The 51,624-nt window shown below is 64.0% G+C and carries 47 protein-coding genes and 1 pseudogene; 18 read left to right on the top strand and 30 right to left on the bottom strand.

What is annotated here, in order from left to right; translation table 11 throughout:
- Positions 1-230: 230 nt before the first annotated feature.
- Together acnD and prpF are read left to right on the top strand one after the other, a co-directional pair.
- Positions 231-2,828: a Fe/S-dependent 2-methylisocitrate dehydratase AcnD gene (acnD, locus tag U4Y90_RS33180; protein WP_321801075.1), complete on the top strand. Its 2,598-nt coding sequence runs from the start codon at positions 231-233 to the stop codon at positions 2,826-2,828.
- 24 nt (positions 2,829-2,852) lie between these two features.
- Positions 2,853-4,046 carry a 2-methylaconitate cis-trans isomerase PrpF gene (prpF, locus tag U4Y90_RS33175; RefSeq protein ID WP_321801074.1) on the top strand — a complete coding sequence of 398 codons (1,194 nt, stop codon included), beginning with the start codon at positions 2,853-2,855 and terminating at the stop codon, positions 4,044-4,046.
- 321 nt (positions 4,047-4,367) lie between these two features.
- Here prpF and kdpE read toward each other — a convergent pair whose 3' ends face one another.
- The 11 genes from kdpE to U4Y90_RS33120 all read right to left on the bottom strand — a co-directional run bounded on the left by kdpE (position 4,368) and on the right by U4Y90_RS33120 (position 17,226).
- Positions 4,368-5,063 (bottom strand): two-component system response regulator KdpE, encoded by a 696-nt coding sequence (kdpE, locus tag U4Y90_RS33170; protein WP_321801073.1) that lies wholly within the window; start codon positions 5,061-5,063, stop codon positions 4,368-4,370.
- Positions 5,056-7,809 (bottom strand): sensor histidine kinase KdpD, encoded by a 2,754-nt coding sequence (locus U4Y90_RS33165; RefSeq protein WP_321801072.1) that lies wholly within the window; start codon positions 7,807-7,809, stop codon positions 5,056-5,058. The genes kdpE and U4Y90_RS33165 overlap by 8 nt, the downstream gene beginning before the upstream one ends.
- Positions 7,810-7,843: 34 nt before the next feature.
- A complete protein-coding gene (gene kdpC, locus U4Y90_RS33160) occupies positions 7,844-8,419 on the bottom strand; it encodes a potassium-transporting ATPase subunit KdpC (protein WP_321801071.1) in 576 nt (191 codons plus the stop codon).
- Between the two features lie 5 nt (positions 8,420-8,424).
- On the bottom strand, positions 8,425-10,554 hold the full coding sequence (gene kdpB, locus U4Y90_RS33155; protein ID WP_321801069.1) for a potassium-transporting ATPase subunit KdpB: 2,130 nt from the start codon (positions 10,552-10,554) through the stop codon (positions 8,425-8,427).
- A 14-nt stretch (positions 10,555-10,568) separates the two neighbouring features.
- On the bottom strand, positions 10,569-12,377 hold the full coding sequence (kdpA, locus tag U4Y90_RS33150; protein ID WP_321801068.1) for a potassium-transporting ATPase subunit KdpA: 1,809 nt from the start codon (positions 12,375-12,377) through the stop codon (positions 10,569-10,571).
- A complete protein-coding gene (gene kdpF, locus U4Y90_RS33145; RefSeq protein WP_061138515.1) occupies positions 12,374-12,469 on the bottom strand; it encodes a K(+)-transporting ATPase subunit F in 96 nt (31 codons plus the stop codon). The genes kdpA and kdpF overlap by 4 nt, the downstream gene beginning before the upstream one ends.
- Entirely contained in the window at positions 12,466-12,573 is a 108-nt protein-coding gene (locus U4Y90_RS33140) for a potassium ABC transporter ATPase (RefSeq protein ID WP_321801065.1), read from the bottom strand. The genes kdpF and U4Y90_RS33140 overlap by 4 nt, the downstream gene beginning before the upstream one ends.
- A gap of 176 nt (positions 12,574-12,749) precedes the next feature.
- Positions 12,750-14,303 carry a purine-cytosine permease family protein gene (locus U4Y90_RS33135; protein ID WP_321801063.1) on the bottom strand — a complete coding sequence of 518 codons (1,554 nt, stop codon included), beginning with the start codon at positions 14,301-14,303 and terminating at the stop codon, positions 12,750-12,752.
- 102 nt (positions 14,304-14,405) lie between these two features.
- Positions 14,406-15,350, bottom strand: coding sequence for a LysR family transcriptional regulator (locus tag U4Y90_RS33130; RefSeq protein WP_321801061.1), 945 nt, complete (start codon positions 15,348-15,350; stop codon positions 14,406-14,408).
- Between the two features lie 27 nt (positions 15,351-15,377).
- Complete coding sequence (locus U4Y90_RS33125) at positions 15,378-16,727, bottom strand: FAD-dependent oxidoreductase (protein WP_321801079.1); 1,350 nt, start codon at positions 16,725-16,727, stop codon at positions 15,378-15,380.
- Positions 16,728-16,878: 151 nt separating this feature from the next.
- Complete coding sequence (locus U4Y90_RS33120; protein WP_321801060.1) at positions 16,879-17,226, bottom strand: cupin domain-containing protein; 348 nt, start codon at positions 17,224-17,226, stop codon at positions 16,879-16,881.
- A 204-nt stretch (positions 17,227-17,430) separates the two neighbouring features.
- On the opposite strand from U4Y90_RS33120, the gene U4Y90_RS33115 reads away from it, so the two are divergent.
- The 4 genes from U4Y90_RS33115 to U4Y90_RS33100 all read left to right on the top strand — a co-directional run bounded on the left by U4Y90_RS33115 (position 17,431) and on the right by U4Y90_RS33100 (position 20,952).
- Positions 17,431-18,276 carry a helix-turn-helix transcriptional regulator gene (locus U4Y90_RS33115; RefSeq protein WP_321801059.1) on the top strand — a complete coding sequence of 282 codons (846 nt, stop codon included), beginning with the start codon at positions 17,431-17,433 and terminating at the stop codon, positions 18,274-18,276.
- Positions 18,277-18,389: 113 nt separating this feature from the next.
- Positions 18,390-19,361, top strand: coding sequence for an agmatinase (gene speB / locus U4Y90_RS33110; protein ID WP_321801057.1), 972 nt, complete (start codon positions 18,390-18,392; stop codon positions 19,359-19,361).
- The gene (locus tag U4Y90_RS33105) at positions 19,358-20,827 is read left to right on the top strand and encodes an aldehyde dehydrogenase family protein (protein WP_321801055.1); all 1,470 of its coding nucleotides are present in this window, start codon (positions 19,358-19,360) and stop codon (positions 20,825-20,827) included. Before speB ends, U4Y90_RS33105 begins: the two co-directional genes overlap by 4 nt.
- Positions 20,818-20,952, top strand: a complete 135-nt coding sequence (locus U4Y90_RS33100) for a hypothetical protein (protein WP_321801053.1) — start codon at positions 20,818-20,820, stop codon at positions 20,950-20,952. Before U4Y90_RS33105 ends, U4Y90_RS33100 begins: the two co-directional genes overlap by 10 nt.
- Positions 20,953-20,998: 46 nt before the next feature.
- Here U4Y90_RS33100 and hfq read toward each other — a convergent pair.
- Both hfq and U4Y90_RS33090 read right to left on the bottom strand, forming a co-directional pair.
- Positions 20,999-21,256, bottom strand: a pseudogene (gene hfq, locus U4Y90_RS33095) (RNA chaperone Hfq); the annotation flags it as partial.
- A 212-nt stretch (positions 21,257-21,468) separates the two neighbouring features.
- Positions 21,469-22,428: a LysR family transcriptional regulator gene (locus tag U4Y90_RS33090; protein ID WP_321801051.1), complete on the bottom strand. Its 960-nt coding sequence runs from the start codon at positions 22,426-22,428 to the stop codon at positions 21,469-21,471.
- Between the two features lie 107 nt (positions 22,429-22,535).
- Between U4Y90_RS33090 and U4Y90_RS33085 the strand changes: the two genes are divergently transcribed.
- The 5 genes from U4Y90_RS33085 to U4Y90_RS33065 are packed head-to-tail and all read left to right on the top strand — an operon-like array spanning position 22,536 to position 28,124.
- On the top strand, positions 22,536-23,771 hold the full coding sequence (locus U4Y90_RS33085; RefSeq protein ID WP_321801049.1) for a CoA transferase: 1,236 nt from the start codon (positions 22,536-22,538) through the stop codon (positions 23,769-23,771).
- The gene (locus U4Y90_RS33080; protein ID WP_321801048.1) at positions 23,764-24,903 is read left to right on the top strand and encodes an acyl-CoA dehydrogenase family protein; all 1,140 of its coding nucleotides are present in this window, start codon (positions 23,764-23,766) and stop codon (positions 24,901-24,903) included. Before U4Y90_RS33085 ends, U4Y90_RS33080 begins: the two co-directional genes overlap by 8 nt.
- Positions 24,904-24,937: 34 nt before the next feature.
- Complete coding sequence (locus tag U4Y90_RS33075) at positions 24,938-25,687, top strand: electron transfer flavoprotein subunit beta/FixA family protein (RefSeq protein WP_321801047.1); 750 nt, start codon at positions 24,938-24,940, stop codon at positions 25,685-25,687.
- A gap of 12 nt (positions 25,688-25,699) precedes the next feature.
- The gene (locus U4Y90_RS33070; protein WP_321801046.1) at positions 25,700-26,632 is read left to right on the top strand and encodes an electron transfer flavoprotein subunit alpha/FixB family protein; all 933 of its coding nucleotides are present in this window, start codon (positions 25,700-25,702) and stop codon (positions 26,630-26,632) included.
- Between the two features lie 58 nt (positions 26,633-26,690).
- Positions 26,691-28,124: a cytosine permease gene (locus tag U4Y90_RS33065; protein ID WP_321801045.1), complete on the top strand. Its 1,434-nt coding sequence runs from the start codon at positions 26,691-26,693 to the stop codon at positions 28,122-28,124.
- Between the two features lie 12 nt (positions 28,125-28,136).
- On the opposite strand, the gene U4Y90_RS33060 is transcribed toward U4Y90_RS33065, so the two are convergent.
- The gene (locus U4Y90_RS33060) at positions 28,137-28,802 is read right to left on the bottom strand and encodes a TetR/AcrR family transcriptional regulator (RefSeq protein WP_321801044.1); all 666 of its coding nucleotides are present in this window, start codon (positions 28,800-28,802) and stop codon (positions 28,137-28,139) included.
- A 180-nt stretch (positions 28,803-28,982) separates the two neighbouring features.
- Between U4Y90_RS33060 and U4Y90_RS33055 the strand changes: the two genes are divergently transcribed.
- The 3 genes from U4Y90_RS33055 to U4Y90_RS33045 are packed head-to-tail and all read left to right on the top strand — an operon-like array spanning position 28,983 to position 33,198.
- Entirely contained in the window at positions 28,983-30,110 is a 1,128-nt protein-coding gene (locus U4Y90_RS33055; RefSeq protein ID WP_321801042.1) for an HlyD family secretion protein, read from the top strand.
- Positions 30,103-31,689: an MDR family MFS transporter gene (locus U4Y90_RS33050; protein WP_321801041.1), complete on the top strand. Its 1,587-nt coding sequence runs from the start codon at positions 30,103-30,105 to the stop codon at positions 31,687-31,689. The genes U4Y90_RS33055 and U4Y90_RS33050 overlap by 8 nt, the downstream gene beginning before the upstream one ends.
- A gap of 3 nt (positions 31,690-31,692) precedes the next feature.
- Positions 31,693-33,198 (top strand): efflux transporter outer membrane subunit, encoded by a 1,506-nt coding sequence (locus tag U4Y90_RS33045; protein ID WP_321801039.1) that lies wholly within the window; start codon positions 31,693-31,695, stop codon positions 33,196-33,198.
- On the opposite strand, the gene U4Y90_RS33040 is transcribed toward U4Y90_RS33045, so the two are convergent.
- The 7 genes from U4Y90_RS33040 to U4Y90_RS33010 form a co-directional block, all read right to left on the bottom strand.
- The gene (locus U4Y90_RS33040) at positions 33,195-33,365 is read right to left on the bottom strand and encodes a hypothetical protein (RefSeq protein ID WP_321801037.1); all 171 of its coding nucleotides are present in this window, start codon (positions 33,363-33,365) and stop codon (positions 33,195-33,197) included. The genes U4Y90_RS33045 and U4Y90_RS33040 overlap by 4 nt on opposite strands.
- A gap of 15 nt (positions 33,366-33,380) precedes the next feature.
- A complete protein-coding gene (locus tag U4Y90_RS33035) occupies positions 33,381-34,130 on the bottom strand; it encodes an IclR family transcriptional regulator (RefSeq protein ID WP_321801035.1) in 750 nt (249 codons plus the stop codon).
- Positions 34,131-34,148: 18 nt separating this feature from the next.
- On the bottom strand, positions 34,149-34,901 hold the full coding sequence (locus U4Y90_RS33030) for an amino acid ABC transporter ATP-binding protein (RefSeq protein ID WP_321801034.1): 753 nt from the start codon (positions 34,899-34,901) through the stop codon (positions 34,149-34,151).
- Entirely contained in the window at positions 34,898-35,542 is a 645-nt protein-coding gene (locus U4Y90_RS33025) for an amino acid ABC transporter permease (RefSeq protein ID WP_321801032.1), read from the bottom strand. Before U4Y90_RS33025 ends, U4Y90_RS33030 begins: the two co-directional genes overlap by 4 nt.
- 21 nt (positions 35,543-35,563) lie before the next feature.
- Positions 35,564-36,280, bottom strand: coding sequence for an amino acid ABC transporter permease (locus tag U4Y90_RS33020; protein WP_321801030.1), 717 nt, complete (start codon positions 36,278-36,280; stop codon positions 35,564-35,566).
- A gap of 52 nt (positions 36,281-36,332) precedes the next feature.
- Entirely contained in the window at positions 36,333-37,175 is an 843-nt protein-coding gene (locus tag U4Y90_RS33015; protein WP_321801029.1) for a transporter substrate-binding domain-containing protein, read from the bottom strand.
- 335 nt (positions 37,176-37,510) lie between these two features.
- Complete coding sequence (locus U4Y90_RS33010; RefSeq protein WP_321801077.1) at positions 37,511-37,774, bottom strand: hypothetical protein; 264 nt, start codon at positions 37,772-37,774, stop codon at positions 37,511-37,513.
- Positions 37,775-37,897: 123 nt separating this feature from the next.
- On the opposite strand from U4Y90_RS33010, the gene U4Y90_RS33005 reads away from it, so the two are divergent.
- Positions 37,898-38,353, top strand: a complete 456-nt coding sequence (locus U4Y90_RS33005) for a YaiI/YqxD family protein (RefSeq protein ID WP_321801028.1) — start codon at positions 37,898-37,900, stop codon at positions 38,351-38,353.
- Between the two features lie 39 nt (positions 38,354-38,392).
- Here the strand turns inward: U4Y90_RS33005 and U4Y90_RS33000 are convergent, their stop codons facing one another.
- Positions 38,393-39,037, bottom strand: a complete 645-nt coding sequence (locus U4Y90_RS33000) for a DsbA family oxidoreductase (RefSeq protein WP_321801026.1) — start codon at positions 39,035-39,037, stop codon at positions 38,393-38,395.
- A 73-nt stretch (positions 39,038-39,110) separates the two neighbouring features.
- The gene (locus U4Y90_RS32995) at positions 39,111-40,049 is read right to left on the bottom strand and encodes a LysR family transcriptional regulator (protein WP_321801025.1); all 939 of its coding nucleotides are present in this window, start codon (positions 40,047-40,049) and stop codon (positions 39,111-39,113) included.
- 118 nt (positions 40,050-40,167) lie between these two features.
- On the opposite strand from U4Y90_RS32995, the gene U4Y90_RS32990 reads away from it, so the two are divergent.
- Positions 40,168-41,385, top strand: a complete 1,218-nt coding sequence (locus tag U4Y90_RS32990; protein WP_321801023.1) for an FAD-dependent monooxygenase — start codon at positions 40,168-40,170, stop codon at positions 41,383-41,385.
- 270 nt (positions 41,386-41,655) lie between these two features.
- On the opposite strand, the gene U4Y90_RS32985 is transcribed toward U4Y90_RS32990, so the two are convergent.
- Positions 41,656-43,035: a replication initiation protein gene (locus U4Y90_RS32985; RefSeq protein WP_321801021.1), complete on the bottom strand. Its 1,380-nt coding sequence runs from the start codon at positions 43,033-43,035 to the stop codon at positions 41,656-41,658.
- Positions 43,036-43,822: 787 nt separating this feature from the next.
- Between U4Y90_RS32985 and U4Y90_RS32980 the strand changes: the two genes are divergently transcribed.
- Positions 43,823-45,031, top strand: a complete 1,209-nt coding sequence (locus U4Y90_RS32980; RefSeq protein ID WP_321801020.1) for a ParA family protein — start codon at positions 43,823-43,825, stop codon at positions 45,029-45,031.
- On the top strand, positions 45,028-45,999 hold the full coding sequence (locus U4Y90_RS32975; RefSeq protein ID WP_321801019.1) for a ParB/RepB/Spo0J family partition protein: 972 nt from the start codon (positions 45,028-45,030) through the stop codon (positions 45,997-45,999). Before U4Y90_RS32980 ends, U4Y90_RS32975 begins: the two co-directional genes overlap by 4 nt.
- Before the next feature lie 300 nt (positions 46,000-46,299).
- On the opposite strand, the gene U4Y90_RS32970 is transcribed toward U4Y90_RS32975, so the two are convergent.
- From U4Y90_RS32970 to U4Y90_RS32950, 6 genes are all read right to left on the bottom strand, one after another.
- Complete coding sequence (locus tag U4Y90_RS32970; RefSeq protein WP_415749438.1) at positions 46,300-46,863, bottom strand: transposase; 564 nt, start codon at positions 46,861-46,863, stop codon at positions 46,300-46,302.
- Positions 46,860-47,039, bottom strand: coding sequence for a hypothetical protein (locus tag U4Y90_RS36215; RefSeq protein WP_415749437.1), 180 nt, complete (start codon positions 47,037-47,039; stop codon positions 46,860-46,862). The genes U4Y90_RS32970 and U4Y90_RS36215 overlap by 4 nt, the downstream gene beginning before the upstream one ends.
- Before the next feature lie 774 nt (positions 47,040-47,813).
- Positions 47,814-47,987: a hypothetical protein gene (locus U4Y90_RS32965; protein WP_321801018.1), complete on the bottom strand. Its 174-nt coding sequence runs from the start codon at positions 47,985-47,987 to the stop codon at positions 47,814-47,816.
- 952 nt (positions 47,988-48,939) lie between these two features.
- The gene (locus U4Y90_RS32960) at positions 48,940-49,683 is read right to left on the bottom strand and encodes a hypothetical protein (RefSeq protein ID WP_321801016.1); all 744 of its coding nucleotides are present in this window, start codon (positions 49,681-49,683) and stop codon (positions 48,940-48,942) included.
- A gap of 192 nt (positions 49,684-49,875) precedes the next feature.
- Positions 49,876-51,282 carry a sugar porter family MFS transporter gene (locus U4Y90_RS32955; RefSeq protein WP_321801015.1) on the bottom strand — a complete coding sequence of 469 codons (1,407 nt, stop codon included), beginning with the start codon at positions 51,280-51,282 and terminating at the stop codon, positions 49,876-49,878.
- A 68-nt stretch (positions 51,283-51,350) separates the two neighbouring features.
- Positions 51,351-51,624: hypothetical protein (locus tag U4Y90_RS32950; RefSeq protein WP_321801014.1), on the bottom strand; the 274-nt coding region annotated here is incomplete at its 5' end.

Here is a 51,624-nt window from a genome sequence, read left to right as displayed (position 1 = left end):
CAACCTCGAGTTCGTCCCGCTGGCCAAGCGTGCCTGAGGCGTTCCTGAAGCGCATCGAATACCCTTGACGTGATACGCGAGGGCTTTCGGCCCGCTGTCGCACCCGGCGGCGGCGGGCCCTTTTTGAAAACGGCGCCTAAAATAGCCTGAATTTCCAGACGAAGGGATCGCCCCCACGATACCCTCCGAGCATGGCACCCGACAGACCATGCAATGACCGAGACATCGCGATGAATACTGCAAACCGCAAACCCCTGCCCGGCGCCTCACTCGATTACTTCGATGCGCGCGCCGCCGTCGAAGCCATCGCGCCCGGCGCCTATGACACGCTGCCTTACACCTCGCGCGTGCTCGCCGAAAATCTCGTGCGCCGCTGCGACCCGGCGATCCTCGAGGCATCGCTGATGCAACTCGTTCAAAGGAAGCGGGAGCGCGACTTCCCGTGGTTCCCCGCTCGCGTCGTCTGTCACGACATTCTCGGCCAGACCGCGCTCGTCGATCTCGCCGGCCTGCGCGACGCGATCGCGGACCAGGGCGGCGATCCCGCGAAAGTGAATCCGGTGGTGCCGGTGCAGCTCATCGTCGATCATTCGCTCGCGGTGGAATGCGGCGGCTTCGATCCGGATGCGTTCGCGAAGAACCGCGCGATCGAGGACCGGCGCAACGAAGATCGCTTCGACTTCATCAACTGGACCAAGAAAGCGTTCAAGAATGTCGACGTGATTCCGCCGGGCAACGGCATCATGCATCAGATCAATCTCGAGCGCATGTCGCCCGTGATTCACGCGGTCGATGGCATCGCGTATCCGGACACGCTCGTCGGCACCGACAGCCACACGCCGCACGTCGATGCGCTCGGCGTGATCGCGATCGGCGTGGGCGGCCTCGAAGCGGAGAACGTAATGCTCGGCCGCGCGTCGTGGATGCGCCTGCCGGATATCGTCGGCGTCGAGCTGAGCGGCAAGCGGCAGCCCGGCATCACGGCGACCGATATCGTGCTCGCGCTCACCGAATTCCTGCGCAAGGAAAAAGTGGTCGGCGCGTACCTCGAGTTCTATGGCGAAGGCGCATCGACCCTCACGCTCGGCGACCGCGCGACGATCTCGAACATGGCGCCCGAGTACGGCGCGACCGCCGCGATGTTCTATATCGACGAGCAGACGATCGACTACCTGCGCCTGACCGGCCGCGACGACAAGCAGGTGAGTCTCGTCGAGCACTATGCAAAAACCGCCGGCCTGTGGGCCGATTCGCTCGCGCGGGCCGAATACGAACGCGTGCTGCGCTTCGACCTGTCGACGGTCGTGCGCAACATGGCCGGTCCTTCGAATCCGCACAAGCGTCTGCCGGTTTCCGAACTGGCGACGCGCGGCATCGCGGGCAAGTGGGAGGACACGCCGGGGCAGATGCCCGATGGCGCGGTGATCATCGCGGCGATCACGAGCTGCACCAACACCAGCAACCCGCGCAACGTGATCGCGGCCGCGCTGATCGCGCGCAATGCGAATGCGCAAGGTCTAACGCGCAAGCCTTGGGTGAAGTCGTCGCTCGCGCCGGGCTCGAAAGCGGTCGAACTGTATCTGCAGGAAGCCGGCTTGCTGCCGGAACTGGAGCAGCTCGGCTTCGGCATCGTCGCGTTCGCATGCACGACGTGCAACGGCATGTCCGGTGCGCTCGACCCGGCGATCCAGCAGGAGATCATCGATCGCGATCTGTACGCGACCGCCGTGCTCTCCGGCAATCGCAACTTCGACGGCCGCATTCATCCGTATGCGAAGCAGGCGTTTCTCGCATCGCCGCCGCTCGTCGTCGCATACGCGATCGCGGGCACGATCCGCTTCGACATCGAACGCGATGCGCTCGGCGTGGGCAAGAACGGCCAGCCCGTGTATCTGAAGGACATCTGGCCGAGCGACGAGGAAATCGACGCCATCGTCAGGCAAAGCGTGAAGCCCGAGCAGTTCCGCCGCGTCTACGAGCCGATGTTCGCGCTCACCGCGGCGAGCGGCGAAAGCATCAGCCCGCTCTACGACTGGCGCGCGCAAAGCACGTATATTCGCCGTCCGCCGTATTGGGAAGGCGCGCTCGCGGGCGAACGCACGCTCCAGGGCATGCGTCCGCTCGCGGTGCTCGGCGACAACATCACGACCGACCATCTGTCGCCGTCCAACGCGATTCTCGCGAACAGCGCGGCGGGCGAATACCTCGCGAAAATGGGCTTGCCCGAGGAAGACTTCAATTCCTACGCGACGCATCGCGGCGATCATCTGACCGCGCAGCGCGCGACCTTCGCGAATCCGACGCTCGTCAACGAGATGGCCATCGTCGATGGTCAGGTGAAGAAGGGCTCGCTCGCTCGCATCGAGCCGGAAGGCAAGGTCACGCGCATGTGGGAGGCAATCGAAACCTACATGGCGCGCAAGCAGCCGCTCATCATCGTCGCGGGCGCGGATTACGGGCAAGGCTCGTCGCGCGACTGGGCCGCCAAGGGCGTGCGGCTCGCGGGTGTCGAAGCGATCGTCGCGGAAGGCTTCGAGCGCATTCATCGCACGAACCTGATCGGCATGGGCGTGTTGCCGCTCGAATTCAAGCAGGGCGCGAATCGGCAGACCTTCGGCATCGACGGCACCGAGACGTACGACGTGATCGGCGAGCGCAAGCCGCGCGCGGATCTCACGCTCGTGATCCATCGCAGGAACGGCGAGCGTGTCGACGTGCCCGTGACGTGCCGGCTCGACACGGCCGAGGAAGTCTCGATCTACGAAGCCGGCGGCGTGCTGCAGCGCTTCGCTCAGGACTTTCTGGAATCGTCGAAAGAGGCGGCCTGACCTTCAACCGAGGAATCGAATCACATGGCACACGCACCTCAGATCAAGATCGCCGCGACCTACATGCGCGGCGGCACCAGCAAGGGCGTTTTCTTCCGCCTGAACGATTTGCCCGAAGCGGCGCGCGTGCCCGGCGCCGCGCGCGATGCGCTCCTTCTGCGCGTCATCGGCAGCCCGGACCCGTACGGCAAGCAGATCGACGGCATGGGCGGCGCGACATCGAGCACGAGCAAGACGGTCATCGTCTCGAAGAGCGCGCGCGCCGGTCATGACGTCGATTATCTCTTCGGCCAGGTCGCCATCGACAAGCCGTTCGTCGACTGGAGCGGCAATTGCGGCAACCTGTCCGCGGCGGTCGGACCGTTCGCGATCGCGAGCGGCCTCGTCGATCCGGAGCGCGTGCCGGACAACGGCATCGCGGTCGTGCGCATCTGGCAGGCGAACATCGGCAAGACGATCATCGCGCATGTGCCGATGGCGGCCGGCGCGGTGCAGGAAACCGGCGACTTCGAACTGGACGGCGTGACTTTCCCGGCCGCCGAGGTGCAGCTCGAGTTCCTCGATCCCGCGGCGGAGGAAGAAGGCGCGCAGGGCGCGATGTTCCCGACGGGCAATCTCGTCGACGATCTCGACGTGCCGGGCGTCGGCACCTTCAAGGCGACGATGATCAACGCGGGCATTCCGACGATCTTCGTGAACGCGGAGGCGCTCGGCTACAAGGGCACCGAGCTTCAGGACGCGATCAACGGCGACGAAGCGGCGTTGAAGCGCTTCGAGACCATCCGCGCATACGGTGCGCTGCGCATGGGGCTGATCAAGAGCCTCGATGAAATCGCCACGCGCCAGCACACGCCGAAGATCGCGTTCGTCGCGCGTCCGGCGGACTACGTCGCATCGAGCGGCAAGCGGGTCGGCGCGGGCGATGTCGACGTGCTCGTGCGCGCGATGTCGATGGGCAAGCTGCATCACGCGATGATGGGCACGGCCGCTGTCGCCATCGGCACGGCGGCGGCGATTCCGGGCACGCTCGTCAATCTCGCGGCGGGCGGCGGCGAGCGTGAATCGGTGCGCTTCGGGCATCCGTCGGGCACGCTGCGCGTGGGCGCGCAGGCGCTCGAAGCGAATGGCGAGTGGCTGGTGAAGAAGGCCATCATGAGCCGTAGCGCGCGGGTGCTGATGGAAGGCCGCGTGCGCGTTCCCGATCCGTCGCAGGACTGAGACGGCTTCGTCAGGCGAAAAAATGCCCCGTCAGCGACAGACTCGCTGCGGGGCTTTCTGCCTCAGTACAACGCGCCGCTTACTTGTAGTGACGTTCCCAGTGATGATGCACGCGAACCTTGTGGCAAACCGGATGGTGATCATGCGATGCAGCGAAAACCGGAGCGACCGAAAGGAACGTGGCGCCAGCGACCAGGACGGCGAGAACAGCTTTTTTCATGAGTTCGAAATCGTCGAGAGGATGGAGACGTCATCGTAACAGTGCGAGTTTACGGGTACATTCACGCAACCCGACCCGTGCGATGTTGCTGAAAGCCTTCTCTATCTGACGCCGGCAAGCCGATAGCCCACCGCCGTCTCCGTCAGGATGTGCTCGGGTTGCGCAGGGTCCCGCTCCAGCTTCTGACGAAGATGCCCCATGTACACGCGCAGGTAGTGCGCATTGTCGATCTGCTCCGGTCCCCACACGTCGCGCAGTAGTTGCCGATGCGTGAGCACGCGCCCGGCGTGCCGCATCAGCACCGTGAGCAGCCGGTATTCCGTGGGTGTCAGGCGAACCGGCTGGCCGGCGCGCGTCACTTCGCGCCTGGCGAGGTCCACGGCGATGTCGCCGAACGATACCGCGGGCGTTTCCTCTTGCGCGCGCGCCGTGCGACGCAACTGCGCACGGACCCGCGCCAGCAACTCGGACACGCCGAAGGGCTTCGTGAGATAGTCGTCCGCGCCGGCGTCGAGCGCTTCGACCTTCATGGCTTCGCTCGTGCGCGCGGAGAGAACGATCACCGGCACTTGCGTCCATCCGCGCAACTCGCGGATCACGTCGATGCCGTCGGTATCCGGCAGGCCGAGATCGAGGACGACGAGATGCGGCTGCCTCGTGGCGATCTCGCGCAAACCGGCCCTGCCCGTTTCCGCTTCGACGACCGTCATCTCGTGCGATTGCAGCGTCGAATGCACGAAGCGCCGGATCTGCTGATCGTCTTCGACAATCAGCACCGTGTGACTCGTTTCAATCATGATCGCGCCTCGCCAGCGCGGCTTCTTCATCGGCCGGCATGTCGAGCGGCGGCGTGCCGTCCGCGGGCAACGTGAACCAGAAACGCGCGCCCGCGACCCGGCCCTCCTCCATGCGATTTTCAGCGCCGATCTGGCCGCCATGGGCTTCCACGATCGCGCGGCAAATCGCGAGACCCAGCCCGACGCCGGATTGCGCGGACTCCTTTTCTCCGCGCGTGAACTTTTCGAAAAGACGCGTCTGCATGCCGGGCTGAATGCCCGGCCCGCTATCGTCGATGAACACGCGCACGAACCGCTGCCCCGAAATCTGCTCTTCACGCGCGCAAATCTCGATGCCGGTGCCTTTGGGCGTGTACTTCGCGACGTTCTCGAGAAGATTGGCGAAGAGCCGGTCCATGAGCACGGCGTCGAGTTGCAGCAGCGGCAAATCCGCCGGAATCCGGGTCCGCACGCAACGCCCCGAAAGCGTGCGCTTGAGCGCCGAGAGCGCGGCGCCCACGGTTTCTTCGAGCATCGACCATTGCCGGTTCAGGCGAATCGCGCCCGCTTGCAGGCGCGCCATGTCGAGCAGATTGGTGACCAGCCCGCTCATGCGCAGCGCTTCCTCGTGGATCGCATGGACGAGCTCCTGGGAGCGGGCGACGCCTTGCTCTTCGAGAATCGAAGCGAAGCCGACGATCGATGTCAGCGGCGTGCGCAGATCGTGCGAAATGGCGGACAGGAGCGAGTTGCGCAAACGCTCCGATTCCATGTTGACGAGCGCGTCCTGCGCGATTTCGACGTAATGCACTCGTTCGATCGCCAGCGCGATCTGCGCCGCGAAGGTTTCGATCATCCGATGCTGCTCGGGAATCGCCAGATCGGATAGCCGCTGCGGCGCGAAGGCGAGCACGCCGCGCGTGCGCATCGGCGCCCTGAGCGGCAGATACAGCGCCTGTGCCGCCGGCAGCGTATCGGTGCTGCGTCCCGCGGGCTTTTGCTGGTCGTAGACCCATTGCGCGATATCGAAGTCCAGCTCCGACTTGTCGAGTGTCGTCTCCGGACTCGTTTGCGCCACCTTCTGCTGCACTTTCTCGGCACTGTCCGGCAGCAGAATCGCGGCTCTCGCCTGAAAGACTTCGGCGATGTGCCGCGTGCCGATCTCGATGATCTGCTCGGTCATCAGCGCGGCGGCGAGCTCCTTGGTCATCGCGTACATCGCGCCGGTGCGCCGTTCGCGCTGCGAGGCGATGCGCGCCTCGCGCCGCAGGCTCGACGTCAGATGGCTGATCGTGAGCGACGTCAGCAGCATGACCGCGAAGGTCAGCAAATACTGCGTGTCGCCGACGGAAAACGACATCACCGGGGCGACGAAGAAGTAGTCGAACGCGGCGACCGACAGGAACGAGAGCATCACGCCCGGACCGCGGCCGAGGCGCACCGCGGTGAAAATCACGCCGAGCAGATAGAGCATCACGAGATTGGTCACCGCGAAGCGCTGAGCGGCCAGCGCGCTCGCGACGAGCGTGATCCCGGCGCCGATCGCGAGCGCGAACGCATACGCGCGCGGCGGCGAATGCATGCCGTCCCGGAGCGCGGCGAACGCGAGCGCCGGGCGTGGCTGGCCTTCGCGCGCGAGCGTCGACACGAGCGTCACGTCGATGTCCGCGGCTTGCCGGATGATGCGCTCGCTCACCGGCCGATCTACCAGGCGCCGCCAGCCTTGCGCCGTCGACGCGCCCGCCACGAGCTTCGACACGTTGCGCATGCGCGCATAGTCGATGAGCGTCGCGGCGGCATCGGTGCCGTCGAGCGTGACGGTTTCCGCGCCGAGCTCGGACGCGAGCTTGAGCGCGTCGAGCGTGCGGCGCCGTTCATCGTCGGAAAGGCGTTGCAGCTTCGGCGTCTCGACATAGACCGCGAGCCAGTCCGCTTTCATGGCCGCCGCCAGCCGCGCGGCCGCGCGAACCAGCGCCGCGCTTTCCGCTCCCGGCCCGACACACGCGATCAGCCGCTCGCGCGCCCGCCAGATGCGCTCGATCGACTGATCCGCCCGATACTCGCGCATCTGGGCGTCGACGCGGTCCGCCGTGCGCCGCAACGCGAGTTCGCGCAGCGCGATCAGGTTGCCCTTGCGAAAGAAGTTGCGCACCGCGTGCTCGGCCTGCGTCGGCAAATAGACCTTGCCGTCGCGCAGGCGGTCGAGCAATTCCTCGGGCGGCAGATCGACGAGCGTGACTTCATCGGCGAGATCGAACACGCGGTCCGGCACGGTTTCCCAGACGCGAATGCCCGTGATGCGCCCGACGATGTCGTTCAGGCTCTCCAGATGCTGCACGTTCACGGTGGTGTAGACGTCGATGCCCGCGTCGAGCAACTCCTGCACGTCCTGCCAGCGCTTCATGTGACGCGAGCCCTGCACGTTGGAGTGCGCGAGCTCGTCGACCAGGATCAGTTGCGGCTTGCGCGCGAGCGCCGCATCGAGATCGAACTCCGCGAGCAGACGCCCGCGATATTCGATGCGCGCCGCGGGCAGGGTGTCGAGCCCGTCGAGCAGCGCGAGCGTTTCCTTGCGCCCATGCGTTTCGACCACGCCGACGACCGCGTCCGCGCCTTCGTCGCGCCGCCGGCGCGCGGCCTGCAGCATCGCGAAGGTCTTGCCGACGCCCGCGGACGCGCCGAAGAACACCTTCAGCCGCCCGCGCTGGCGCTTCTCCTCTTCTCGCTGGAGCTTGTCGAGCAGTTCATCGGGATCGGGCCGCGTCATCGTCGTCGCCTGTTCGTTTCAAAACCGCGCGGCGTCAGCCGCGGGCCGCATCCAGCGCCAGGTTGAGCTTCAGCACGTTCACGCGCGGCTCGCCGAGCACGCCGAACTGGCGTCCGGCCGTGGCCTGGGCGACGAGCGCCTCGACCTGCGCGACGCTCATCCCGCGCGCCTTCGCGACGCGCCCCACCTGATACGCCGCCGCCGCCGGGCTGATCTCCGGATCGAGACCGCTGGCGGACGACGTCACCAGATCGACCGGCACCGGCGCCTTGTTGTCCGGATCGGCGGCGTGGAGCGCATCGATGCGCCCCTTGATCTCGTCGGCGAGCGCCGGGTTGGTCGGCCCGAGATTCGAGCCGCTCGAACTGCCCGCGTTGTACGGATTCGGCGTCGTGGCCGAGAGGCGTCCCCAGAAATACCGGGGCGCATCGAACTGCTGGCCGATGATTTCCGAGCCGACCGTCCTGCCGTCGCGCTCGATCAGGCTGCCGTTCGCCTGATGCGGGAAGGCGGCCTGACCGACGGCCGTCACGATTGCCGGATAGACGAGGCCCGTGATCACCGTCAGCGCGACGAACAGCACGATCGCCGGACGCAAAATTGTCTTCATGATATTCAACTCCAGCCGAGTGCGGTAATGACCATGTCGATGAGCTTGATGAACGGGAACGGCAGGAGAATGCCGCCCAGCCCGTAAATCAGCAGATTGCGGCGCAACAGCGATGCCGCGCCCAGCGCGCGATACTTCACGCCCTTCAGCGCGAGCGGGATCAGGAACACGATGATCAGCGCGTTGAAGATCACCGCCGACAGAATCGCGGACGACGGCGACGCCAGATGCATCACGTCGAGCACGCGCAACTGCGGATACGTCGTCGCGAACGCGGCGGGGATGATCGCGAAGTACTTGGCGACGTCGTTGGCGATCGAGAACGTCGTGAGCGAGCCGCGCGTCATCAGCATCTGCTTGCCGATCTCCACGATCTCGATCAGCTTCGTCGGGTTCGAGTCCAGATCCACCATATTGCCCGCTTCCTTCGCGGCCTGCGTGCCGGTGTTCATCGCCACCGCGACATCCGCCTGCGCGAGCGCCGGCGCGTCGTTGGTGCCGTCGCCGGTCATCGCGACGAGCCGTCCCTCGGACTGGTGCGCGCGGATCGTCGAAAGCTTCGCTTCGGGCGTCGCTTCGGCGAGGAAGTCGTCGACGCCCGCTTCCGCCGCGATCGCCGCGGCCGTCAGACGATTGTCGCCCGTCACCATCACCGTCTTGATGCCCATCTTGCGCAACTCCGCGAAACGCTCCTTGATGCCGCCCTTCACGATGTCCTTCAGCTCGATCACGCCGAGCGCCCGCGCCGCGTCGTTCAGGCGCTCCGCGACGACGAGCGGCGTGCTGCCGCGACGCGCGATCTCGTCGACGGCGTTCTGCACTTCCTGCGGGAAGCGTGCGCCGCGTTCCTCGACGTAGCGCTTCACGGCGTCGGCGGAGCCTTTGCGGATCTCGCGATTGACCAGATCCACGCCGCTCATACGCGTCTGCGCGGAAAACGCCAGAAAGGTCGCGTGAAGGGTCGCCATGTCGCGCTCGCGGATATTGAAGCGCTGCTTGGCCAGCACGACGATGCTGCGGCCTTCCGGCGTTTCATCGGCGAGCGACGCGAGTTGCGCCGCGTCCGCGAGATCGCGCTCCGCGATGCCGGGCGCCGCCACGAACGACGACGCCTGGCGATTGCCGAGCGTGATCGTGCCAGTCTTGTCGAGCAGCAGCACGTCGACGTCGCCGGCCGCTTCCACCGCGCGGCCCGACGTCGCGATCACGTTCGCCTGCATCATGCGGCTCATGCCCGCGACGCCGATCGCGGAAAGCAGCCCGCCGATGGTCGTCGGGATCAGGCACACGAGCAGCGCGACGAGCGCGGTGATCGTCACGACATGGCCCTGCTTCGCCGCTTCGACGGAGAACATCGAGAACGGCAGCAGCGTCGCGGTCGCGAAGAGGAGCACGAGCGTCAGCGCGACGAGCAGGATCGTCAGCGCGATCTCGTTCGGCGTCTTCTGACGCTTCGCGCCTTCGACCATCGCGATCATGCGGTCGAGGAACGCCTCGCCCGGATTCACCGAGACCCGCACGACGATCCAGTCCGACAGCACGCGCGTGCCGCCCGTCACCGACGAGAAGTCGCCGCCCGACTCGCGGATCACCGGCGCGGATTCGCCCGTGATCGCGGATTCGTCGACCGAGGCGACGCCTTCGATCACGTCGCCGTCGGCGGGAATCACATCGCCTGCTTCGACGAGCACCACGTCGCCACGGCGTAGATCGGTGGACGTCGTGATGCGGATCGGCGACTTCGGATGCGGCTCGTTGAGCTTCTTCGCCATCACGTTGTGCTTCGCCTGGCGCAGCGACGCCGCCTGCGCCTTCGAGCGCCCTTCCGCGAGCGCTTCCGCGAAGTTCGCGAAGAGCACCGTGAACCAGAGCCACAGCGTGATCGCGAGGATGAAGCCCGCGGGCGCTTCGGCCTGTCCCGCCAGCGCGGCGAGCCAGAGCACCGTCGTCAGAATGCTGCCGACGTAGACGCAGAACATCACCGGATTGCGCAATTGCGTGCGCGGCGCGAGCTTCCTGAACGAATCGACGATCGCCGGCTTTACCAGCGCAGGGTCGAACATCGAGCGTGCGGCCGTGCGCGCCTGCCCCAGATTCTCGGGACGGTGCATCGGAGTTTGATTCTGTTGATTCATGCTGTCCTCGGAAATCAATGGCCCGCGATCATCGTGATCTGCTCGACGATCGGCCCGAGCGCGAGCGCGGGCACGTAGGTGAGCGCGCCCACCAGAAGCAGCGTGCCGAGCAGGAGCACGACGAAAAGCGGTCCATGCGTGGGCAAGGTGCCCGCCGTCACGGCGAGTCGCTTTTTCGCGGCGAGCGAACCGGCGATGGCGAGAATCGGAATGAGCGAGCCGAAGCGGCCGAACCACATCGCGATGCCGAGCATCGAGTTATAGAACGGCGTGTTCACCGAAAGTCCCGCGAACGCGCTGCCGTTGTTGTTGGCGGCGGAGCTGAACGCGTAGAGAATTTCCGAGAAACCGTGCGCGCCCGGATTCGCGATGCCCGCCGTGCCCGCCGCGGTCAACACCGCGACCGACGTGCCCGCGAGCACCAGCAGCGGCGTCAGCAGAATGACGATGGACACCATCTTCATCTCGAACGACTCGATCTTCTTGCCGACGTACTCGGGCGTGCGGCCGATCATCAGTCCCGCGACGAACACCGCCAGCAGCGCGAACGCGAGCATGCCGTAAAGGCCGGACCCGACGCCGCCGAAGATCACTTCGCCGAGCTGGATCAGCAGCATCGGCACGAGGCCGCCGAGCGGCGTCAGCGAGTCGTGCATGCTCGTCACCGCGCCGCACGACGCCGAAGTCGTCGCCACCGTGAAGATGCCCGATTGCGCGATGCCGAAGCGCGTTTCCTTGCCTTCCATGTTGCCGCCGGCCTGCAGCGCGGACGCCTGCGTATCGACCGAGAGCGACGCATACAACGGATTGCCGGCCTGCTCGGAAGCGATCTCGCCCCAGCAGGCAACCGAGAACGCGATGGTCATCGCCGCGAGCACGGCGTAGCCTTGCCGCCTGTCGCCGACCGTGCGCCCGAACACGACGCACAGCGCCGCCGGGATGAGCAGCATCGCGAGCATCTGCATGAAGTTCGAGAGCGGCGTCGGATTCTCGTACGGGTGCGCGGAGTTGGCGTTGAAGAAGCCGCCGCCGTTGGTGCCGAGCATCTTGATCGCTTCCTGCGAGGCGACCGGGCCCATCGGCAGCGTCTCTTTGTCCGCCTTCGCGTCCTGCATCACGGGATTGCCCTTCTCGTCCTTCACGGCGTTGCCTTGCGCATCGGTCTTCGGCGTCTGATAGGTCGTGACCTGCAGCGTCGATACATCCCGATACGCGCTGAAGTTCTGGATCGCGCCCTGGCTCACGAAGACGAGCGCGAACACGACCGCGAGCGGCGCGAGAATGTAGAGCGTGGTGCGCGTGAGGTCGACCCAGAAGTTGCCGATGGTCTGCGCGGAATGCCGCTTGAAGCCGCGAATCAGCGCGATGGCCACCGCGATGCCGGTGGCCGCCGAAACGAAGTTCTGCACCGTCAGTCCGAGCATCTGCGCGAGATAGCCGAGCGTGCTCTCGCCGCCGTAGTCCTGCCAGTTCGTGTTGGTCACGAAACTGATGGCGGTGTTGAACGCGGCATCGGGCGTCATGCCGGCCATGCCTTGCGGATTGGCCGGCAGCATGCCTTGCAGACGCAGGATCGCGTACAGCGCCAGTGCGCCGAGGACGTTGAAGAGCATCACGGCGAGCGCGTAGTGCTTCCAGGACATCTCGGATTCGGGATCGACGCCGGCGATGCGATACAGCAGCGTTTCGACCGGACGCCCGATCTTGCGCACGACGACCGACGATCCGTCGAGCACAGTCGCGATATAGCGGCCGAGCGGAATGGCCAGCGCGATCAGCACGACGACGAACAGCGCCGTCTGCATGAACGTGTTCGCGTTCATTCGAGATCCTCCGCACGCAACAGCGCGTACACGAGGTACACGAACAGCAGCAGCGTGGAGGCCGCCGCGAGCCACATCATCCAGGCGCTCATGGACGGCCCCCCGTCGCGCGGCGGCTCAGTCGCTGGCAGCCGCGCGTGAGGGCCACGCACAGTCCCCAGAACAGGACGATGCCGGCGAGATAGATAAAGTCCATTTTGGTGTTCTCCCCATATGCGGTTCAGGACAGCGTGGAGAGTACGAAAACGGACGTAAAGGACTTAAAAAGAGATTCGGGGAAGGTATAAAAATCGTGTAAAAACGCGAGCGGGCGAACCGCCTCATCGACGGTTCGCCCGCTGCGCTCGCGCGATGGCGCCCGGCGTTACCGGTTTATTCAGCCTGCTCGCGATTGCCCGCGAAGTCGCGCACGCGCGATGTCATGGGCGCGGGCGCGCTGGCACGCGAACGATGCTCGCGCCGCGCGCCGACGAGCCGGCGGCCTTGCGGGCCATGAACGGCGTCGGGTTCGGGAAAGCGCCACAGCATCGTCAGATACAGCACCGCGCCCACGGCGAACGACACCGGCACGCTGAGATCGCAGCCGCCCGCGAGCGAGCCCAGCGGCCCGACGAATTGCCCCGGCAGATTCACGAACGCAAGGCCGATGAACGCCGCCGGCAGCCACGCGCCCATCGCCCGCCAGTTCCAGCCGTGCGTGAACCAGTAGTGGCCGCCGCGACCGCCGCGATTGAACACCTGCAGATCGTCGGCGAGATAGAAGCCGCCGCGCTGCACGAAGCCGATCACCATGATCGCCATCCACGGGCAACTGAAGGTGCAGATGAGCGTCGAGAATGTCGCGACGCTTTCGACGAGGTTGAATGCGAAGCGGCCGACGAAAATGAAGCCGATCGCCAGCGTGCCGATCAGCATCGTCGCGCGCACGCGGTTGAGGAATCTCGGGAACATGCTCGACATGTCGAGGCCCGTGCCATAGAGCGCCGTCGTGCCCGTCGACATGCCGCCGACGATCGCGATGAGGCACATCGGCAAGAGAAACCAGCGCGGCGACACCGCGAGCAGGCCGCCCACGTAATCGTTCGAGCTGATGTAGTTCGGCGCCTGTGTCGCGATGATGGTCGCGGTCGCGAGACCGAAGAAGAACGGCACGAACGTCGCGATCTGCGCGGCGAACACGGCGCCCATCACGCGACGACGCGGCGTCGATTGCGGAATGTAGCGCGCCCAGTCGCCGAGCGTCGAGGCAAACGAAACGGGATTGCTCAACGCCACCAGCGCCGCGCCGATGAACGCGGCCCAGAAGCCCGCGCTGCCCTGATGCAGCGTGCCCGCGTAGCGCACGTCGAAGGCCTTCGCGAAGGCGAACGCGCCGAGCACGAACATCAGGCTCGCCGCCCAGACGGCGATCTTGTTCACCCACAGCATGAAGCGAAAGCCGTAGATGCACACGATCAGCACGAGCACGGCGAACACCATGTACGCGGTGCCGAGCGTCCACGGGTTGACCGGCAGGCCGACCATGTCGTGCGCGCCGCCGACGAGCGCATCGCCCGAACTCCATACCGCCAGCGAGAAGAACGCGACCGACGTGAGCACCGCGAGAAACGAGCCGACGATACGGCCATGAATGCCGAAGTGCGCGCCCGAAGAAACGGGATCGCTCGTGCCGTTGCGCGGCCCGAACAGGCTCATCGGCGCGAGAATGCAGGTGCCCGCGAGCACGCCGAGCACGATGGCCCACAGGCTCGCCTCGAACGACAGCCCCACCAGAATGGGAAAGCTGCCGAGCACCGAGGTCGAAAACGTGTTGCAGCCGCCGAACAGCAGGCGGAACAGATCGATGGGTCGCGCGTATCGCGAAGCATCGGGAATGCGCTCGAAACCAAATGTTTCGATCTGCGTAATGCCCGTGTCTTCTGCCATGCTTGTCTCGCTCCTTTAGGCGCCGCCAGGCATCTGCCGGCCGACGCGCTTTCGTTATGTTCAAAACGTTCGCATCGGGCGTAGCCGATGCGCTGCGGCGTTTCACACTGCATCTGCGCGTTCTGTGCGCGCCTCTCGTTCATTCACCTGCGTGCCATAAACACCGGAAAGGTCTTCGCAGAAGGCCCGGATGATCGGTTTGTCGGCCATGTCGCGCTTCATCGCGAGGTGCAGCGGCACGTCGAAGCCGAAGGCGCTGCGCCCGAGCACGCGGATCAGGCCGCGCTGCTCGAAGGCTTGCGCGTGATGCGCGGGCAAATAGCCGATATGGCTGCCCGAAAGAATCAGCACCGTGGCCGCGTCGATGCTGTCCGCGATGGCCGTCACGCGGCGCTCGCCGATGCTCGCGAGTTCCTCGGGCACGGGATAGCTGCGCCAGATCCAGTCGTGCGCGCGCAAATCGTCGAGCGTCACGTGCGGGTCCGCGTGAAAGAGCGGATGTCCGCGCCCGCAACACATCACCTGACGCTCGCTGAACAGCTTGCTGTACGACAGTCCCGCAACGCGATGCCAGAAGTAGCCGATCGCGAGATCGAGCTGCCGATTGACGAGGCTTTCTTCCAGCTCCTGCGGCGGCGCCACGTGCATCGCGAAGCGCACGGCCTGATCGCGCTTGCGAAATGCGCCGATGGCTTCCGCGAGCCGCGCGTTCTCGACATGCGACGCCTGCCCGATCAGGCCGATCGACAGCGTGCCCACGAGCTTGCGGTCGATATCGCGCACCTGCGCGACGAATTGCGAAGTCGCGGCGGTCAGCGCGCGCGCCGATGCCACGAAACGCTCGCCTTTCGACGTGAGCCTGAAACCGCCGCGCCCGCGCTCGCACAGCCGGAAGCCCATGCGCGCCTCCAGCGCGGAAAGCTGCGAGCTGATGGTCGACTGGCGCACGCCGAGCGTGGCTTCGGCGGCGGTGATGCCGCGCGCGTCGACCACCGCGAGAAAGACGCGCACGAGGCGCAGGTCGAGATCTGATGTATTGGAGAACATGCGGTTGCTCGCGTCAGGTCGCCGCGTTCACATCGGGAAGCCCATCGCCTTGATGCCCTTGATCCACGCGCGTTTCCAGCCGCCCTCGGCATCGGCGCCGTCGAACGCGTGGAACGTCACCTTCGCGGCGAGCCATCGCACCGGCTCGGGCGGAATGTACGTCGGGCTTTGATTGGCGATGTCGAGCGCGCGCTCCGGGCTTTCGCGATCGAACAGGATGTTCAGGCCCATGAATGCCCCGAAGCGGCTCGCGGCCACGCCGAAGCCCGTGTAGCCCGCGACGAACACGGCCTTGTCGCCGAGATAGCGCTTCGCGAACACCGAGCCGCGCGAGCAGTAGTCGATCGGGCCGCCCCACGCGTGCGAGAAGCGCACGTCGCGCAATTGCGGAAAGGTCGTGTAGAACGCCTCGGCGAGACGGTAGTACGTGTCGCGCTTCTGGTCGTGCGGCGGATTGGGATCGCCGTCGAAGTGATAGCTCACGAGTCCGCCGAAGATGATGTTGTTGTTCTTCGTGAGGCGGAAATAGTTGAGCTGCGTGCGCGTGTCGTAGATGCCCTGACGCTGCTTCCAGCCGATGCGCGCCAGTTGCTCTTCGGTGAGCGGCTCGGTTGCGAGCACGTGGTCGCGCACCTGCAACACCCGGCGATTGATGTCCGGAATGCCGACTTTCGCGGTGCCGCTGCCGAACAGCACGCGCGCCGCGCGCACGCTGCCCGCGGGCGTTTTCACGAGGACGCTCGGGCCTTCGTCGGTCACGCTGGTGAGCGGGCTGTGTTCATAGAGCCGCACGCCGAGCGCGAGCGCCGCGCGTTTCAGACCCCACGCGAGCTTGGCCGGATGCACGATGCCGCTGCGGTTGCGCGACCAGAGCGCGCCCGCGAACAGCGGCGAATCGAGCTGTTCGCGCGTGGCCGCCGCGTCGAGCAGCACGACGTCGTGGCCGTATGACTTGTGCAGGTCGTGATCGGCGCGCAGATGATCGACGTGATCGGGGTCCACGGCCACCGTCATCTCGCCGTTCCATTCGATATCGGCATCGATGCCGTAGCGTTCGAGCGTCGCCTCGAAGCCATCGAGATTGCGCTGGCCGAATGCTTCGAGCTCCGCGATGTCGTTCGGGAACACGCGCACGGCGTTGGGCAGACCGTGCATCACCGATGTCGAGATGATGCCGCCCGCGCGCCCCGATGCGCCATGCGCGACCCGTCCCGCTTCGATCAACACGACGTCGAGATCGGGCATCTGTTCCTTCGCCTGCACGGCGGCCCACAAGCCGGTGAAGCCGCCGCCGACGATCAGCAGATCGGCCTGCGTCTCGCTCGCGAGCGCCGGCTCGGCGGGCGGTTCGGCGGGATTGTCGAGCCAGTAGGGCATGAGCCGCGTGCGGGCGAGCGCTTCCTCGACGGTCAGTCCGGCAGGCGTGCGGCGCACGCCGCTCGACACGCCGTGCCCGGCGATGTCGGCTTCCAAAAGTTGCGCGCTTTCGTTCATGACGTGTCTCCTCCTCGGGCGCGGCGCGCGACGGTTATTGCCGCGGTTCGAGCACGACGTAGAACTTCTTCGCGTCCTCGATCGTTTCCCAGCGGCCCGCGAAGCCCGCCGGCAGAAGGTAGCCCTCGCCCGCCGCGAATTCGCGGCGGCCGCCGTTCACGTCGGTGAGCGCGACTCTGCCTTCGACGAGCCAGACCGCTTCGTCGGCGGTGGTCGCGGGGAAATCGACGGCGCCGACCTTGCCCTCCCACCAGCCGATCACGAAATTGCCGCTCTGGCCCTCGGCCGCGCGCCAGTCGCTTTCGTCCATGCCGTAGTCGAGCCTGGTGAATTGCCCGATGGCTGCGCCCAGCGGCGCGATGTCCTGAATCAGCTTGCTCACGTGTCGTTTCCTTCGATGCGTCGGTTTCAATGAATCGGTGCGCCAAAGTTACCGACTCGCGACGCCCCGGTATGCCCCCCCGCAGGGGGGACAAGCCGCGTTTTAGCGATGCGCGGGTAAATACCTAGATTGTCTGAAAACCCCATCTGGCAAGCGATGCGGCGCTTGCTCTACAATCGGGAAGCCTTTTCTTTGGGGCGCGCCATGCTGCTCAACGTACCCCCGCTCAATCAGGATTCCGCCGCGTTTCCGCTCTCCTTCAAGACGCTCGGCAAAGTCATCGAAGCGGTCGGCACACCTGATTTCGTGCCGCGTCTCACGCTGCTTCTCAACGAAGTCGTGCCGCTCAATGTCGTGCATATCGAGCGTTCGCGCGTCGATCGCAGCAAGCCCACGGGCTTTCGCTGCGAATGGATCGGCAGCGGCGGCGTGGGCATGGACACGGGCGTGATCTCCGAGGTCATGACGCTCTACTACGACCGCTTCTACGACAGCGATCCGCTCTTCGCGGGCATTCGCGGCAAGGTCGGCACGATGCTCGTGGTGCGCGACATCGGCGCGATACCGCCCGGCGAATTTCGCCAGCGCCTCTTCGACGAAGCATCGATCGCGCACGAATGCGTGCTCGCGCGCGGCACGCTTCACGCGCAGGATTCCATCGCGCTGGAACGCGCGCTCGACGCGCCGCCGTTCACGCTCGCCGAGATGAACCGCTTTCGCAGCGTGAGCGAATTTCTGTTTCCGCTGCTGGAGTTGCACGCATCGACGAGCGCGGCGAGACGCGTGGCGCATCCCACGTCGTTCCTGCATCCGCTCGCGCAATTCGACGCGCGCATCGCGGCCGATCACGTGCGCCTGTCCAAACGCGAATACGAGATTTGCACGCATCTGATCACGGGGCGCACGGTGCCCGAGGCCGCGGAGATCATCGGCGTGCGCGTGGGCACGGCGGAGTCGTATGTGAAGCGCGCGTTCGCGAAGCTCGACGTGCGCACCAAGCGCGACCTGATCGCGTGGGGGCAGGCTTGCCCTCGCTTGAGCGCCCTCTGAAGCCCCGTTCACATCGAACCGGTTCGATGTGAACATCTCCACTTCGTGACTTGCGCGACGAGCGCGTCGCCTAACATCGGCCCGTCCATACAACGATGACGGGAGACACGCTGATGCAGCGCGAACTCAACCAGCCGCTCGGCGGCAACGACATGCCGCGCTTCGGCGGCATCGCGACCATGATGCGCCTGCCTCAGGCGACCAGCACCGACGGCCTCGACGCGTGTTTCGTCGGCGTGCCGCTCGATATCGGCACCTCCAACCGCTCGGGCGCGCGCTTCGGGCCGCGCCAGATCCGCGCTGAATCGGTGCTGCTGCGCCCCTACAACATGGCGACGCGCGCCGCGCCGTTCGATTCGCTGCAAGTGGCCGATATCGGCGACGTCGCGACCAATCCGTACGACCTCAAGGATTCGATCCGCCTGATCGAATCGGCTTACGACGCGATCGTCGCGAACGGCTGCCGCCCGATCACGCTCGGTGGCGACCACACGATCGCTTGGCCGATCCTGCGCGCGTTGCACCGGAAATACGGCAAGGTCGCGGTAGTGCATGTCGATGCGCACGCCGACGTCAACGACACGATGTTCGGCGAGAAGATCGCGCACGGCACGCCGTTCCGCCGCGCGGTGGAAGACGGCCTGCTTCAATGCGACAAGGTCACGCAGATCGGCTTGCGCGGCACCGGCTACCACGCCGACGATTTCGACTGGTGCCGCAAGCAGGGCTTCACCGTCGTGCAGGCCGAAGCGTGCTGGAACCGCTCGCTCGCGCCGCTCATGGACGAGGTGCGCGCGCGGGTCGGCGACACACCCGTGTATCTCAGCTTCGATATCGACGGGCTCGATCCGTCGTTCGCGCCCGGCACCGGCACGCCGGAAATCGGCGGCCTGTCCGTGCAGCAAGGCCTCGAAATCGTGCGCGGCATGAAAGGGCTCAACATCGTCGGCGCGGATCTCGTCGAGGTCTCGCCGCCCTACGATCAGGCCGGCACCACGGCGCTGGTGGGCGCGAATCTCGCGTTCGAGATGCTCTGCGTGATGCCCGGCGTCCGGTATCGTCAAGCTGCCGAGGGACAATCATGAACATGCGTGACGACCGCTCGCTCCTGCTGCCCGCCGCGACGATCGCGGGCACGCGCTACGGCGCATCGGTGCTGGAATCCGGCAATGCAATCCATGATGCATCGACGGGCGAGGTGATCGGCTGGCAGGAACACGCCGATGCCGCGCAAGTCGATGCCGCCGTGCTCGCCGCACACGCCGCCCTCGACGCATGGCGGAGCCGGACGCCCGCTGCGCGGGGTGAGGTGTTGCGCAAGATCGCCGGACTGCTCTCGGCGGACCGCGCGCGTCTCTCCTCGATGCAGCAGCGGGTCAGCGGCAAGCCTCCGCTCGAAGCCGACACCGACGTGAACGATGCCATCGCCACGTTCGATTACTACGCGGATCTGTGCGCGCAGGCTCCGCTCTTCGCCGCCGACACGCTGACATTGCCCGACCGCACCGTGACGGGCGAACGCCGTTACGAAGCCGTCGGCGTGGCCGCGCTGATCGTGCCGTGGAACTTCCCGATGGTCACGACCGCATGGAAGATCGCGCCCGCGCTAGCGGCGGGTTGCACGGCGGTGTTGAAACCGTCCGAATTCACTTCGCCGGTCGAGCATCTGCTCGCGGAGATCATGACGGCGGCGGGCGTCCCCGACGGCGTCGTGAATCTCGTCAACGGCGGCGGCGACGTGGGCGCGCTGCTCGCGGCGCATCCGCTCGTCGACAAGATCTCGTTCACGGGCAGCACGGCCGTGGGCCGCAAGGTGATGCAGGCCGCGGCGCAAGACATGAAGCGCGTGACGCTCGAACTCGGCGGAAAATCCGCGCTGATCGTGCGCGCCGATGCGGACATCGGACAAGCGGTCGCCCTCGCGACGGGCGGCGCGTTCACGAACGCCGGGCAGATGTGTTCGGCCACCTCGCGCATCCTCGTGCACGACGATGTCTATCGCAAATTCGTCGCCGCGCTCGAAACGGCGGTGCGCGCGCTCGTGGTCGCGCCGCCGCACGTCGAAAACGTCTCGATGGGCCCGCTCGTTTCCCGCGCGCAGCGTGCGCGTGTGCAGGCGCTGCTGGATCAGGGCGTGGCCGACGGCGCGACCGTCGCGTTCAGCGGCGCGCTCGACAGTGCCTGCGCGGAGGGCTTTTTCATGGCGCCTGTCGTCGTCGCGGAGCCGGATGCGGGCAACGTGTTATGGACCGAAGAAGTGTTCGGGCCGGTCGCGTGCGTGAAATCGTTCCGAACCGACGATGAAGCCATCGCGCTCGCCAACGACACGCGTTACGGACTCGTGGCGACCGTCGTGACACGCGATGAAGCCGCCGCACGCCGCTATCGTCAGGCGCTGCGCGCGGGGCTCGTGTGGATCAACACACCGCAACTGATCTTTCCGCAGGTGTGCTGGGGCGGACTCGGCCTGAGCGGCATCGGCCGTGAACTCGGTGTGGCGGGATTGCGCAGCTATCAGGAATTGCGCCACGCCATCATGTCGTGCGGATGATCACCGCGGACGATCCCGGCTGGCGTCAGGCCGGGCGTCAGGCGAATGCCGGCGAGCGCGCCTTCCGCGCGACGCCGCCCGGCCACGCGGTCGCAGCGATGATCGCCGCGACCGCGACGCGCTGAATTCCTCCCCCGTCCCGCATGTCTCGCGCTAGCTGCGCGAACGGGGCGGCCGGTCGCTCGCGCCGCGCGGTTCGCGATGATTCGGTCGGGCGGGCCCGCCGTGATCTTCGCAAATGGTCGAAATCGCGTGCTTGAAGAGAACCTGGGATCCGGCAGTCGAATTGAGATAGACCATGTACGTGTCGAACGACTGGATATGGCCCGTCAGCTTGATCCCATTAACGAGATAGATGGAAACGCGCTTGCGTTCTTTTCTGAGCGCGTTGAGAAAATCGCCTTGAATACTGGCCGGAGTGTTGGACATTTAAGACTCGTGTTGAATGGAGCGCAGGCGCCCGGCTGACTGTCGTCAGTCAGGGAATCCTGCTTGTCGCTCCGCGTGTTTTCTTTGGACGAGTCATTATCCCGTTTCCGCGCGCTAGTTGCGAAGAAAAGAATTGCGCGAAACGTTCGGGCGGAAACCGCGCGGGATAATCTTCGTACGAAACGCCGTGGCCAGCCGCGAAATCGCGGCATTCATTCTGGCGCCTGGCCGCAGTCCGTGCGTCGCCGGGCGGTGCCGTTCTTGCGCTCTGCCCGCGCGCGCATCGCGTCGGCGACCGCATCGCGCACGCAGGCCGACATCCACTCCGACGCGCGCATGCGCGCCGCACGCGCCGGTCTCGCGATCACCAGCGGCTGAATCACCGTCGACTCCTGAATCGGACACTCGACCACGAGCGGCGATTGCGTCGCCGCCGGGCTTTGCGTAATCAGCAGCGACACGCCCAGACCGCTCGCCACCATCCCGCGGACCAGTTCGATCGACGCCGCCCGGTAGCGGACGTTCGGCGACAAGCCGCACTGCCAGAACGGCGTCATCAGGAAGTCGCGGCTTTGCGGCAGGTCGATCAGGATGAACGGCTCCGCCGCGAGATCGCGCAGCGACACGGCCCGCCTGCGCTTCGCGAGATGAGAGCCGGCGGGCACGAGCCCGTACGGACGCAGTTCCGCGAGGCATTCGCGCTCGATGTCGTCGGGCAAGCCCACGTCGTACATCAGCGCGAAATCGATCTGCCGCTTCTGCAGCCACGTCTCCAGTTGCGGCAAATCTCCTTCGACGAAGCGCACCGACAGCCGCGGATGGCGCGCCTGCGCGAGCGCCAGCGCGCCCGGCAGATAAACCGGCGCGATGGTGCGAAACACGCCGATCCGCACCTCGCCGCCCTCTTCCTCGCCGACGTCGTCGGTCGCGAACGCGGATGCCGACGCCAGCAGCCGCCGCGCCTCGGCAAGCTTGCGCTCGCCGAACTGCGTGAGCGTCATGCGCGTGCCGGCGCCGCGCGAAAACAGCGGATCGTCGAACAGCGCTTCGAGCTCGCGGATCGCCACCGAGATGGACGGCTGCGACACGTTGAGCTGGCTGGCCGCCGCGGTCGTGCTGCCCAGCTCCGCGGCCGCAACGAAATAGCGCAGCAGCCTGAGCGACAAAGCCATACGAAAATCCTATAGCCGTTAATTTATTCCGATATTTTATCTAATTGCCCGGCACGACCAGAATCATCACACCGGCCGATCTGGCCGGAACTTCAGGAGATGAGGCCGTGACTGTGTCCAGGCTGCCGCTCGACGGCATACGCGTGATCGATTTTTCCCGGGTGCTCGCGGGGCCGCTCTGTTCGGCGCTGCTCGGCGATCTCGGCGCCGACGTCATCAAGATCGAGCCGCCCGGCGGCGACGACTATCGCGCGATCGGTCCTTTCGCGCACGGCGAGAGCGGCCTCTTCAGCGCGATGAATCGCAACAAGCGCAGCGTCGTCATCGATCTGAAGACCGCTGACGGGCAGATGCTCGCGCAATCGCTGTGTGCGCGGGCCGATGTCGTCGTCGAGAACTTTCGCCCCGGCGTCGCCGCGCGTCTGGGCATCGGGTACGAGACCTTGTCGGCACGCAACCCGGCGCTCGTCTACGCGAGCGTGTCGGGCTTCGGTCAGACCGGCCCCGAATCGCACCGGCCCGCGTACGACATCATTCTGCAAGCGCTGTGCGGGCTGATGGACGCGACCGGCGCACCCGACGGCGAGCCGACGCTCGTCGGCGATTCCGTGTCCGACGTCGTGAGCGGCATCTTCGCGTCGTGGGGCGTGCTGGCCGCGCTCGTCGCGCGCGACCGCACCGGCAAGGGCACGCACGTCGACGTATCGATGTTCGACGCCACGCTCAGCCTGACCGCCGCGCTCGTCGCCCGCTATGCGACCACGGGCATCGCGCAGCCGCGCGTCGGCAATCGCCATCCGACTTCCGCGCCGTTCGGCGCGTATCGCGCGTCGGACGGTCATTTCGTCGTCGCGGTGCTCAACAACAAGCTCTTCGGCCAACTCGCCGACGCGATCGGCCATCCCGAACTCGCCGGCGATCCGCGCTTCGGCAACGATGCGTCGCGCTGCGAGCACGAAGCCGAACTGCGCGCCTGCATCGAGCGATGGGCGGCGCAGCGCTCGGTCGTCGACGTGAACGCGGCGCTGAGCGGCGCGGGCATTCCCGTCGCGCCGATCCAGAGCGTCCAGCAAGCGCTCGACAGCGAGCAGGCCCGCACGCGCGGTCTGCTCGTCGACACCGCCGCCGCCGACGGATCGAGCCTGCGCGTGCCCGCCCAGCCGCTCAAGTTCTCCGCTTACCCCGCCACGCGCACGACGCGCGCACCGCGCATCGGCGAACACACGTCGGCAGTGCTCGAAGAATTGCTCGGCCTCGACGCGACGGCAATCGCCGGACTCGCGGCAAACGGCGTCGTGCGCACGGGCGTCGCCGAACTCACTCAGGAGAAAGATCTTGCTTAAGCGATTGGGCGTCAGCGACGCCGACCTCGAAATCGCGGACGCGATCCGCCGCTACGCGCAAGCCGAACTCGCGCCGCACGCGGCGCAGGTCGATCGCGAAGAAATCCCGACGACGCGTTATGTTCGCGCGCTCGCCGAACTCGGCGTGATGGGCATGAACCTGCCCGAACGCTGGAACGGCGTCGGCGCAACGCCGGCGGCGATCATTCTCGCGCTGTCTGAAATCGCGAAGGCATGCGCGGCCACGTCGTCGATGATCGGCGCGCACTATCTGGCGACCGACTCCATCCTGATCGGCGGCTCGGACGATTTGCGCGACCGCTATCTGCCGGACGCCGCGACGGGCGTGAAACTCGGCGCATTCGCACTGACCGAGCCGCAGGCGGGTTCGAATCCCGCGGGCATGTCGACGCAAGCGCTGCGCGACGGCGACAGCTATCACATTCGCGGCGTCAAGCACTTCATTTCCAATGCTGACGCGGCGCAATTCATCGTCGTCTATGCGAAGACTTCGCCCGAAAAAGGCACGCGCGGGATCAGCGCGTTCGTCGTGGATCGCGACACGCCCGGCGTCACCGTAGCGCCTCCCGAAAAGCTGATGGGCATTCACGGCGCGCCGGCGCACGAAGTCGCGCTGGACTGCGTCGTGCCCGCCGCGAACCGGCTGGGCGAGGAAGGCAGCGGCTTTCGCACCGCGATGAAGGTGCTCGACAACAGCCGCCTCGACGTCGCGGCGACGAGCCTCGGCATCGCCGAAGCGGCATTCGGCGATGCGCTCGACTGGGCGAAGCAGCGCAACGTCGGCGGCGAGCCGCTCGCGAACAAGCAAGGCCTGCAATGGATGTTCGCCGACATGAAAACCCGTCTCGAAGCCGCATGGCTTCTGACGCTGCAGGCCGCCGCGCGACGCGCCGCCGGCGAGCCGTTCACGGAGCTCGCATCGATGGCGAAGCTCTACGCTTCGGAGATGGTCGCGTTCGTCACGGACAGCGCGCTGCAGATTCACGGCGGCTACGGCTTTACGCGCGAGATGCGCATCGAGCGCCTCGTGCGCGATGCGCGCATTCTCCGAATCTACGAAGGATCGTCGGAGATTCAGCGCACCGTCATCGCGCGTCTGCTGTTTGCGTGACACTAGTTAGCATTCCATATAAGGAGACGAAGTCTTGAAGATCCTGGTGGCCGTGAAGCGCGTCGTCGACGCGAACGTGAAGGTGGCCGTGAAGTCAGATCAGTCGGGCGTCGACATCGCGAACGTCAAGATGTCCATCAATCCGTTCGACGAGATTGCCGTCGAAGGCGCGGTGCGTCTGAAGGAAGCCGGCGTCGCGAGCGAAGTGATCGCCGTGTCGTGCGGTGTCGCGCAGTGTCAGGAGACCTTGCGCACGGCGCTGGCTATCGGTGCGGACCGCGCCGTGCTGGTGGAGACGTCCGAGGACTTGCAGCCCTTGGCGATCGCGAAGTTGCTGAAGGCATTGGTCGATCGGGAAAAGCCTTCGCTCGTGATGCTCGGCAAGCAGGCCATCGACGACGACTCCAATCAGACCGGCCAGATGCTCGCCGCGCTCGCAGGCCTGCCGCAGGCGACGTTCGCATCGGACATATCGATCGCCGACGGGTTCGCGACCGTCGCACGCGAAGTCGACGGCGGAAGCGAAACGCTGTCGCTGAAACTGCCGGCCGTCGTCACCGCCGACCTTCGCCTCAACGAGCCGCGCTACGTCACGCTGCCGAACATCATGAAGGCGAAGAAGAAGCCGCTCGATACGATCCGGCCCGCCGATCTCGGCGTCGATGTGACGCCGCGCCTGCACACGCTGAAAGTCAGCGAGCCGCCCACGCGCGCCGCCGGCGTGAAGCTGCCCGACGTGCAAGCGCTGATCCACAGGCTCAAGACCGAAGCCAAGGTTCTTTGAAGGAGACGGGAAATGACAATTCTGGTTATCGCGGAACACGACGATGCATCGGTCAGCGCGGCGACGCTCAAGACCGTGGGCGCCGCGCAAAAGATCGGCGTGGATATCGACGTGCTGATCGCGGGTCACGAAGCGCGGCGCGCGGCGGATGCGGCGGCGAAGATCGAGGGCGTGTCGAAGGTGCTGCTCGCCGATGCGCCGCAACTCGCAGCCGGGCTCGCGGAAAACGTCGAAGCGACGGTGGTTCCGATCGCACGGAACTACTCGCACATCCTCGCGCCTGCGACGGCCTTCGGCAAGAACGTGATGCCGCGCATCGCCGCGACGCTCGACGTCGCGCAGATCAGCGATATCACCGCCGTCGTCGATGCCGACACGTTCGAGCGCCCCATTTATGCGGGCAACGCGATCGCGACGGTTCGATCGGGCGATGAGGTCAAAGTGCTTACGGTGCGCACGACGAGCTTCGACGCGGTATCGGCACACGGCGGCAGCGCGTCCGTCGAGCACATCGAGGCCGCGGCCGACCGCGGCCTGTCGCGCCTCGTGAGCCGCGAAGCGACGAAGCCGGATCGCCCCGAACTCACGAGCGCGCACACGATCGTGTCCGGCGGCCGCGGGCTCGGCAGCGGCGAGAACTACGCGAAGGTGCTCGCGCCGCTCGCCGACAAGCTCGGCGCGGCGCTCGGCGCATCGCGCGCCGCCGTCGACGCGGGCTACGTGCCGAACGACTATCAGGTCGGACAGACCGGCAAGATCGTCGCGCCCCGGTTGTATGTGGCCGTCGGCATTTCCGGCGCGATCCAGCATCTCGCCGGCATGAAGGATTCGAAGGTGATCGTCGCGATCAACAAGGATCCGGAAGCACCGATTTTCGGCGTGGCCGACTACGGACTCGTCGGCGATCTGCACGACATCGTGCCGGCCTTCGTCGACGCAGCCTGACTCTTGGAATCGCGCACCCATCCTCCAACGGAAGTTCCTCACCGCTCAGGAGACGAGCATGGAACGTAACAACTCGGCACCCGCCGCGAACGCGTCGCTGATCGAGCGCCGCTCGATCGACTATATTCCCGACGCCGAACGCCACGGCAATCTGTTCAGCCAGTTCACGCTGTGGTTCGGCGCGAATCTCCAGGTGACGGCAGTCGTCGTCGGCGCGCTTGCCGTCGTGCTCGGCGGCGACGTGTTCTGGTCGCTGATCGGGCTGTTCATCGGTCAGGTCATCGGCGGCGCCGTGATGGCGTTGCACGGCGCGCAGGGACCGCAACTCGGCCTGCCGCAGATGATTTCGAGCCGCGTGCAGTTTGGCGTGTACGGCGCGATCGTTCCGCTGGTGCTCGTCTGCGTGATGTACATCGGCTTTTCCGCGGGCGGCACGGTGCTCGCGGGGCAGGCGATCGGCGAGCTGCTGCACACCGACAACACCACGTCGATCCTGATCTTCGCGGCGCTGGTCGTGCTGCTCACCGGCCTCGGCTATCGCGTCATTCACGCGATGGGCCGCGTATCGAGCGTCGTCGGCACGCTCGCGTTCCTGTATCTGTTCGCGAGCCTGCTGCACGGTCACGCGCTCGACACGCTGCTCGCCAACCGCCACTTCACCGTCGCGTCGTTCCTGCTGGCGGTCTCGCTGTCGGCGTCGTGGCAGATCGCGTATGGGCCGTATGTCGCGGACTATTCGCGCTATCTGCCCAGGTCGACCTCCGCGCTCAATACCTTCTTCGCCGTCTTCGGCGGCACGGTGATCGGCGCGCAGGTGTCGATGACCTTCGGCGTGCTGGCCGCCGCGCTCGCCGGCGAGCGCTTCTCGGGGCACGAAGTTGCGTTCATCGTCGGACTCGGCGCGAGCGGCGCGATCGCGGCGGTGCTCTATTTCACGATCGCGCTCGGCAAGCTCACCATCACCACGCTCAACGCATACGGCAGCGTGATGTCGGTGGCGGCGATCGTCACCGGCTTCGGCGGACAACGCGAGATTTCGGGACGCACGCGGCTCGTGTTCGTGCTGCTGAGCGTCGCGGCATCGAGCGGGCTCGCGCTGGCCGGACAGCATTCGTTCCTGAAGGCGTTCTCTTCGTTCCTGCTGTTCCTGCTCGTGTTCTTCACGCCGTGGAGCGCGATCAATCTCGTCGACTACTACTGGGTGACGCGCGAACGCTACGACGTGCCCGCCCTGTTCGACGTCGACGGCCGCTACGGCCGATGGAACGTCGCGGGCCTCACGGTCTATGCGCTCGGCGTGCTCGTGCAGATGCCGTTCGTCGCGACGGGCTTCTACACCGGCCCGTGGGTCGATGCGCTCGGCGGCGTGGACGTGTCGTGGATCGTGGGCATCGTCGTGCCGGGCGTGCTCTATTACGCGGTGTCGCGACTCGCGCGCTCGCATGCGCCGGAGCGGCTCATCGTCCCCGGGCCGATGACCGACGCGGACTGACAGCGCCGGCCGTCACTTGAGCACGGCGGCTTCCACCGCAGCGAGGTAGGCGGCCAGCGCCCGCTTCACCTCGCGCAGATAGCGGCGCGCCAACTGCACATCGCCCATCGCGGGACGCAGTTTGACGGCCAGCGCGCCGCTCGCGAGCGCGTGGAGCATGTCCACGTAAAGCTCGCGCTCGGACGCTTTCACGCCGGGCATGCGCGCGTCGATCACCTTGCGCATCATGCTGGACTTGCGCTTCTTCCTGGCCTCGTCGTGCGGCATGACCGACATCAGAATCAGAAAATCGGTCTTGCGCTCGAAGTATTCGATGTGCGGCGTCATGATGCGATCGATCACCGCTTCCGCCGACAGCGCCCGCCACGTCTCGCCGTCGATGCGCGAGAGCTCGTCTTCCAGTTCTTCCAGCGCCGCCGCGTGACGATCCCATAACGCCGCGAGCAAGGCGTCGCGATCCGGAAAAAAGTGATACATCGAGCCGATCGGCGTCTGTGCGCGCCGCGCGACGCCGTGCATCGTCACGCCTTCCAGACCTTTTTCCACGATCAGCCCGGCTGTCGCGTCCAGCACGGCCTCGATGCGCGCGCGACCGCGCGCCTGCAGCGGCGAACGCACGGTGCTGCCGCGCTCCTGGTCTTGCGAATCGCTTTCGTCGTCGGCGCGAGGCTTTTTCATCGTGTTTCCTTTAGGCCAGGTCAAACTAGACGCTCGCGTCTAGTTTCGTGCATACTAGACGGCATCGTCTAGTTTGGCGAGCGCGTCGCGCGGTGATTGTCGCCCGGAACGCCCTCGCTGTCTCGCATTCATCGAAGGCTATCGCACGCATGCGGTAGCGCGAAAGCTCCCGGAGAAATCATGTCAGTCACAGCGCCCACGCACGGCGGCCAGCCCGCCGACGCCGCTCGAGGCAAACCGTCGCGCAAGCGCCTGCTGATCGTGCTCGGCATCGTCGCGGCCGTCGTCGGCGTGGCGTGGGGCGCGCGCTGGTGGACGGTCGGCCGGTTCATCGAAACCACCGACGACGCGTATCTCAAGGCCGACAGCGTGAGCATCGCGCCGAAGGTGAGCGGCTATGGCACCGAGGTGCTCGTCGGCGACAATCAGACCGTGGCGGCAGGCGCGCCGCTCGCGCGACTCGATACGCGGCAGTATCAGGCATCGCTCGATCAGGCGAAGGCCACGCTCGATGCCCGCGCCGCGGACATTCAACGCGCCGAAGCCGAATTGAAGCAGCAGCACGCCAACGCCGATCAGGCGAAGGCGCAGGCCGAAGTGTCGCGCGTGAGTCTCGCGCACGCGGAAGACGACGTGACGCGCTATCGTCCGCTCGTCGCGACGGGCGCCGAAACCGCCGAGCGCCTCGCGAGCCTCGTGTCCACGCGCGATCAGGCGCGCGCCACGCTCGCCGCGAATCTCGCCGCCGCGCGTTCGGCCTCGACGCAGATCGGCGCGACCGAAGCGCAGATCGCACAGGCGCGCGCGCAGATGGAAGCGGCGCAGGCGCAACTGAATCAGTCGAAGCTCGACCTCGGCGACACGACGCTCGTGAGCCCGGTCGCGGGGCGCGTCGGCGATCGCACCGTGCGCGTCGGCCAGTACGTGCAGCCGGGCACGCGCCTCATGACGGTCGTGCCGGTGGAAGCGCTCTATCTCGAAGCGAACTTCAAGGAAACGCAGGTCGGCCGCATGCGGGTCGGCCAGCCCGCGACGCTGCACGTCGATGCGCTCAAGGGCACGGATCTGCACGGCGTCGTGGAAAGCTTCGCGCCCGGCACCGGCGCGCAGTTCGCGCTGCTGCCGCCGGAGAATGCCACCGGCAACTTCACGAAGATCGTGCAGCGCGTGCCGGTGCGCATTCGCGTCGATACGGGTCCGCTCACGCGCAAGGTGCTGCTGCCGGGCTTGTCGGTGACGGTCGATGTCGACACGAAGAACGCCACCGACGACAGCCATCGCATCGCCGCGGAAAACCGTCATGACTGAGGCCGGCGCCAGCGTGCAACCCCATGCGCATCGGGCGAGCGCGAGCGACTGGATCGCGGTCACGGCCGGCGCGCTCGGCGCGCTGATGGCCACGCTCGACATCTCCATCACCAACTCGGCGCTGCCGCAGATCCAGGGCGAGATCGGCGCGACCGGCACCGAAGGCACGTGGATCTCGACCGGCTACCTGATGTCGGAAATCGTGATGATCCCGCTCGCCGCGTGGCTCACGCGCGTATTCGGGCTGCGCAATTTCCTGCTCGGCAACGCGGTGCTGTTCACGCTGTTCTCGGTGATGTGCGGCTTCTCCACGTCGCTCACGATGATGGTCGCGGGCCGCATCGGTCAGGGCTTCACCGGCGGCGCGATGATCCCGACCGCGCAGACCATCATCCGCACGCGGCTGCCGCGCGAGCAGATGCCCGTCGGCATGACGATCTTCGGGCTGATCGTCCTGCTCGGACCGCTGCTCGGCCCCGTGCTGGGCGGCTGGCTCGCGGAGAACATCTCGTGGTCGTGGTGCTTCTTCGTCAACGTGCCGGTGGGCTTCGCGCTCGTCGCGCTGCTCATCACCGGGCTGCCGGCCGAGAAATCGCACTGGGAGTCCTTTTTCAAGGCCGACTGGATCGGCATCGCGGGGCTCGCGATCGGTCTCTCGTCGCTCACCGTCGTGCTCGAGGAAGGCCAGCGCAATCAATGGTTCGAATCGAATGAAATCGTGATGCTCACGTGCGTCACGGCCTTCGGATTTCTGCTCATCGCGATCTCGCAGTTCGTCGCGAAGAAGCCGATCGTGCGGCTCTCGCTGCTGCGCAATCCGCGCTATGCGAGCGTGATCCTCATCGTGTTCGCAGTGGGCGCGGGTCTCTATTGCGTGTCGTTCCTGCTGCCGCAGTTTCTCAGCATCGTCGCGGGCTACAACGCGTTGCAGTCCGGCTCGATCATGCTCGTGTCGGGCGTGCCCGCGTTTCTCATCATGCCGGTGCTGCCGCGTCTGCTCGGCAAGGTGGATTTTCGCGTGCTCGTCATCACGGGCCTGCTGTTTTTCGCCGCGAGCTGCCTGCTCGATATCTCGCTCACCGCGCAAAGCGTCGGGCACGATTTCTTCTGGTCGCAGATTTTGCGCGGCTTCGGCCAGATGCTCGCGATGATGCCGCTCAATCAGGCGTCGATGGCCGCGGTCTCGCGCGAAGAATCGGGCGATGCAGCGGGCCTCTACAACATGGCGCGCAATCTCGGCGGCTCGGTCGGGCTTGCGATCATCGGCACGGTGATCGATCGGCGCAACGATTTTCACGCCGCGTCGATCCGCGAATCGCTGACGGCCAATTCCGTGATCGGCCAGGAGCGCATCGCCGCGAGCGCCGCGAACTTCGCCGCGCAAAGCGGCGACATCGCGCACGCGAAGATGCAGGCGCTCGGCCAGTTGTCGGCGCAAATCGGCCAGCAGGCCATCGTCATGACCTACTCCGAAACCTTCTACGTGCTGGCGATCGCGCTGCTCGCGTGTCTGCCGCTCGCGCTCCTGCTCAAGACACCGCGCGCTCAACCCGGCGAGATGCCGTCCGCCGGCCACTGATTGATGAACCATTCGACGATGTTCCCTCGCACGCTTCGCCTGACCGCCCTGCTTCCGCTCGCCGCTTCCGCGCTCGCCGCGTGCACGGTCGGGCCCGACTATCGCGGCGCGCCCGAGATCGCGCCCGACGCCGCGAAAAGCGGCGCGTTCGTGCGCGCGCCGGCGCAAGGCGTCGTCGCGACGCACGCGCCCGCGGCGTGGTGGCAAGCGCTGAACGATCCGCAACTGAACACGCTGATCGATGCCGCGTTCGCCCACAATCCCGATCTGAAGATGGCGCAGGCGCGCTTGCGTCAGTCGCGATCGCAACTGCGCGGACAGCGCGCCAACGAGTTGCCGAAAGTGTCGGGAAGCGCGGCGGCGCTGCGCATGCGCTCGCCGGACACCTCGATCTTCGGCTCCTCGTCGGGCGATCAGGGTTCGTCGGGGTCCACGGGGCGCGGTCCCGTCGACTTCTATACGATCGGCTTCGATGCCTCGTGGGAAATCGATTTCTTCGGCGGCACGCGCCGCGCGATCGAAGCGGCATCCGGCGAAGCCGACGCCGTGCACGCCGAGCTCTCGGATGCGCAAGTGTCGCTTGCGGCGGAAGTGGCATCGGCGTATATCGATTTGCGCGATCAGCAGGAACGCTTCGCGCTCGCCGAACGCACGGCCGAGTATCAGCAGCAGATGCTCACGCTCACCGAGCAGCGTCGCGCGCGCGGCACGGCGGCGGAAGTCGATGTCGAGCGACTCACGACGCAGGTCGACACCACGCGCGCGACGCTCGTACCGTTGCAGGTGCAGATCACCGATTCGCTGGACCAGCTCGCGGTGCTGACGGGCCGCGCGCCCGGCGCGCTCGATGCCGAACTCGGCGCGCGTGCGCCGTTGCCCGCGTTGCCTTCGTCGGTGCCGATCGGCGATCCGGCGACCATGCTCCAGCAACGTCCCGATATCCGCGCGGCCGAACGGCGTCTTGCGTCCAGCAATGCGCAGATCGGCGAGCATATCGCCGACTATTTTCCGAAGGTGACGTTGCTCGGCGATATCGGCTTCTCCGCGTCGGAGCCGAGTCATCTGCTGCGCAAGCAGAATTTCTCGTGGGTCGGCGTGCCGTATCTGCAATGGAATCTGTTCGACTTCGGGCGCACGGCGGCGAAAGTCGATGCCGCCGAAGCCGCACGCGACGAAGCGCAAGCGCGCTATGAAAAAACCGTGCTCGGCGCCCTGAAGGACGCGAATTCATCGTTGTCGCGTTACGGCAACCAGCGCGAGCACGTGGTGCGGCTGCAGCAGGTGCAGGCGTCGGCGGAGCGGTCGGCCACGCTCGTGCGGCAGCGTTACACGGCGGGCGTGTCGACGCTCATCGATCTGCTCGACGCGCAGCGCACTCAATTCGCCGCGCAACAGGACGTGGTGGCCGCGCAGGGCGAATTGCTGAGAGATTTCGTCGCGCTGCAGAAGAGTCTCGGACTGGGATGGGCGCCGTCGGGCGATGCGATGTCGGTCGCGCGTCTGCCTTAAGCATCCGGCGCCGATCGTCGCAGCGACGCCATCTCGCGCTCGAACAGCGGCGCGTAGTACGCCACCGCTTTGCGCAGTATGTCGTTCACCTCCCGGAGCGCCGTGTTTTCCTGTTCGAGCTCGGTGATTCGTCGAAGCTGATCGTCATCCGCGGCTTGTGTGGTCATGTTCCCTGGCCGATATCATCTGTGCGACAGCGCCCTGGCCGACTGCAACAGGTCGTCCAGCATCGCCTGCCGTCGTTGCGGATCGGTGTCGCGGCCGGTCATGAAGCACAGCGCCGCGACCGGCAATCCGGCGCGATCGCAAACGGGCGCGGCCATGCAAAGGCGAAACGCGTTCGACAATCCTTCGGTGCAGCAATACCCCTGATCCTTCGCGATCCGGACGTCGTGCATGAATTCATCGAAGTCGATATGCACGCCGTTGTCGAGCGTGAAGTCCTCGGCCGGAATCAGCGCGCGGATTTCCTCGGCGTTCATGTGACCGAGCAGCAGACGTCCCGTCGCGGTCCACGGAATCGGCACTCTCACGCCGATGTCCGAGCTGATGTTGAACGGGCGCGCGCTGTTCTCGGACAACACCACCGTGTACTTGTTGCCCTCGAGCATGCACAACTGCGTGGTCTCGTCGTACTTGCGCACCAGCGCGAGAATCGATTGATGCGCGCGGCTGATCAGGTCGTTGTGCGTCGCGTAGTCGGAGCCGTAGTAGTGCATCTCACGGCCGAAGAACACGCTGCCGTCGGCCGAGGTTTCGAGCCAGCCGACATCGGTCAGGATCGCGACCAGCTCGTAGATGCTCGAACGCGGCGCGCCGGTCGCTTCGATCAGTTCGCGCATCGTCATCGGACGCTGAGCGAGGTGCAATTGCCGAAACATCGCAATGACGCGGTCCACGCCTCTTGCTCGCGACGATTCCGTGACAGCCATTCATTTACTCCATATGCGTCAATGATCGAGCACGCGATGCAGGAACTGCCGCGTGCGCTCGTTCGACGGATTGACGAAAATCTGCTCCGGCTCGCCCTGCTCCGCGATCACGCCCTTGTCCATGAACACGACGCGATCCGCGGTCTTGCGCGCGAACCCCATTTCATGCGTGACGACGACCATCGTCATGCCATCGCGCGCGAGTCCGCGCATCACTTCGGTGACTTCGCCGACGAGTTCGGGATCGAGCGCCGACGTCGCTTCGTCGAAGAACATGATGCCCGGCTCGACGGCGAGCGCACGCGCGATCGCGACGCGCTGCTGCTGTCCGCCGGACAACTGACTCGGATAGTGGTCCGCGCGTTCCGCGAGCCCGACGCGATCGAGCACTTCCATCGCGCGCTTGCGGGCATCGGCGGGACTCATGCGGCGCGCCTTGATCAGCGCGAGCGTAACATTGCCGAGCGCGGTCTTGTGCGGAAAGAGGTTGAACTGCTGGAACACCATGCCGACATGACCGCGGATGTCGCGCGCGCGTTTCGGGTCGTGCAGCGGCACCTCATTGACCCATACTTCGCCCGAATCCGTCGTTTCGAGTCCAGCCATGATGCGCAGCACGGTGCTCTTGCCCGAACCCGACGCGCCGATCAGCACGAGCACTTCGCCCGCGCGCACATCGAGATTGATCTCGTTGAGCACGCGCGTCGCGCCGAATGCTTTACTGACGCCCGAGAGCGAAATGATGGGCTTGGTCTGGCTTTGATTGCTCACGACAGTCTCCTGCGGTCATGGTGGCGCACCCATTGCGAAAGCGGGAAGCACACGACGAAATAGATAAGTGCGACGAGTCCGTAAATCTCGACCGGCTTGCCGATACGATCGACGATCGCCTGCCCGCCGTGCATCAGTTCGGACATGCCGATCATGCTGACGATGGACGTGTCCTTGATCAGCGAAAGATATTGGCCGATGAGCGGCGGCAGCACGATCCGGCCGGTCTGCGGCAACACGACGAACGCGAACGCCTGCGTGCGCGACAGACCGAGAATCTGCGAGACTTCCCACTGGCCCTTCGCCACCGATTCGATCCCGGAGCGGAAGACTTCGGCGATATACGCGCCCTGATAGACGCTCAGACCGATCACGCCGGCTGCGAACACATCGATCGCATAACCGAAGTACGAGACGCCGAAGTAAATGAACATCAGCGTGATCAGGACTGGCGTGCCGCGAAAGAGCTCGGTGTAGAGCCGCGCGATCCGGTCCGTGCCCCACGGTCCGAACGATCGCAATACGGCCGCGAGCAGCCCGATCAGCGTGCCGCCGACAATCGATGCGACGGACAGCAGGAGCGTCGTCACCAGACCTTGCAGCAGGATCGACAGACTGGTTCTCAGCAATTCAATTGACATGATCCGACTCCGGTTCGGGCATCAGACGCGATTGGCGCGGCGCAACGCGAAGCCGCCGAAGCGTGCGCGCGGCCGGACGACCAGAGGCGGATGAAACATGCGCGCGCCGAGCTGGCCCGCGATCCAGGACAGCACGTTGCTCAACACCAGATACGCGATGAGCACGACCGCGAAGGTCTGGATATAGAGCAGCGTGCGCGAGTTGATCACGGTCGCGGTGCCCGTGAGTTCGGGCAGCGCGATCGCGGACAGGAGCGACGTGCCGAGCAGCAGCTGAATCAGATAGTTGACGATCGCCGGATAGACGGCGCGCGCGGCTTGCGGCAGGACGATCTCGGTAAAGATCTGTCCGCGCTCGAGACCGAGAATGCCCGCGGCTTCGAGCTGACCGCGCGGCACCGACTGGATGCCCGCGCGAAACACTTCCGACAGATAGGCGCCCACGTTGAGTCCGAGTGCGATCACGCCCGCCCAGTATGCGTCGAGCGAAATGCCCGCCGACGGCAAGCCGAAGAACACAATGAAAATCTGCAGGAGCACCGGCGTATTGCGGATGATTTCGACGTAAGCCCGCGCGACGAACCGGATCAGTGCGACCGGCGACATGCTCGCCAGCGCCGTCAGCAGACCGAGCAACACCGACAGCACGAACGCAAGAAGCGTCACCTGCAGCGTCAGCCAGCCGGCTTTCAGGAACTCGGGAACATAGCCCCACAAGGTCAGCCATTCGTAACTCATTTCCGCCTCCGCATCATTCCGGTCTCATGCGATTTCGACATTGGCTTGTCCCTCAGAACTGCGGATTGAGCGGGAAGCGCGGATCGGTGCCGAACCACTTCTTGTAGAGCTGCGCATTGAGCTTCGACGCATTGATGTTGAAGAGGAACAGGTTCAGGTAATTGAGCCATGCCTGATCGCCTGCCTTCACCCCGAATGCGTTGTACTCGAGCGGCACGAGCGCTTCGTTCGTGACGGTCAGTTCCGGATCGAGCGTCGCCTGATAGGCAAGGAAGTTGTTGTCCTCGATCATCGCGTCCGCCTGACCTTGTTTGACAGCGAGGATCGCGGCCTGCGAGCTGTCGTATTCCTGGATCTTGATCGGGATGTTCAGCGAGCGGACTTCGTCGCCGTTGGTCGAGCCCTTCACGGTGGCGATGGTCCGGTTGCCCATGTCCTTCACCGACTGGATGCCGCTGCTCTTCTTCACGAGCAGCGCCTCGCTGGCGACGACATACGGCGTCGTGAATTCGATGACCTTCGCGCGCTCCAGGTTGCGCGTGAAGTTGCAGAACACGACGTCGACCTTGCTCGTCTGCAGGTTCGGAATCCGGTTCGCGCTCGTCGTGTTCACCACTTCGAGCTTGACGCCCATCTGCTTGGCCAGCTCCTTGGCAAGATCGACGTCGTAGCCGTCGGGCTGACCGTTCTTGTCGTAAAAGCCGAACGGCGCGAAGGTCAGGCAGTCGCCAACGCGCAAGGTCCCGCGCTGCAGCACCGCCTGGAGTGTCGAAGAACCCGCAGCCGCGCCGCCGCCTTCGGCCGGCGTGGAAACCTTGGTGCACGCCGACATCGCCAGCGCCCCGGCGATGATGAAGAGCGAGAGCGCTCTGGCGCCGATGATCGAGAGTTTCATGTGCAGGTCCTGATTGAGAGGATGATGTAAGGAACCGGTTCCAGAACGAATCAGAACGATCAGTCGAGCGATCACTCGTGTCCGGTATATCGGACAGACATCTGGCTAGTCGGAATGAGAGGAAGTGTTGGGCAAGAGAATTCCGGGCGCAAGCGGCCAGAACCCTAATTGCGAGACGTTTTTTGATCGGATAAGGAACGCGACGCCGCGACCGGGCCAAGCCGGGCGCGTCTTGTCGGGTCGTAATGGATCGGCTCGTCGAAGCGCGGCCGGCCGAGTAGAAAGCCGAAGCCGAAGCGAAGGTTCATGCCGGCGCGATCACGCCGACTGTGAAATCATTGGCTGGCGCCCGTACCGATCCCCGCCTTTTTCTGAGCGTTCTGCAAGTCTTGGGGATAGTTGGGGTCGTTGGCCCGGGCCGGGTTGTAGCCCGCGTCCTCGAGCTTTTTCAGCTCGGCGTTCTTCTTCGCGCGCGCCTGTTTTCGTGCGGCTTTTTTATCGGCTTTCGTCGTGGGTGCGGCTTGTGTCGCGTCAGTGGCGGTCGAACCGGTATCCTGAGCATAGGAAAGCGAGGCCGCCGAAGCACCCGCAACGCCCATGAAGAATGACACAGCAATGCTTGCTAGCTTCGTTCTCACGGTGATTCTCCGTTCGCTTGGAGGACATGCGTTCAGGGAAGTATAGGGCGTTCGTGACAACACATCATTCCGGAAAGCCAACCGATGCAAATCATCGTCGATGCCGACGCCTGCCCCGCCGTCGCGAAAGATATCCTCTTTCGCGCGGGCCCACGCATGAAGGTGAACGTGACGCTGGTCGCGAATCAATTCCTTCGCACGCCACCCTCACCCTGGATACGCGCAATTCAGGTGCCAGCCGGCTTCGACGTGGCCGACGCCCGCATCGTCGAGATGGCGCAGGCCGGCGATCTCGTCATCACGGCGGACATTCCGCTTGCCGCCTCGGTCATCGCGAAGGGCGCGTTCGCGCTCGATCCTCGTGGCGAATGGATGAATGCGGACAACATCGACGAACGTCTGTCGATCCGCGCGATGATGGATCAGTTGCGCGGCTCCGGCGTGCAGACGGGCGGACCTCCGCCCTACGCGCCACGCGACGGGAAAAACTTCGCCGCGCAACTCGACCGGTTCCTCGCGAAGAACAAACGTCCCGGCTAGAAGCGATGCGCCGATGACACCGACGCCGCAGCGGTTCTGTCAAGCGCGCTCGCCGATGATCTTCCGGATCGCTTCCTCGAACGCTTCGGAGGGCTGGCCGCCGCTCACCAGATACTTGTTGTCGAAGATGATCGCAGGCACGGACTGAATGCCGAGTTGCTGGAACTCCCGTTCTTCGGCCCGCACTTCGTCTGCATAGGCGCCCGCTTCGAGCACGGCGCGCGCCTGTTCGCCGTCGAGGCCGACACTTCGGGCCGCATCGATGAGCACGTCGCGATCGCTCGTATCCTTGCCCTCACCGTGATAAGCGCGCAGCAGCGCGAGCTTGAGCGGCAGTTGCTTGCCTTCGATACGCGCCCAATGCAGCAGCCGATGCGCGTCGAAGGTGTTGTAGACCCAGTTGCGTTCACCGAAGGCGAAACCTTCACGCGCGCCGCGCTCGCGGATCATCGCCTGCGTCTCGCTGATCTGCTCGGGCGTGCGGCCGTACTTGCGGCCGAGATAATCGACGATGCGCTCGCCTTGCGCACCCATGTCCGGATTCAGCTCGAACGGATGCAGCGTGATGCGCGCATCGACGTCATCGCCGATACGCTCGAGTGCGCGTTGCAGGGAAGACAGGCCGATGGCGCACCACGGACAGGCAATGTCGGAAACGAAGTCGATTTGGAGAATACGAGACATATGCTTCGTGAAAATTGGACTTGAGCCGGACAGGCTAGCGCAAATCGTCCGGGCTTGCCGCCGGGCCACGATCTCATTGCGCGAATTTCGATTTACGCGTGTCCTTCGCGGCGTCCGCGAACAGTTCGATCGCGACGCCTCGCAGCCAGCGATTGCCTTCGTCCTGATGAACGCGCGCGTGCCACAGCAGATGGATGGGCGCGGCGGGCAGGGTCGAAGGGAACGCACGCAGGCTGAGCGAGAACGGCTGTGCCAGTTGCAAGGCCAGCCGCTCCGGCACCGTCGCGATCAGATCGGTGCGTTGCAGGATATAGCCGACGCTCATGAAGTGCGGCACCGTCAATCGCACACGGCGCTGCACGCCGCGCCGCTTCAGCCAGTCTTCGACCTGGCCGTGCCCCGTGCCGGCGGACACCACGACGAGATGCTCGGCTTCCCGCCACGCCGCGAGCGTGAGCGGCGCGTCTTCCAGTGCGTGACCGCGCCTGAACAGACAGACGTAACGCTGATCGAACAGACGACGCTGATAGAAGCCGCCCTTGAGTTGCGGCAACAGGCCGATGGCGAGATCCACCCGGCCGTCGGCCATCTCGTCGCTCAAATTGACGCCCGAGTCGCGCACGGTATTGAGCGCGATGCCCGGCGCTTCGCGGGACAACCGTTCGACCAGCGCGGGCAGAAAAACGACCTCGCCGATATCCGTCATGCCGATCGTGATCGTGCCCGTGGCGCGCAGCGGATCGAAACCCATCGCGGGGTTGAGCGCGGCGTGCAGGGTCGCGAGCGCATGTGAAACCGGCTCGGCCAGGCGCAGCGCGAATGGCGTGGGCACCACGCCGCCCGGTCCGCGCACGAACAGCGGATCACCGAGTCTTCGACGCAGCTTGGCGAGCGCATTGCTCACGCCGGGCTGGCTCATGTTCATCTGCTCGGCGACGGAAGACACGCGCCGTTCCTGCATCAGTCGCTGGAAAAGCAGCAGCAGATTGAGATCGATGTCGTTCAGTTCCATGATCCGGCTATCTGGCGCTCATTGATTGTGGTGATGATGCGCATTCGTCCCATTTTATTGTGGAATGCCGGTGGGCTGCTGAGAATGCAAGCGCGGACTCAACACACGGAGACACATCATGGGACAGCTGGATCTGAAAATCGCCATCGTCGGAGCGGGTATCGGCGGCCTCACGCTCGCGCTCGCACTGCGGGAACACGGCGTCGACGCGCAGCTTTACGAGCAGACCGACGCGCTTCGCGAAGTCGGCGCGGCCGTCGCGCTGTCGGCGAATGCGACACGCTTCTACGAGCGCATGGGGCTGCGTTCAGCCTTCGACGCGGTGTGCGCCGACATACCCGCGCTGATCTATCGCGACGGGCGCAGCGGCAAAGTCATCGGGCAGCATAGCGGCGCACCGAGCTATCGGGAGCAGTTCGGCGGTTCGTACTGGGGCGTGCATCGTGCCGATTTGCAAGCTGTGCTGTCGCAAGCGGTCGGGCTCGAACGCATCAGTCTCGGACATCGGCTGATCGATCTCGTGCAGCATCCGGATCGCGTGAGTCTGAGTTTCGCCAACGGCCGGCGCGTCGATGCCGATCTGGTGATCGGCGCGGATGGCGCGCGCTCGATCACGCGCCGCTGGATGCTCGGCTACGACGACGCGCTGTATTCGGGCTGCTCGGGCTTTCGTGGCGTCGTGCCGGCCGGACGCATGGATTTGCTGCCCGATCCCGAAGCCATCCAGTTCTGGATGGGTCCGCAGGGTCACCTGCTTCACTATCCGATCGGCGACGAAGGCGACCAGAACTTTCTCCTGGTCGAGCGTCATCCGTCGCCGTGGCCATCGCGTGACTGGGTCGTGACGGCGAGCGAGGGCGAGCAGTTGCGCCTGTTCAAGGACTGGCATCCGGCCGTCGTGCAGATGATCACGGCGACGCCGATCAGTCAGCGCTGGGGGCTGTTCCATCGCCCGCCACTGGGACGCTGGAGCAAAGGGCGTGTGACGCTGATCGGCGACGCCGCGCACGCGCTCGTGCCGCATCACGGTCAGGGCGCCAATCAGTCGATCGAAGATGCTGTGGTTCTGGCCGCGCAATTGGCGAAGGCCGGTTCGGGGCAGTGGCGCGAGGCGCAGGAGGCCTACGAGCGGCTACGCCGGGGCCGCACGCGCAAGGTGCAATATGCGTCGATCGCGACGGCGGACGTGCTGCATCTTCCGGACGGGCCCGAGGCGCTGGAACGCAACGCTCGACTTCGAGGCCGCGACAGCCTGATGCGCCATCTCGACTGGATTCACGATTTCGACGCACTGGAACAGGAGCCGAGCGAACGTCAGGGCGGCACGTGGCTCTGAATGCCGTGCTGTTTGCATCGCGGCGGTCTCGGCGCGGCGTCATGGGATAGCGGCACAGCAGCGACGCGCGCCCGAAAGTCACCGTATCGGGTGGACAAGGCATCGGGCGCGCCGAGTGCACATTGTGCGTGTTGACCATCTTGCTAGCCGTGGCCTGTAGCGTCGTGAAGTCGGTGCTCGATCGCACCGTTCGACGTGCAAGGAGGTGATTGTGTTAGACCGTTAGTTGCAGCGTGGCGATTGCGAAACTGCGTCCCTATCCCTGCCCTATCAGCCTCTGGCCTTCCCGGGCCGCATCTTGTTGAAGACGTATCCCGAGAATCCGTCTCTCAGGTCGGGATATTTGTGAATGATGTGTTCGACGAGATCGCTCGATGGATCGATGCCCAGCCTGCGCAAGGTCAGTTTCCCGGCTGGACTCGTCTTGTAGGTGCGCCGCCAATCCTCTCGCTGCCGTGGCGTCGCGGCTTCGTAAACTTCCCAGCCGCGACGGACTTCATCGACGATCCGGTTTTGAGCGTTCACGTCCTGAGCTGCGACCTGCAATGCCCGACGCGCTTCAGCCTGCTCCTTCGCTTCGGCTTCGCGTCGATCGGTCAGTGCGAGGTCTACCTGAATCTGGACCATCTGACGCTCTGCATCCGAGACGATCCAGCCTTCTTTCAGCGCCTTCATGAAAAAGCCCGCCGGACTCTTCGACACTTTGCCGAGCTTCAGGCTAAAGCGCGTGCGTTCGATTGCCTGCTCCAGGCGTTCGTCGGTGTAGGTGTCCCTGTCGGAAGCGATCTGGTTGAACTGTGCGCTGGACAGACCGATTTCCTGTTTGAGCGTCTGATACAGCGCCTGCGCGTGCTCGTGCGTGTGAAGCAGGCGCTCGGCCATCTCCTTTCGCTCAACGCGAAAGCGCATGCGTCCGATCTTGCGAGAGCCCGGTTCATTGCGCGTCTCGTACGACAGGGATAGATCGGACACCTCATTGATCTGGTCCACTGCCGGTGCAAGCCAGTCCCGCTTGAAGTATTTGAATTCCTGAGCCTTCGCGCCCATCGTTCCCTGCCACGCGCGCAATTCGTCGAGTGTGAACCAGTCGGTTAAGCCCTCGGCCGCGTAAGGAAGAAGATGGTCGTACATCACGCGCGCATAGCTGAGCGTGAAAAGAGACGTGATGCGCAGGCTTAGCCAGTGAGACTTTCCGGGGCCGCGAATGATCCCGATGAGATCAGGAGGTACGCGAAACTGGAATCGGCCTCCCAGATACGAGATCCGTCCGATCAGTTGAACCGATCCAAACGGCTTGGATCCGTCAGCGTCAGGGTCGGCAGTCGCCTGAATGAGCGCTCGCTGCGCCTCCGTGATTACCTGTTCCAGGTGCGCGTTGTTGCGACTCGAGTAGCGCATCAGCCACTTGAAATAGTCCAGTTCGACATCGTAGAGATCGTGGACCTTATCTTCCTGTGCGACGATGAAATAAGCCGCATCGATGAGGCGACGCGCTGCCACGCCGAGGTCGACGATCCGGATAAGCACGTTCTTGCGCGAAAAACCGATGTCCGATCGGGCAGCTTCGACGGGCAAGCCCTCGGCATTCGCATCGTCGAATAAAGCCAGCGCCAGTTGCCTGGACGTGGCCACCTGCCCTGCTGTCGTCATTCCGCCTCCGTCTCCAGTGCCGCATTTGGTTGTCGAGCGGTACGTTAACGGCTGCAAGGTGAGCTGTCAACACAAACTACCTCACCTTTATGCCGTGCAGACACAGGAAACCTCACCTTGCGCGATCTTCCTCACAATTCGCCTCACCGTCACGCGTAAACCGCTCACCTCTGACGCCAATTCGCCTCACTGTAGCGGGGTAAACACAGCACTATCTCGCTCAATCAACATCACCCGCGACACAATACACCTCACAATTCGAGCGTAACTCTATGATTTAACGAGAAGTGTGATGTGCTAGTTAGTGGTGGTAGGTTTTGTTGTTTAAAAAATAACTAACAACCGGTATGCACGGCGGATCTTTGCGCAAGGACGCTCGGAAGAATCTTTCCGAAGGTTTTCGCCGTTTCAGTCAAGTCGAGGCACAAATTAGAGGTGAGGCGAATTGTGATTGACTGCGCTAGTAGATGACCCCGCGTCCGCTTTCGATGCGCGCCGGTGAGGTATTTTGTGTCGGGAGCGAGGGGTTGCTCGAATTTCTGAACCCGTTCATCTGACGAATTCGGGAACTCATGCTGCAAACGAGGTTCACAATGACTCGCAAGTCATTGAAAGAAGACGTCTTTTTTCACCAGCTCTCGCTGACAGCAAATTTCAATCAATTCCAATAGCCATTCATCGCTGTGGCGAGTATTCTACGGTTCGACATTCAGTTACACCAAAACCGTGGAAACACCACTGAGCGTGAAGAAAACGCCTCACCGTGGACTTAAAAGGAAGCGCGCGAATGAATTTGAGTGAACTCCCCGGGATTAATCGGCGGGTAAAACTCTCCAACTTGGGAGAGTTTGCAGAACGTCTGTCGGTCATGACCAACGAGCTGCGAGATCAGATCCTGGCCCCCCGGCCGCGGAAGACGGCTCCCGCCTTCACAATAGGCGAACTGTCGGACATGTGCGGAATCGACCGGCAGAAGATCAACTATTTGGCGACCAAGGAAGGAAGCGACTTGCCGCCGGGCGAAACCCACGGGACAGGGCGCGCCCGCATCTTCTCGCTGAAGGATGCCCGGACCTGGGTACAACAGGTCTCCGATATCTACCAGACGCCGCTTGTATCAGGGACGCGTGAGCATCGCGGTCGCGTGTTGATCACAGCGAACTTCAAAGGCGGGTCGTGCAAGACCACGACGTCGATGTGCATCGGCCAAGGACTGAGTCTGCGCGGCCGCAAGGTTCTCATGATCGACCTCGACCCACAAGCATCGCTTTCGGAACTCTGTGGTTTGTACGCGGAGAAAGATGTGACCTGGGAAGATACCGTCCTGCCGTATATCTACGATCCGGATATCGAGGGAGGCCTTTCCGCGAAGGTGCAGAGTACGTACTGGGACGGTCTGGACGTAATCCCGGCTCACAACTATCTGCATGACGCCGAGTTTCATCTGCCGACTGCGCAAAAGACGAATGCGAACTTCGAGTTCTGGTCGGTATTGCGCAAAGGGATCGAACCGCTGCGCGCGCAATACGACTACATCATTCTCGACACCGCGCCGTCGCTTTCTTATATGACGCTAAACGGACTGATGGCAGCTGATTCGATGGTGATGCCGCTTGTTCCCGAGAGCCTCGACTTCATTTCTTCGGTCTCGTTCTGGTCTCTGTTTGCGGAGGTCGCCAATGGTTTTGTCGAGCACGAAGTGGACAAGACCTATGACTTCGTCTCGGTGCTCCTTTCAAGAGTCGATTACGGAAATACCTCGTCTGCTCCGGTTGTTCGCTCGTGGTCGCAGCGTGCTTATGGAGATTGGCTGCATACCACCGAAATTCCGGCGAGCTCGGTCATGAGCAACGGTGCCTTGGCCTTCTCTACCGTGTTCGACCTGTCACGCGCGGAGACGGTGGCGAAAACGCTGGCACGTGTGAAGCAGCCGATGGTGGATTACTGCAAATGGATCGATGACCAGTATGTCGAGCAATGGAGGGCCGGACAATGAGCAGCCTTCGTGACCGCATGATGAGCAAGACCGCTGAAGTTCGGGCGGCAAAAGACATTCAACTCGATCCGCAGCAAGAGAAGGCCGTGAGCCCGCGCACTGCGCCGGGAATGGCCGCTGCGCTCGCTGCCGCACAGCAGCGCATTGCCCAGTTGGAGCAAGCCGGTCCCGCATCGGAAGCGCCGGTTTCGGAAATCGTCCCGAATCCTTGGCAGCCACGACAGGTGTTCAACGACGCAAAGCTCGTTCAACTTGCCGAGTCGATCCGCGAAGCCGGACTGGTTCAACCGATCGTAGTTCGACGTGTCGGCTCGGGATATCAGATCGTGGCGGGCGAGCGTCGATGGCGCGCGCACAAGATGATCGGAAAGGAGTCGATCAAAGTTCTGGTTGTCGATCTGTCGGATGAAGAGATGGCTATGCTCGCCCTCGTGGAAAACGTAGCGCGCGAAGATTTGTGCGACTACGAGATTTCACGGTCGATTCGACGGACGGAGAAGGAGTTTCCGAATCGGAAGCGGATGGCCGAAGCGTTGGGCATCTCTCGTTCGGAGCTTTATCGCTATCTGTCGTTTGGAGAGTTGCCGGATTTTGTGGTTCAGGATCTGGACGTGCAACCTAGGCTGCTGGGCGCGACGGCGGCAGAGAATGTGGTTTCCGTACTCCGCGGGCGTAACGGCGCCGCGTTTGAAATTGCGAGAGGTTTGTGGTCCAAGGTAGTGGCGGGCGATTTGGATCAGTCGAAATTCGGCAAGGCGATCAAACAGGCGTTGGACGATGAGGGCAAGCCCGCGGTCGGTGTCAGCGATCGCAGCATTGACAAGATTTTCGCGGGCGGATCGCAAGCTGGCTCGATCACGAAAGACTCGGTGGGACTGACAGTCAAAATCAAAGCGGGGATGTTGACCGCTGACAAGGAGCGGCAAATCCGGGATTTGATCGCCCAACTATTTGCTGATAACGGCTGATGTTTTCGACGCATTGGGTCGACTTACATCGATTTCTTGCATCGGTGTCGCGATAGCAGGAATTCCTCACAACCCGCTGAAGTGTCTCAACTTGGGACACTCGCGGCGCGGCATCTTTCGCGGAAGTTTTTCAAGGTATCCACCAGGTGTGTCCCGACTTGGGACACGGTTTTGCGTCTGCAGTCTGATGCGAGAACTTGGAACGCTAATGTGTGTTGGCGGTTAGAGATTTATCAAAGGCTGCCGAGGCGGCGCCTCGAACTGTGTCTGCCGCGAATAACTGAACTCCAGTTGTGTGCGTCAAATTGTGCAGAAACCGGATGCCGGTGGTTTCAGTTGATCCTTCTGTGCGGCGTGCTGCGCTAGGGGCGTAGCACGCAGTGCCGAACGCCCGTGGTCGTCCGAGGCAACAAACTCGACGCCTGACAGGGCCGCGCTTCTTGAGCGCCAGAAGGAACGCTTTCCAACTCGACTGGTTTTCGCGGTTGGCCAACTCCACAGCCGGCGGCCCTCCCAGTGGATGTCGATGGCGATCAGCACCGCCTGCGAACGGATCACGCCCGACTCACGCACCTTCTCATAGCACGCGTCGACGATCAGATACGGATACGCTTCTTTCAGCGGCCGGTGTACAAACTTCGCCAGCGTCGCATCAGCCCTTTGTTGATCGCCGGAATCGCTGCGACCGCGCAGTTCTTCGGTAATCGCCTTGACCTTGCGCGTAGACACACCCTGCACGTACATCTCGGCCAACGCCGCCACCAACGCCTTCTCGCTGCGCGCATAGCGCTCGAACAGCGCAGTTGAGAATTCGCCATGCCGATCACGTGGCACGCGCAGCTCGAGTTTGCCGATGCGCGTCACCAAAGCGCGGCCGTAGTAGCCGCACGATAGCCGCTTCGCGTCTGGCTGCGCTCATTGGGCGCAGCGCTCAGCAGCTCCTGCAGCGCATCCTTCATGGGCGCCTTCATCAGGTCCCGGTCGCCGGCAACCAGCGCTTCCGCTGGCGGCCGGTTCGTACTACGCGTGATCGTGGCCATGGCGTAAGCCCTCCCGAGTGTTGATTGACGAACTGGACATTCATCAACTTACACAACGGCCACCCGTGCTTCTGCGCTCCTGCCGCCTTAGCATTTCTGCACATCCTTAAGCACGCTACCTGAACTCCCGTCTGGATCTAGGCGCAACAGAGCTAACAATCCGAGGCTCGATGCAGCGCGTTCTCGTGTGCGTTGGTCATGAAAGAGCATCTCGCCATGCCCGTAGCCGCAAATGCGTTAGACGAGAAAAAAGCCGGATTAACTTCCCCGCGTGCCTTTGGCCGCCACAAAGAGTCTGCAAGATGCGGCATGGATGCTATGTGTGGAGCTCGAATCACGACCGCTTGAGTGACGGTTCGGTCTTAACCCTGAGCATTCCGTGAAACAATTGCAACACGTGGCATCAATTCCTCCGAGACCCACCGGCATGGGCCTCAGCGTGATTTTTCATCTGCTATCGAGGAAATGTTTCACGGCATCGGAGCAGCGGGTTGGCGGAGCGCCGGCTGCCACCGTGCCTGAGCCTTTGAAAGAAGGCGGATTTGGTTGTCTGTGACAATCAATACGAGAGTTGTAGCTTTGTTACGCCACCGCGCTCGTGTGCTGACGCCCCCGAACGTCGCCAATAGTCAGTTTGTCGGCACGGGAGCTAATGAGAAGACCGCCTAAACTACTCGGGTGCCCGACATAAGCAGGCCCTCGCCGATTCATCTGTGAGCTAGTAAGAGAACCGGAATACGATGCGCATCTCGCGGGCGACCAGCCGTTTTCGAATCAACGCGCCCGCACGTTTGCCTTGGCAACCTTACGTGCGCGCCAGTAACTAGCCAAGCGCTGTTCGCCCGAAATCGGGATCAGGCGCGGAATAAGAATATCCAGCGTCGCGATCAACGAGAGCAATACAACAGTGATAAACGCCATCGTGCCAAGAAACTCGAGCAAAGACATGTTCACCTCGTCCGGTCGCGGAACCACTTGTGTCGGAACATCTACCGGACTTGAGTATGCGCGAGGCACCGCAGTAGCTATGCCGCGATAAGCCGGCAAATTACACGTCTGTTCGACGATTGAGTTCCGCGGCGCGTGACAGCTTCGCGCGCCGCGGACCAGTATCGTCAGAAGCGTCACATGAGCATTGATTCACGCCGCGATTGCGCACGCCGCCTCGACCGCGTGCGGCCGGGCTCTCGCGATCGAGTTCTCGATTGTCCTGCGAGTCGAAGGTGCGGACGCATTTAGTTGATGCCAGCGTTGTAGGAATCGCCGTTGGCCCGGACCAAGCCGCGCTGACTGTGTCGAGACGCGCTAATGACGCTCCCCGTGTCATTCTTGTGCTGTAGCCGAGCGTAACGATGTAGAAGTCGAACGCGGAATCGGCATCTGCGTGTTCAATCGCGCCATCTCCCTCGTCAGAAGGGTGAGAGTGCGAAATCCGCTGAGCATGCGCAACCTGACGATGCCCTCAGGTAGTGCGATATTTAATTCGGATGACGAATCAAATGCCACTGCTTTATCGAAAGCACTGTACAGCACAGTTTCCGCGGACCAACTCCGTTAACGGATCGATCGTCACGCGGACGTGCTCGATTGCTTCGTCCACGCGCTAGAGTAGATGCCGAAGCGTCGACGTGTCTCTACCGGCGTCGTGGGGTTGAATGTTCGTAGGTTGTATCCACGAAGGAATGGATCAGACGTCAAAACGTGGCATTCGCCCGAACTCGAAAAATGCAACTAATAGTGATAGCCCGGCATTTCTTACGGACAACCCCATCGTCATGTATCGAATTGCGCTGCTGGCTAGCAGGCGAGGAAACGAAAAGCGTGCCGGGTATCCGTCGAATGCGGCACCTATAGAACGGGGCGCTACATCAATCCGTGCTCGACCGTGCGCCCCGACATCTCACTTCGTAGCGGCAACCACAAATGCGTCCGACCGGTCCGGCAGCGTCAGCGCCGCCAGAATCCGGCTGTCGCTGAAAAACACGACGCCCGTGACCGTCGCGCCCGGATACGAGCAAGGTGCGGGTCCAAACGTGATTGCGGCGTCGAGAAAGTCCTTGTTTCCATGAGGCGTTGCCGTTCCGCTGAACGTGCAGCCGCTCAGCCCCGTACCCTTGATTGCGCCGTCCTGGCCGATCGAGAACGCAGTGGTCTCTGAGCCTTTCGTCGATCCCGCCGCGCCCGAGTACGTCCCAGCGACGGACGACAGCGAAACTGGCCGTTCGTACGCGGCATCGTAAAGCACATTGAACTTGATGCTGCTCTGCTTTGCCGTGCTCGTGTAGATCGCGCCCTGGACGCTATTTCTTTCGTTGTAGCCAGCAAGGACGGGCGTATCGATTGCCGCTTTGCCGGTGATGTCGAAGGTCCGAGCATTGTCGGACTGAAGCGTTCCATGAGAGGCGGTAGCGGCACCCTGTATCAATCCGAAGGCGTTGGTCGTCGTGTTTGCGTACACGAAATAGAAAGCGCCCGTTTCGAGTACGACGCCGCCCACGACGTTGCTGCTCGCATCGGTTCCCGAGTAGAGGCCTTGGGCGGCATTCGCCTCTGGCGCTGTCGACGTACTATCCGAACCGCCTCCACCTCCGCCGCATCCGGCCAAAACGAATGTAAGTGCAGATACCGCAACGACGAGTTTCATGCTTGTTCTAGTGTCTTAACTTGCGCATGCGGCAAGGGAATAAAAAAAGCGCCGGCCGGGCGTTCGAAGTGACCCGGCAGCGGATGAACCGGCGGGTGATTCAGGCGCACCCGCCACGGCACGATTTCGGCCGTCTCTCTTGGTAACGGCATCGAAGAGGGCGACTTGAGGCGATGTTATCGATCGACGACCTTATTTGCCCTTGCCCAGATCACGCAGACGCATGCCCGCCATCAGGTCGTTGCCGAGTTTTTCGAGCGAGACACCGCGCGTTTCAGGCACATAGAAGAACACGACGATCCCAAAGATCACGTTGAGGAGGGCATACAGCACGAAGGTGTTCGCTTCGCCGGCAGAGGACAACAAGCTAAGAAACGTAGCCGCGACAGCCATGTTGGCCACCCAGTTGACGAGCGTCGATACAGCGATGCCGAAGTCACGCCCCTGCTGCGGTTGAATCTCCGAGCACAGGATCCATACGAGCGGACCGGCGGACATGGCGAATCCCGCGATGAAAAGCAGCAGCGCCGCGACGGCCAGAATTTGCGCGGTGAGACCAGCCACACCTGCATGCAGGAGAAACCCGAGGGAGCACATGCCGATTGCCATCACGGCGCAGCCCGCATAGAGAATCGGCTTGCGGCCCCAACGATCGACGAAAGCGATTGCACCGAAGGTCGCCAATACGTTGACGAGACCGACGATGACCGTCGCCCACAGTTGCTGCTCATGCGTCGCGAACCCAGCCAGTTCAAAGATGCGCGGTGCGTAGTACATCACGACGTTGATGCCAGTGAGTTGCTGGAAGACCTGTAGCACGACACCCAGCAGCACGGAGCGGCGAAAGTTCGAATTCTTTCGCAGCAGGCTCCATCCGCGTTGTGGTCGAGTGTTGTCGTCGTTGACCTGTTCGAGCTCGGCTTGAACATCGGCCGGATTAGCGTAAAGGCGCTGCAGTACGGCGCGCGCTTCCTGGGCGCGGTTTCGCTGAAGCAACCAGCGCGGGCTGTCGGGAAGGGCGAGCACGCCTGCCAGGAAGAACGCGGCGGGAATCGCGATGACGCCGAGCATCCAGCGCCAGTCGGCGACGTAGGAAAGCCCGATGTTCGACAGGAAAGCAGCCAGAATCCCTACGGTGATCATCAGTTGATACGTCGAGATCATGGCGCCCCGCACCTGCCGCGGCGCAACTTCCGAAAGATAGAGCGGTGCGGTAAACGACGCCATGCCGACCGCAAGGCCGAGCAGCAACCGGGCTCCGATCAAATGAGCCGGGCTACCCGCGAACCCGGACCAGAGCGATCCCGCGATGAAAAGTATCGCCGCCAGCACGAGCGCGTAACGGCGTCCGAGGCGCCCCGACAGCCAGCCCGCACCGAGTGCGCCGATCGCTGCGCCTACCATCATCGAGCTGACGATCCATTCCTGCGCGCGGTCGCTCAGTACGAAATGCTTCGCGATGAAGGGCAGTGCGCCCGAGATCACCCCGATGTCGAGGCCGAACAGCAGGCCGGCAAGCGCCGCCATGAGGCAGACAAAGAGACCGTATCGTCGGGATTTCGAGGGTGTCGGGACGCTGCTGTCGGTGAGAGTGCTCATGCGAGGTGTCTCCAGGTTGTTTTTCATACCGGTCACGGTTGCGGTCGGGCGGCTTCGCGCTGATCGCTTCATCTGCGTGCATGATCGGACTTGAGAATTAGCGTTGGATGAGCGCGCGGTGAAGGTTGCCCGAGTGCCGGCCAAGATGACCAAGGATCGACGCCGATCGTTTCTTCGTTGTCGCTCATCAATGTCCCGACTTCGCGATCCCGCTCCGAAATGACCCGATTAATTTTTTTGAAAAAGGCGCTTGACGGCGGCGAAATAGCCCCGCATAATTCGCCTCCCGTTGAATGACGGCGCGCAAGAAAGCAAGCGAAAGCAAAGCAAATAACTGCGCAA

The organism is Caballeronia sp. J97 (assembly GCF_905220305.1).
Taxonomy (GTDB): Bacteria; Pseudomonadota; Gammaproteobacteria; order Burkholderiales; family Burkholderiaceae; genus Caballeronia.
This window is presented reverse-complemented; position numbering and strand designations above follow the sequence as displayed.

What these genes read in the sequence shown, in the direction of transcription:
- prpF (WP_321801074.1), top strand. Translation starts at nt 2,853, where the DNA reads ATGGCACACGCACCTCAGATCAAGATCGCCGCGACCTACATGCGCGGC.
- kdpC (WP_321801071.1), bottom strand. Translation starts at nt 8,419, where the DNA reads ATGAAGACAATTTTGCGTCCGGCGATCGTGCTGTTCGTCGCGCTGACG.
- U4Y90_RS33040 (WP_321801037.1), bottom strand. Translation starts at nt 33,365, where the DNA reads ATGACCACACAAGCCGCGGATGACGATCAGCTTCGACGAATCACCGAG.
- U4Y90_RS32965 (WP_321801018.1), bottom strand. Translation starts at nt 47,987, where the DNA reads ATGTCTTTGCTCGAGTTTCTTGGCACGATGGCGTTTATCACTGTTGTA.
- U4Y90_RS33140 (WP_321801065.1), bottom strand. Translation starts at nt 12,573, where the DNA reads ATGGACTTTATCTATCTCGCCGGCATCGTCCTGTTCTGGGGACTGTGC.
- U4Y90_RS33010 (WP_321801077.1), bottom strand. Translation starts at nt 37,774, where the DNA reads ATGGGCGTTGCGGGTGCTTCGGCGGCCTCGCTTTCCTATGCTCAGGAT.
- U4Y90_RS33020 (WP_321801030.1), bottom strand. Translation starts at nt 36,280, where the DNA reads ATGAGTTACGAATGGCTGACCTTGTGGGGCTATGTTCCCGAGTTCCTG.
- U4Y90_RS33015 (WP_321801029.1), bottom strand. Translation starts at nt 37,175, where the DNA reads ATGAAACTCTCGATCATCGGCGCCAGAGCGCTCTCGCTCTTCATCATC.
- U4Y90_RS33070 (WP_321801046.1), top strand. Translation starts at nt 25,700, where the DNA reads ATGACAATTCTGGTTATCGCGGAACACGACGATGCATCGGTCAGCGCG.
- U4Y90_RS33035 (WP_321801035.1), bottom strand. Translation starts at nt 34,130, where the DNA reads ATGGCTGTCACGGAATCGTCGCGAGCAAGAGGCGTGGACCGCGTCATT.
- kdpA (WP_321801068.1), bottom strand. Translation starts at nt 12,377, where the DNA reads ATGAACGCGAACACGTTCATGCAGACGGCGCTGTTCGTCGTCGTGCTG.
- U4Y90_RS33060 (WP_321801044.1), bottom strand. Translation starts at nt 28,802, where the DNA reads ATGAAAAAGCCTCGCGCCGACGACGAAAGCGATTCGCAAGACCAGGAG.
- U4Y90_RS33055 (WP_321801042.1), top strand. Translation starts at nt 28,983, where the DNA reads ATGTCAGTCACAGCGCCCACGCACGGCGGCCAGCCCGCCGACGCCGCT.
- U4Y90_RS33125 (WP_321801079.1), bottom strand. Translation starts at nt 16,727, where the DNA reads ATGCCCTACTGGCTCGACAATCCCGCCGAACCGCCCGCCGAGCCGGCG.
- U4Y90_RS33130 (WP_321801061.1), bottom strand. Translation starts at nt 15,350, where the DNA reads ATGTTCTCCAATACATCAGATCTCGACCTGCGCCTCGTGCGCGTCTTT.
- U4Y90_RS32960 (WP_321801016.1), bottom strand. Translation starts at nt 49,683, where the DNA reads ATGAAACTCGTCGTTGCGGTATCTGCACTTACATTCGTTTTGGCCGGA.
- U4Y90_RS32980 (WP_321801020.1), top strand. Translation starts at nt 43,823, where the DNA reads ATGAATTTGAGTGAACTCCCCGGGATTAATCGGCGGGTAAAACTCTCC.
- U4Y90_RS32990 (WP_321801023.1), top strand. Translation starts at nt 40,168, where the DNA reads ATGGGACAGCTGGATCTGAAAATCGCCATCGTCGGAGCGGGTATCGGC.
- kdpE (WP_321801073.1), bottom strand. Translation starts at nt 5,063, where the DNA reads ATGATTGAAACGAGTCACACGGTGCTGATTGTCGAAGACGATCAGCAG.
- U4Y90_RS33165 (WP_321801072.1), bottom strand. Translation starts at nt 7,809, where the DNA reads ATGACGCGGCCCGATCCCGATGAACTGCTCGACAAGCTCCAGCGAGAA.
- kdpF (WP_061138515.1), bottom strand. Translation starts at nt 12,469, where the DNA reads ATGAGCGCCTGGATGATGTGGCTCGCGGCGGCCTCCACGCTGCTGCTG.
- U4Y90_RS32995 (WP_321801025.1), bottom strand. Translation starts at nt 40,049, where the DNA reads ATGGAACTGAACGACATCGATCTCAATCTGCTGCTGCTTTTCCAGCGA.
- U4Y90_RS32985 (WP_321801021.1), bottom strand. Translation starts at nt 43,035, where the DNA reads ATGACGACAGCAGGGCAGGTGGCCACGTCCAGGCAACTGGCGCTGGCT.
- speB (WP_321801057.1), top strand. Translation starts at nt 18,390, where the DNA reads ATGCAGCGCGAACTCAACCAGCCGCTCGGCGGCAACGACATGCCGCGC.
- U4Y90_RS33065 (WP_321801045.1), top strand. Translation starts at nt 26,691, where the DNA reads ATGGAACGTAACAACTCGGCACCCGCCGCGAACGCGTCGCTGATCGAG.
- U4Y90_RS33050 (WP_321801041.1), top strand. Translation starts at nt 30,103, where the DNA reads ATGACTGAGGCCGGCGCCAGCGTGCAACCCCATGCGCATCGGGCGAGC.
- U4Y90_RS33115 (WP_321801059.1), top strand. Translation starts at nt 17,431, where the DNA reads ATGCTGCTCAACGTACCCCCGCTCAATCAGGATTCCGCCGCGTTTCCG.
- U4Y90_RS33005 (WP_321801028.1), top strand. Translation starts at nt 37,898, where the DNA reads ATGCAAATCATCGTCGATGCCGACGCCTGCCCCGCCGTCGCGAAAGAT.
- U4Y90_RS33135 (WP_321801063.1), bottom strand. Translation starts at nt 14,303, where the DNA reads ATGGCAGAAGACACGGGCATTACGCAGATCGAAACATTTGGTTTCGAG.
- U4Y90_RS33000 (WP_321801026.1), bottom strand. Translation starts at nt 39,037, where the DNA reads ATGTCTCGTATTCTCCAAATCGACTTCGTTTCCGACATTGCCTGTCCG.
- acnD (WP_321801075.1), top strand. Translation starts at nt 231, where the DNA reads ATGAATACTGCAAACCGCAAACCCCTGCCCGGCGCCTCACTCGATTAC.
- U4Y90_RS32955 (WP_321801015.1), bottom strand. Translation starts at nt 51,282, where the DNA reads ATGAGCACTCTCACCGACAGCAGCGTCCCGACACCCTCGAAATCCCGA.
- U4Y90_RS33090 (WP_321801051.1), bottom strand. Translation starts at nt 22,428, where the DNA reads ATGGCTTTGTCGCTCAGGCTGCTGCGCTATTTCGTTGCGGCCGCGGAG.
- U4Y90_RS33025 (WP_321801032.1), bottom strand. Translation starts at nt 35,542, where the DNA reads ATGTCAATTGAATTGCTGAGAACCAGTCTGTCGATCCTGCTGCAAGGT.
- U4Y90_RS36215 (WP_415749437.1), bottom strand. Translation starts at nt 47,039, where the DNA reads ATGGCCACGATCACGCGTAGTACGAACCGGCCGCCAGCGGAAGCGCTG.
- U4Y90_RS32975 (WP_321801019.1), top strand. Translation starts at nt 45,028, where the DNA reads ATGAGCAGCCTTCGTGACCGCATGATGAGCAAGACCGCTGAAGTTCGG.
- U4Y90_RS33105 (WP_321801055.1), top strand. Translation starts at nt 19,358, where the DNA reads ATGAACATGCGTGACGACCGCTCGCTCCTGCTGCCCGCCGCGACGATC.
- kdpB (WP_321801069.1), bottom strand. Translation starts at nt 10,554, where the DNA reads ATGAATCAACAGAATCAAACTCCGATGCACCGTCCCGAGAATCTGGGG.
- U4Y90_RS33045 (WP_321801039.1), top strand. Translation starts at nt 31,693, where the DNA reads ATGAACCATTCGACGATGTTCCCTCGCACGCTTCGCCTGACCGCCCTG.